The organism is Streptomyces sp. NPDC008139 (assembly GCF_042957025.1).
GTDB lineage: Bacteria > Actinomycetota > Actinomycetes > Streptomycetales > Streptomycetaceae > Actinacidiphila.
The window spans coordinates 1-50,015 of sequence record NZ_JBIBHM010000024.1 but is presented as its reverse complement, the minus strand read 5'-3'; the positions used below and the strand labels follow the sequence as shown (position 1 = coordinate 50,015).

General features: G+C 72.4%; 44 protein-coding genes and 1 pseudogene. 20 read left to right on the top strand and 25 right to left on the bottom strand.

Annotated features, from left to right (window positions below):
- Nucleotides 1–151 precede the first annotated feature (151 nt).
- Entirely contained in the window at nt 152–370 is a 219-nt protein-coding gene (locus ACFZBB_RS33480; protein WP_391130582.1) for an MbtH family NRPS accessory protein, read from the bottom strand.
- Nucleotides 371–1,176: 806 nt separating this feature from the next.
- Nucleotides 1,177–2,586 (bottom strand): SDR family NAD(P)-dependent oxidoreductase, encoded by a 1,410-nt coding sequence (locus tag ACFZBB_RS33475; protein ID WP_391130594.1) that lies wholly within the window; start codon nt 2,584–2,586, stop codon nt 1,177–1,179.
- A gap of 307 nt (nt 2,587–2,893) precedes the next feature.
- On the opposite strand from ACFZBB_RS33475, the gene fahA reads away from it, so the two are divergent.
- The 3 genes from fahA (at nt 2,894) to glpK (ending at nt 6,901) form a co-directional block, all read left to right on the top strand.
- Nucleotides 2,894–4,132: a fumarylacetoacetase gene (gene fahA, locus ACFZBB_RS33470; protein WP_391130579.1), complete on the top strand. Its 1,239-nt coding sequence runs from the start codon at nt 2,894–2,896 to the stop codon at nt 4,130–4,132.
- A 255-nt stretch (nt 4,133–4,387) separates the two neighbouring features.
- Entirely contained in the window at nt 4,388–5,242 is an 855-nt protein-coding gene (locus tag ACFZBB_RS33465; RefSeq protein WP_391130576.1) for an MIP family channel protein, read from the top strand.
- 141 nt (nt 5,243–5,383) lie between these two features.
- Entirely contained in the window at nt 5,384–6,901 is a 1,518-nt protein-coding gene (gene glpK / locus ACFZBB_RS33460) for a glycerol kinase GlpK (RefSeq protein ID WP_391130591.1), read from the top strand.
- 135 nt (nt 6,902–7,036) lie between these two features.
- Here glpK and ACFZBB_RS33455 read toward each other — a convergent pair whose 3' ends face one another.
- From ACFZBB_RS33455 to ACFZBB_RS33445, 3 genes are read right to left on the bottom strand one after another with little or no spacing between them, the layout of a single operon-like run.
- Nucleotides 7,037–7,591, bottom strand: a complete 555-nt coding sequence (locus ACFZBB_RS33455; protein ID WP_391130573.1) for a hypothetical protein — start codon at nt 7,589–7,591, stop codon at nt 7,037–7,039.
- Nucleotides 7,588–9,156: an ATP-binding protein gene (locus tag ACFZBB_RS33450; protein ID WP_391130570.1), complete on the bottom strand. Its 1,569-nt coding sequence runs from the start codon at nt 9,154–9,156 to the stop codon at nt 7,588–7,590. The genes ACFZBB_RS33455 and ACFZBB_RS33450 overlap by 4 nt, the downstream gene beginning before the upstream one ends.
- The gene (locus ACFZBB_RS33445; protein ID WP_188279988.1) at nt 9,153–9,872 is read right to left on the bottom strand and encodes a response regulator transcription factor; all 720 of its coding nucleotides are present in this window, start codon (nt 9,870–9,872) and stop codon (nt 9,153–9,155) included. The genes ACFZBB_RS33450 and ACFZBB_RS33445 overlap by 4 nt, the downstream gene beginning before the upstream one ends.
- Before the next feature lie 162 nt (nt 9,873–10,034).
- On the opposite strand from ACFZBB_RS33445, the gene ACFZBB_RS33440 reads away from it, so the two are divergent.
- Nucleotides 10,035–10,919 (top strand): DUF3152 domain-containing protein, encoded by an 885-nt coding sequence (locus tag ACFZBB_RS33440; protein WP_391130566.1) that lies wholly within the window; start codon nt 10,035–10,037, stop codon nt 10,917–10,919.
- Nucleotides 10,920–11,091: 172 nt separating this feature from the next.
- On the opposite strand, the gene ACFZBB_RS33435 is transcribed toward ACFZBB_RS33440, so the two are convergent.
- On the bottom strand, nt 11,092–12,291 hold the full coding sequence (locus tag ACFZBB_RS33435) for an Ig-like domain-containing protein (protein WP_391130588.1): 1,200 nt from the start codon (nt 12,289–12,291) through the stop codon (nt 11,092–11,094).
- 520 nt (nt 12,292–12,811) lie between these two features.
- Here ACFZBB_RS33435 and ACFZBB_RS33430 point away from each other — a divergent pair.
- Nucleotides 12,812–13,822 carry an ABC transporter permease gene (locus tag ACFZBB_RS33430; RefSeq protein ID WP_391130585.1) on the top strand — a complete coding sequence of 337 codons (1,011 nt, stop codon included), beginning with the start codon at nt 12,812–12,814 and terminating at the stop codon, nt 13,820–13,822.
- A 174-nt stretch (nt 13,823–13,996) separates the two neighbouring features.
- On the opposite strand, the gene ACFZBB_RS33425 is transcribed toward ACFZBB_RS33430, so the two are convergent.
- The 8 genes from ACFZBB_RS33425 to ACFZBB_RS33390 all read right to left on the bottom strand — a co-directional run bounded on the left by ACFZBB_RS33425 (nt 13,997) and on the right by ACFZBB_RS33390 (nt 23,243).
- Nucleotides 13,997–14,314: a hypothetical protein gene (locus ACFZBB_RS33425; protein WP_391130563.1), complete on the bottom strand. Its 318-nt coding sequence runs from the start codon at nt 14,312–14,314 to the stop codon at nt 13,997–13,999.
- 50 nt (nt 14,315–14,364) lie between these two features.
- Nucleotides 14,365–15,750 carry an FAD-dependent oxidoreductase gene (locus tag ACFZBB_RS33420; protein WP_391130560.1) on the bottom strand — a complete coding sequence of 462 codons (1,386 nt, stop codon included), beginning with the start codon at nt 15,748–15,750 and terminating at the stop codon, nt 14,365–14,367.
- Nucleotides 15,741–17,372 carry an AMP-binding protein gene (locus ACFZBB_RS33415; protein ID WP_391130556.1) on the bottom strand — a complete coding sequence of 544 codons (1,632 nt, stop codon included), beginning with the start codon at nt 17,370–17,372 and terminating at the stop codon, nt 15,741–15,743. Before ACFZBB_RS33415 ends, ACFZBB_RS33420 begins: the two co-directional genes overlap by 10 nt.
- On the bottom strand, nt 17,369–18,412 hold the full coding sequence (locus tag ACFZBB_RS33410) for a UbiA family prenyltransferase (protein WP_391130553.1): 1,044 nt from the start codon (nt 18,410–18,412) through the stop codon (nt 17,369–17,371). Before ACFZBB_RS33410 ends, ACFZBB_RS33415 begins: the two co-directional genes overlap by 4 nt.
- Nucleotides 18,413–18,455: 43 nt before the next feature.
- Nucleotides 18,456–20,210, bottom strand: coding sequence for an AMP-binding protein (locus tag ACFZBB_RS33405; RefSeq protein WP_391130550.1), 1,755 nt, complete (start codon nt 20,208–20,210; stop codon nt 18,456–18,458).
- Nucleotides 20,207–21,823, bottom strand: a complete 1,617-nt coding sequence (locus tag ACFZBB_RS33400) for a CoA transferase (protein WP_391130547.1) — start codon at nt 21,821–21,823, stop codon at nt 20,207–20,209. Before ACFZBB_RS33400 ends, ACFZBB_RS33405 begins: the two co-directional genes overlap by 4 nt.
- Nucleotides 21,820–22,659 carry a methyltransferase domain-containing protein gene (locus ACFZBB_RS33395; protein ID WP_391130544.1) on the bottom strand — a complete coding sequence of 280 codons (840 nt, stop codon included), beginning with the start codon at nt 22,657–22,659 and terminating at the stop codon, nt 21,820–21,822. The genes ACFZBB_RS33400 and ACFZBB_RS33395 overlap by 4 nt, the downstream gene beginning before the upstream one ends.
- A gap of 77 nt (nt 22,660–22,736) precedes the next feature.
- Nucleotides 22,737–23,243, bottom strand: a complete 507-nt coding sequence (locus ACFZBB_RS33390) for a hypothetical protein (protein ID WP_355333292.1) — start codon at nt 23,241–23,243, stop codon at nt 22,737–22,739.
- Between the two features lie 364 nt (nt 23,244–23,607).
- Here ACFZBB_RS33390 and ACFZBB_RS33385 point away from each other — a divergent pair, with 364 nt between their 5' ends.
- Nucleotides 23,608–24,858, top strand: coding sequence for a nucleotide sugar dehydrogenase (locus ACFZBB_RS33385; RefSeq protein ID WP_391130541.1), 1,251 nt, complete (start codon nt 23,608–23,610; stop codon nt 24,856–24,858).
- 23 nt (nt 24,859–24,881) lie between these two features.
- Here the strand turns inward: ACFZBB_RS33385 and ACFZBB_RS33380 are convergent, their stop codons facing one another.
- The gene (locus ACFZBB_RS33380) at nt 24,882–26,159 is read right to left on the bottom strand and encodes a DegT/DnrJ/EryC1/StrS family aminotransferase (protein ID WP_391130538.1); all 1,278 of its coding nucleotides are present in this window, start codon (nt 26,157–26,159) and stop codon (nt 24,882–24,884) included.
- Nucleotides 26,156–27,358, bottom strand: a complete 1,203-nt coding sequence (locus ACFZBB_RS33375) for an aminotransferase class I/II-fold pyridoxal phosphate-dependent enzyme (RefSeq protein ID WP_391130535.1) — start codon at nt 27,356–27,358, stop codon at nt 26,156–26,158. The genes ACFZBB_RS33380 and ACFZBB_RS33375 overlap by 4 nt, the downstream gene beginning before the upstream one ends.
- A 444-nt stretch (nt 27,359–27,802) precedes the next feature.
- Between ACFZBB_RS33375 and ACFZBB_RS33370 the strand changes: the two genes are divergently transcribed.
- The 7 genes from ACFZBB_RS33370 to ACFZBB_RS33340 are packed head-to-tail and all read left to right on the top strand — an operon-like array spanning nt 27,803 to nt 34,274.
- Entirely contained in the window at nt 27,803–28,849 is a 1,047-nt protein-coding gene (locus tag ACFZBB_RS33370; RefSeq protein WP_391130533.1) for a Gfo/Idh/MocA family oxidoreductase, read from the top strand.
- On the top strand, nt 28,839–29,786 hold the full coding sequence (locus ACFZBB_RS33365) for a TIM barrel protein (protein ID WP_391130530.1): 948 nt from the start codon (nt 28,839–28,841) through the stop codon (nt 29,784–29,786). The genes ACFZBB_RS33370 and ACFZBB_RS33365 overlap by 11 nt, the downstream gene beginning before the upstream one ends.
- Nucleotides 29,783–31,249, top strand: a complete 1,467-nt coding sequence (locus ACFZBB_RS33360) for a M20/M25/M40 family metallo-hydrolase (RefSeq protein WP_391130527.1) — start codon at nt 29,783–29,785, stop codon at nt 31,247–31,249. Before ACFZBB_RS33365 ends, ACFZBB_RS33360 begins: the two co-directional genes overlap by 4 nt.
- Complete coding sequence (locus ACFZBB_RS33355) at nt 31,233–32,339, top strand: Ldh family oxidoreductase (protein WP_391130524.1); 1,107 nt, start codon at nt 31,233–31,235, stop codon at nt 32,337–32,339. Before ACFZBB_RS33360 ends, ACFZBB_RS33355 begins: the two co-directional genes overlap by 17 nt.
- A complete protein-coding gene (locus tag ACFZBB_RS33350) occupies nt 32,336–33,274 on the top strand; it encodes a Gfo/Idh/MocA family oxidoreductase (RefSeq protein WP_391130521.1) in 939 nt (312 codons plus the stop codon). Before ACFZBB_RS33355 ends, ACFZBB_RS33350 begins: the two co-directional genes overlap by 4 nt.
- On the top strand, nt 33,268–33,807 hold the full coding sequence (locus ACFZBB_RS33345; RefSeq protein ID WP_391130518.1) for a DUF6917 domain-containing protein: 540 nt from the start codon (nt 33,268–33,270) through the stop codon (nt 33,805–33,807). Before ACFZBB_RS33350 ends, ACFZBB_RS33345 begins: the two co-directional genes overlap by 7 nt.
- Before the next feature lie 11 nt (nt 33,808–33,818).
- Complete coding sequence (locus ACFZBB_RS33340) at nt 33,819–34,274, top strand: carboxymuconolactone decarboxylase family protein (RefSeq protein WP_391130515.1); 456 nt, start codon at nt 33,819–33,821, stop codon at nt 34,272–34,274.
- A gap of 12 nt (nt 34,275–34,286) precedes the next feature.
- Here ACFZBB_RS33340 and ACFZBB_RS33335 read toward each other — a convergent pair whose 3' ends face one another.
- From ACFZBB_RS33335 to ACFZBB_RS33315, 5 genes are all read right to left on the bottom strand, one after another.
- On the bottom strand, nt 34,287–35,054 hold the full coding sequence (locus tag ACFZBB_RS33335; RefSeq protein WP_391130512.1) for a methyltransferase domain-containing protein: 768 nt from the start codon (nt 35,052–35,054) through the stop codon (nt 34,287–34,289).
- Nucleotides 35,055–35,149: 95 nt separating this feature from the next.
- Entirely contained in the window at nt 35,150–35,512 is a 363-nt protein-coding gene (locus ACFZBB_RS33330; RefSeq protein WP_188283832.1) for a DUF742 domain-containing protein, read from the bottom strand.
- Between the two features lie 49 nt (nt 35,513–35,561).
- Nucleotides 35,562–35,984: a roadblock/LC7 domain-containing protein gene (locus ACFZBB_RS33325; protein WP_355333321.1), complete on the bottom strand. Its 423-nt coding sequence runs from the start codon at nt 35,982–35,984 to the stop codon at nt 35,562–35,564.
- A 99-nt stretch (nt 35,985–36,083) separates the two neighbouring features.
- A complete protein-coding gene (locus ACFZBB_RS33320; RefSeq protein WP_391130509.1) occupies nt 36,084–38,948 on the bottom strand; it encodes a nitrate- and nitrite sensing domain-containing protein in 2,865 nt (954 codons plus the stop codon).
- Between the two features lie 285 nt (nt 38,949–39,233).
- A complete protein-coding gene (locus tag ACFZBB_RS33315; RefSeq protein ID WP_391130506.1) occupies nt 39,234–40,451 on the bottom strand; it encodes a transposase domain-containing protein in 1,218 nt (405 codons plus the stop codon).
- A 271-nt stretch (nt 40,452–40,722) separates the two neighbouring features.
- On the opposite strand from ACFZBB_RS33315, the gene ACFZBB_RS33310 reads away from it, so the two are divergent.
- The 3 genes from ACFZBB_RS33310 to ACFZBB_RS33300 all read left to right on the top strand — a co-directional run bounded on the left by ACFZBB_RS33310 (nt 40,723) and on the right by ACFZBB_RS33300 (nt 43,694).
- The gene (locus ACFZBB_RS33310; RefSeq protein WP_188283828.1) at nt 40,723–41,547 is read left to right on the top strand and encodes an ABC transporter ATP-binding protein; all 825 of its coding nucleotides are present in this window, start codon (nt 40,723–40,725) and stop codon (nt 41,545–41,547) included.
- A 28-nt stretch (nt 41,548–41,575) separates the two neighbouring features.
- The gene (locus ACFZBB_RS33305; protein WP_391130503.1) at nt 41,576–42,481 is read left to right on the top strand and encodes an ABC transporter permease subunit; all 906 of its coding nucleotides are present in this window, start codon (nt 41,576–41,578) and stop codon (nt 42,479–42,481) included.
- Nucleotides 42,482–42,632: 151 nt separating this feature from the next.
- On the top strand, nt 42,633–43,694 hold the full coding sequence (locus ACFZBB_RS33300; protein WP_391130500.1) for an ABC transporter substrate-binding protein: 1,062 nt from the start codon (nt 42,633–42,635) through the stop codon (nt 43,692–43,694).
- Between the two features lie 85 nt (nt 43,695–43,779).
- On the opposite strand, the gene ACFZBB_RS33295 is transcribed toward ACFZBB_RS33300, so the two are convergent.
- The 3 genes and pseudogenes from ACFZBB_RS33295 to ACFZBB_RS33285 all read right to left on the bottom strand — a co-directional run bounded on the left by ACFZBB_RS33295 (nt 43,780) and on the right by ACFZBB_RS33285 (nt 45,299).
- Nucleotides 43,780–43,944: a hypothetical protein gene (locus tag ACFZBB_RS33295; RefSeq protein ID WP_391130497.1), complete on the bottom strand. Its 165-nt coding sequence runs from the start codon at nt 43,942–43,944 to the stop codon at nt 43,780–43,782.
- A gap of 201 nt (nt 43,945–44,145) precedes the next feature.
- Nucleotides 44,146–44,302 (bottom strand): annotated as a pseudogene (locus tag ACFZBB_RS33290) (Tn3 family transposase); the annotation flags it as partial.
- A 13-nt stretch (nt 44,303–44,315) separates the two neighbouring features.
- On the bottom strand, nt 44,316–45,299 hold the full coding sequence (locus ACFZBB_RS33285; RefSeq protein ID WP_391130494.1) for a helix-turn-helix domain-containing protein: 984 nt from the start codon (nt 45,297–45,299) through the stop codon (nt 44,316–44,318).
- A 264-nt stretch (nt 45,300–45,563) separates the two neighbouring features.
- On the opposite strand from ACFZBB_RS33285, the gene ACFZBB_RS33280 reads away from it, so the two are divergent.
- The 4 genes from ACFZBB_RS33280 (at nt 45,564) to ACFZBB_RS33265 (ending at nt 48,768) form a co-directional block, all read left to right on the top strand.
- Entirely contained in the window at nt 45,564–46,511 is a 948-nt protein-coding gene (locus ACFZBB_RS33280) for a zinc-binding dehydrogenase (protein ID WP_391130491.1), read from the top strand.
- A 36-nt stretch (nt 46,512–46,547) separates the two neighbouring features.
- Nucleotides 46,548–47,048, top strand: a complete 501-nt coding sequence (locus tag ACFZBB_RS33275; protein WP_391130488.1) for a cupin domain-containing protein — start codon at nt 46,548–46,550, stop codon at nt 47,046–47,048.
- 932 nt (nt 47,049–47,980) lie between these two features.
- Nucleotides 47,981–48,514 carry a tectonin domain-containing protein gene (locus ACFZBB_RS33270; RefSeq protein ID WP_391130485.1) on the top strand — a complete coding sequence of 178 codons (534 nt, stop codon included), beginning with the start codon at nt 47,981–47,983 and terminating at the stop codon, nt 48,512–48,514.
- On the top strand, nt 48,454–48,768 hold the full coding sequence (locus tag ACFZBB_RS33265) for a transposase (protein WP_391130482.1): 315 nt from the start codon (nt 48,454–48,456) through the stop codon (nt 48,766–48,768). The genes ACFZBB_RS33270 and ACFZBB_RS33265 overlap by 61 nt, the downstream gene beginning before the upstream one ends.
- On the opposite strand, the gene ACFZBB_RS33260 is transcribed toward ACFZBB_RS33265, so the two are convergent.
- Nucleotides 48,724–49,848, bottom strand: a complete 1,125-nt coding sequence (locus tag ACFZBB_RS33260; protein ID WP_391130479.1) for an IS30 family transposase — start codon at nt 49,846–49,848, stop codon at nt 48,724–48,726. The two genes, ACFZBB_RS33265 and ACFZBB_RS33260, sit on opposite strands and share 45 nt — an antisense overlap.
- Nucleotides 49,849–50,015 lie beyond the last annotated feature (167 nt).

The following is a 50,015-nucleotide window of genomic DNA, read 5'->3' as shown; positions in this document are numbered from 1 at the left end:
TACACCCCCGCGACTAATTAGTCCATCCCCGCCCCTATTGGCAGCGGGTGTGGCCCCGGGGGGGGGCCCCCCCCCCGGGGGGGGGGGCCCCCCCGGGGGGGGGGGGGCCCCCCCCGCCCCCCGGGGGGGGGGCCCCGACCCGGGATTCCGCCTACCGGACGTCCGCCTCCATCGCGCGCACCAAGCTCGCGGGCCGCATGTCGATCCAGGACTTCTCGATCGCGTCCAGGCACTCCTGACGGGATCTCTCCGGACCGTCCGCGTGCCAGCCGCCGGGTTGGTCGAGATGGGCGGGCCACAGGGAGTGCTGTCCCTCGTCGTTCACCAATACGACGAACCGAGCCGAGTCGTCGTCGAAAGGATTAACCATGGCCGCTCCACCTTCCCTCAGTTTTCCGTTTCTTCTCGCCGTACGGGCCCCGGTAAAGCGCGGGGCGGCACAGCCCTGTCCCTATTCGCATCATCGTCAGAGTACAACAGCCGACTTCTTCGGATGGAAAGACTGCCGGGAGGTCGACGATTGGCCGGTTTCACCTGTTGGGTGTACGAATTTTCTCCTCACCTGATTCAGATCGAAGAACCGGGGTATGTAGGCCCCAGCGAGGGCGGACATATTTTCGATTACCTGGTACACCCCGTCCCGAACTGCGCCTTCTTCGACGGTAGCGGAGCGGACCGGCCGGGCCGTAGATAAATGTCAGGGCACCGCATCACGTAAAGCTCGCCCCCTGGGCGCCCGAAACGACGGCGCGGAATCAGCGGCGCTCGTTAATGGCCAAATCCGCACATCGGTAATCGACCGGGCGTCATCACGGATTATTCGGCAAGAGCGGCTGGCATAGGCCACCGGATTCGGTGATTCCGCTCCGCGGGGAATTCGCACGTCACAGGTGCGCGCCAGGAAATGCGCCGTGCGGGCGCCGGGTGCCGCGCGCCCCCCGCACGCCGGTTGCGCTCGGGGCACGGGAGGGGCGCGTGAGCGGCGTGGGACCTGAGATCTACGACCTTGCGCGTACGGCGACGCGGACGCGCGTAGGCGGACTGCTCAGCATTCCTGGTACGCGCGGCGACGCGTGATCGCCGGAACGGCCCGGTGCGGCCCGGCCCGGTCCGATGGGTCGTCGGCGGCAACTTCAGGGGCAGCGGCAGCGGATGAGCGTCACCGCCCGCGCGGTGTCACCAGGCGGAGGGGGCGTAGTCCTTCAGGAAGCAGCCGTAGAGATCCTCGCCGCGCTCGCCGCGGACGACGGGGTCGTAGACGCGGGCGGCGCCGTCGACGAGGTCGAGGGGGGCGTGGAAGCCCTCGGCCGCGAGCCGGACCTTGTCGGGGTGGGGCCGTTCGTCGGTGATCCAGCCGGTGTCGACGGCGGTCATGAGAATGCCGTCGGTGTCGAGCATCTCCTGGGCGCTGGTGCGGGTGAGCATGTTGAGCGCGGCCTTGGCCATGTTGGTGTGGGGGTGGCCGGGGCCCTTGTAGCCGCGGCTGAACTGCCCCTCCATGGCGGAGACGTTGACGACGTACTTGCGGCGCGCCGCGGCGGCGGCCATGGCGGGCCTGAGCCGGCTGACGAGGACGAACGGCGCGGTGACGTTGCAGAGCTGGACTTCGAGGAGTTCGACGGGGTCGACCTCGCCGACGGTCTGCACCCACGTGTTGGTGGGGTCGAGGTCGGGCACGAGCCCGCCCGCGTCGATGGCGGTGCCCGCTTCGATCCTGGCGAGCGAGGCGGAGCCGCTGACGAGGGCGAGGTCGGTGACGTCCTGCGCGGTGAGGGCGTCCTCGCGGCGCGGGGCCGGGAGGGCGGCCGCGGTCTGCGCGCCGCTGCCGAAGGCGCCGAAGACCTCGGAGGCGGGCAGTTCGCCCGCGGGCAGCGGCGCGGACTCGGCGGCGACCAGCTCGCGGTAGGCGTCCGGGGAACGGCGTACGGTCTGGGCGGCGTTGTTGATCAGGATGTCGAGCGGGCCCGCCGCCGCGACCGAGTCGGCGAGGGCGACGACCTGGGCGGGGTCGCGCAGGTCGATGCCGACGATCTTGAGCCGGTGGATCCACTCGTCGCTGTCGGGCATGGCCTTGAAGCGGCGGACGGCGTCGTTGGGGAAGCGGGTGGTGATCGTCGTGTGCGCGCCGTCGCGGAGCAGCCGCAGCGCGATGTACATGCCGATCTTGGCGCGTCCGCCGGTGAGCAGCGCGCGGCGCCCGGTGAGGTCGGTGCGCGCGTCGCGGCGGGCCCGGTTCTCGGCGGCGCACGACGGGCAGAGCTGGTGGTAGAAGGCGTCGACCTCGACGTAGCGGGTCTTGCAGACGTAGCAGGAGCGGGGCCGCTCCAGGATGCCCGCGATCTCCGTGCTGACGGAGGCGGTGAGCTGGATGCCGAGGGTCTCGTCGTCGATCCGGTCGGCGGCGCCGGTCGCGGTGGCCTCGGTGACGGCCTTGTCGTTGGCGGTCTTGGCCGCCCGGCGCTCCTGGCGGCGGCGCTGCTTCACCGACCGGTAGATGCCCGCGGTGGCCCGGCGTACGGCGATGGCGTCGGGGTGGTCGACGGGCAGCGTGTCGAGTTCGCCGAGTACGGCGAGGCAGACCGCCATCCGCGCGGGATCGATGCCGGGCACGTCGGCGAAGCCCTCCACGGCCTCCGCAACGTCCGCGCCCTCCGCGCCGTCCGTGTCCTCGGCATCACCGATCGGTTCCTCGTAGGCCCCGTGGCCGTGAAGGTCCTGCGTTGTCGCCGTCATCCCGCCGCTGCTCTCTCCGTATGTGCCCATGCGATGCCCCCGGGTGCCCCGCCCCGGCCGAACTTTACGTTTGCATCCGTAGCAGCTCCAAACCCGGCTGCGGGACCCGGCGGTACCCTCGGGTCGTTTCCGCCGCGCAGGAGCCGCACCTGGAGGTCCGTTGAGCGCCAGCAGCCCGCTCGCCGTCCCGTACGACGCGCCCTTCGGGGTGCGCAATCTGCCGTACGGGGTGTTCAGCACCGCCGACGAGCCCGCCGTGCGGCGGATCGGGGTGGCGTACGGCGATCACGTGCTGGACGCGGGGGCCGCGGCGCGGGCGGCCGGGGCGCCCGCCGACCTGGCCGCCGCGCTCGGCGCGGACTCGCTCAACCCGCTGCTGGCCGCGGGCCGCCCGCTGTGGACGCGGGTCAGGGCGGCGCTGACCGCGTGGCTGACCGACGACACCTACGCCGACGCCGTCGAGCCGTGCCTGCTGCCGCGCGCGGAGCTGACGATGCACCTGCCGTTCGAGGTGGCGGACTACGTGGACTTCTACGCCTCGGAGCACCACGCCGCGAACATCGGCCGGATCTTCCGGCCGGGGTCCGAGCCGCTGACCCCGAACTGGAAGCATCTGCCGATCGGTTACCACGGGCGGGCGGGCACCGTCGTGGTCTCCGGCACGCCGGTGGTCAGGCCGTGCGGGCAGCGCAAGGCGGCGGCCGATCCGGCGCCGGACTTCGGCCCCTCGCGGAAGCTGGACATCGAGGCGGAGCTGGGCTTCGTGGTGGGCGCGCCCTCGCCGCTCGGCGGCCGGGTGGCGCTGGCCGACGCGGACGCGCACGTCTTCGGGGTGTGCCTGGTCAACGACTGGTCGGCGCGCGACCTCCAGGCGTGGGAGTACGTCCCGCTCGGCCCCTTCCTCGGCAAGTCCTTCGCCACATCGGTGTCGCCGTGGGTGGTGCCGCTGGCCGCGCTCGCGCAGGCCCGTACCGACCCGCCGGTCCGCGACACCGAGCCGCTGCCGTATCTCGACGACCGCGCGGCGCGGCCGCCGTACGGCCTCGACATCGCCCTGGAGGTACGGCTCAACGGGCATCTGGTGTCCCGGCCGCCGTTCGCCGCCATGTACTGGACGTACGCGCAGATGCTGGCGCACATGACGGTGAACGGCGCGAGCCTGCGGACCGGGGACTTCTTCGCCTCGGGCACGGTCAGCGGTCCCGGGCGGGAGACCAGGGGCGCGCTGATGGAGCTGGCCTGGAACGGCGAGGAACCGCTGGAGCTGCCGGACGGGACGCGCCGGTCGTTCCTGGAGGACGGCGACGAGGTGGTGATCAGCGCCACCGCGCCCGGCCCCGGCGGTGCGCGGATCGGCCTCGGCGAGGTCGTCGGCCGCGTCGAGCCCGCCCGCCCCTGACACACACCCGCCCTCGGCGGACGGGGCCCCTGGACCGCCCGCGCCTCTGACAGACCGGTCGCCGCTTCCGCCGCCGCCACTCCCGTGTTCGCCTCACCTCTCCCACCACGCCCCCCGTACGGCGCAATCCCATCCGGCACAGCCGGTTCACACGTGCTTCCGTGTGAAGGAGCATGCGGAGAGCAGAAGACGCATGGCCAAGAGCGGGACGAGCTACAGCCGGTCCATACGGCGGCCGGCGGGAAGCGGGAATCCATGGCGACACGTGCACGCTCAGGACTTCTGGGCGAACTGTCGGCGGAGTTCGTCGGGACGATGATCCTCATTCTGATCGGTGTCGGCGTCGTGGCCCAAGTCGTCGGCGGCGGCGCGCTGACCGATCCGAAGGGCGGTCTCGGCGGCCACGACAGCATCGCCTGGGCCTGGGGGCTCGGCGTCACCCTCGGTGTCTACGTCGCCGCGCGACTCAGCGGCGCGCACCTCAACCCGGCGGTGACGCTGACCCTGGCGGTGTTCAAGGGCTTCGACTGGAAGAAGGTCGCGCCCTACGCGCTGGCGCAGACCGCGGGCGCCTTCGTCGCCGCGCTGCTGGTGCGCTGGAACTACTCCGAGATCCTGGGCCACGCCGACCCGGGCCACACCATCAAGACGCAGACGGTCTTCGCCACGCTGCCGGGCAACGGCTCGCTGACGGCCGGCGTCCACGAGTGGGGAGCCTTCCGCGACCAGGTGATCGGCACGGCGATCCTGCTGATCCTGATCCTCGCGGTCACCGATGTGCTCAACACCGCTCCCCGCGCGAATCTCGGCCCGTTCATCGTCGGCCTGATCGTGGTCGCGATCGGCATGGCGTACGGCGCCAACGCCGGTTACGCGATCAACCCGGCGCGTGACCTGGGCCCGCGGCTGGCCAGCTACATCACGGGCTACAGCACGGCGTGGCGCGACCAGTGGGGGAATCTCTACTTCTGGGTGCCGATCGTCGGACCGCTGATCGGCGGCGTCCTCGGTGGCGCGATCTACAAGATCTTCGTCGGCCGTTTCCTGCCCGACGCCCCGCCGGAGCCCCCGGGACGCGCCCCCGCCTCCGAGCCCGCGGCCGAGGTCTGAGCCCGCGGGTCCACGAGGTCCGTACACCCCCGCGGTCGGTGCGCGGGGGTCACGTACACGGCGGCCGTGCGGACGGCGGTCACGCACACCGCGGTCACGTACACCGCGGTCCGGCACACCCACGAAAGGCAGGAAGCACCCATGGCGGACTTCGTCGGCGCGGTGGATCAGGGAACCACCAGCAGCCGCTTCATGATCTTCGACCACGACGGAAACGAAGTGGCCAAACACCAGTTGGAGCACACCCAGTACCTGCCGAAGCCGGGCTGGGTGGAGCACGACCCGGTGGAGATCTGGGAGCGGACCAACGTCGCGATCCAGAACGCGGTGCGGTCGGCCGGAATCTCGGCCTCCGACCTCGCGGCGATCGGCATCACCAACCAGCGTGAGACCACCGTCGTCTGGGACCCGCGCACCGGTCGCCCGTACGGCAACGCGATCGTCTGGCAGGACACCAGGACCGACTCGATCGCCAAGGCGCTGGAGCGCGACGGCCACGGCGACCTGATCCGGCGCCGGGCGGGCCTGCCGCCCGCGACGTACTTCTCCGGCGGCAAGATCAAGTGGATCCTGGAGAACGTCGACGGGGTCCGCCAGGCCGCCGAGCAGGGGCACGCGCTGTTCGGCACGACGGACTCCTGGGTCCTGTGGAACCTCACCGGCGGTCCGAACGGCGGCATCCACGCCACCGACGTCACCAACGCCAGCCGCACGATGCTGATGGACCTGGAGACGCTGGACTGGGACGAGGAGCTGCTCGGCATCTTCAACATCCCGCGCGCGATGCTGCCGACGATCCACGCGTCGTCGCACCCCGAGGCGTTCGGCACCACCCGCACCTCGCGCCCGCTGAGCGCGCCGATCCCCATCACGGGTGTGCTCGGCGACCAGCAGGCGGCCACCGTCGGCCAGGTCTGCTTCGCGCCGGGCGAGGCGAAGAACACCTACGGCACCGGTAACTTCCTGCTGCTCAACACCGGTACGGAGGCGGTCCGCTCCGAGCACGGTCTGCTGACGACCGTGGCGTACAAGTTCGGTGACGCCCCGGCGGTGTACGCGCTGGAGGGCTCCATCGCGGTGACCGGTTCCGCGGTGCAGTGGCTGCGCGACCAGATGCACCTGATCAGCGAGGCCGCGGAGAGCGAGCGGCTGGCGAAGACCGTCGAGAGCAGCGACGGGATCTACTTCGTGCCCGCCTTCTCCGGGCTGTTCGCGCCGTACTGGCGGTCCGACGCGCGCGGCGCCATCGTCGGCCTCGCCCGCTTCCACACCAACGGCCACCTGGCGCGGGCCACGCTGGAGTCCATGTGCTACCAGAGCCGTGACGTGGTCGAGGCGATGGAGCAGGACTCCGGTGTGCACCTGGACGTGCTCAAGGTCGACGGCGGTGTCACGGCCAACGACCTGTGCATGCAGACCCAGGCCGACGTCCTGGGCGTTCCGGTCAGCCGTCCGGTGGTCGCCGAGACCACCGCGCTGGGCGCGGCCTACGCGGCCGGTCTCGCCACCGGGTTCTGGCGCGACACCGACGAGCTGCGCGAGCACTGGCACGAGTCGCGCCGCTGGGAGCCCCAGTGGACCGAGGAGCAGCGCGCCACGGGCTACAAGGGCTGGAAGAAGGCCGTGGACCGGACCCTGGACTGGGTCGACGTCGAGTAGTCCGGCGGCCGGGCGGCTCCCGGCCCTCCGCAGCCGTCCCCCGTACGCCCCGCCGGTCCCACCACCGGCGGGGCGTACGCGTGTCCGCGGCCCCGACGTACCGGCTCAGCGGGCTGTACGGTCGCCCGCCGGTCGCTAGGGGCAGTTCTCCACGAGCCGGGACAGCGCCCAGCCCGCGCCGATGACGCGGACGTCGGGGCTGGGCGACGCCGACCGCGGGGTCCCGATGGTCGGGACGTCGGGGACGGCGGTCGGGACGGCGCTGGCCCCGCCGGGCGGGGCGGTGCGCCGCGGACCGCCCGGATTGGCCGCCACCGTGCACACCACCTGGTCCATGGCCAGCGGCGAGAGGCGGTCGACGCCCGCGGGCAGGCGCACGACGGTGGTGACGCCGTCGAAGGCGATCACGGGCGGCCGCGGCAGGGACGGCAGTCGCGTGGTGAGCGTCGTCGGGTCGGCGTCGCCGGGGCCCGCGAACAGCAGTCGCAGGGCGACGACCGGACCGGCGCCGTCGGGCGCGCGGCGGGGAACCGCCCGCAAGGTGTCGTCGGAGAGGAGGTAGACGGTGACGCCGGGGGTCATGCCCACCGCGGGCTCCCCCGCCTGGATGACGCTGGTCGGCGGGACGCCGCAGGCCGTGAGCGCGGCGGCGGACGCCAGGCAGGCCAGCAGACCGGCGGCGCGCCTCATCGGACGTCCTCGGTTCCGAAGGCGGCGGAATCAGCGGAATCGGCAGAACCGACGGAACCGGCGCGGTCCCCGGCGTCGGCGGTGCCCGCGGCCGAGTCGCGGCGCAGCGGCAGTTCGACGGTGAGGACGGAGCCGCCGCCGGCGTTGCGGGCGGTGATCCGGCCGCCGTGCAGCCGTACGTTCTCGGCGGTGATGGCCAGGCCGAGGCCGCTGCTCTCGCTGCGGCTGCGCGAGGTGTCCGCCTTGTAGAAGCGCTCGAAGATGTGCGGCAGGGCCGCCTCCGGGATGCCGGGACCGGCGTCCCGTACCTCGATCACCGCCCACGCTCCCCCGGCGGACCGCCCGCCGACCGCGCTCAGCGACAGCACCACCGGCGGCGCGCCGTGCCGCAGCGCGTTGCCGACGAGGTTGGCCACCACCACGTCCAGGCGGCGCGGGTCGACGCGGGCGCGCAGGGCGCCGGGCGCGGGCAGCCGGGTGTCGACCTTCTCCAGCCAGCCGCGCGAGGCGAGGGTGCGGCGCACCGACTCGGCCAGGTCGATCTCGTCCAGGTTGAGCCGCGCGGCGCCCGCGTCGAAGCGCGACACCTCCATCAGGTCCTCCACGAGCCGGGCGAGCCGTACCGTCTCCTCGCTGATCAGGCCGACCGCGGTGGCCGTCTCGGGGTCGAGGCGGCCCGCGCCCTCGTCCAGCACGTCGGTGACCGAGGACATCGCGGCCAGCGGTGTGCGCAGTTCGTGCGAGACGTCGGCGACGAAGCGCCGGGCCTGCGCCTCCAGCCGCCGCAGTTCGGTCACCGAGCGTTCCAGAGCGGCGGCCGTGTCGTTGAAGGACCGGGAGAGGTCGGCGAGTTCGTCGGAGCCGTTGACGGCCAGCCGTACGTCGAGGTGGCCCTCCGCCATCCGCCGGGTCGCGCGGCGCAGGGCGCGTACCGGGCGCAGCACGCCGCGCGCGGCGAAGAGCGCCAGGACGACCGCGAGGACCACGGCCCACAGCGCGGCGTCCTTGATGGCGGTGATCATGGCCTGGACGTACGCCTGCTCGGTGTCCTGCGGCACGACCAGGTACATGACGAGGCCGGAGAGCGTCAGCGACTGGTTCTCGGCGACGCGGTACGCGACCGGCAGGCCGACGACGAGGACCGGGCCGTGGTCCGTGCTCACCCGTTGGAAGACCGCGGCGGCCTGGTCGCGCACCGACCCGAGGAGTTCGGGGGTCAGCCGCTCGAAGGCGTTCTCCGGCGCGGATCCGGCGCGGCGCTCCCCGTACGTGGCCAGGACCTGCCAGCGCTGCGACTGGTGGGCCCTCGCGACCTGGGTGACCAGCGAGTCCATCGCCGCCTGGTCGGGCTCCGCGGGGATCGCGGGGGCCAGCGCGTCGACGCTGTCGCGGAACTGCCGGATGACCGCGTCCTGGCTCTGCTGGAGCACGCCGGTCCGCGCCTCCCTGAAGGCGAGGGCCCCGGTGCTCAGCGCGCTGACGACCGCGACCAGCACGAAGGCGACCACCAGCCGGGTACGCAGCCCGCGCAGCGCGAGGAGGGCCCTGGAGACGGCGGACCTCATGGGGTCGGCTGGAGCGGCCGCGCGTACGGCGCGCGGAAGCGGTAGCCGAAGCCCCGTACGGTCTCGATGTAGCCGGACCCGGTGCCCGGTCCGCCGCCGAGCTTGCCGCGCAGCCGCTTCACGCAGGCGTCGACCAGCCGGATGTCGCCGTGGTAGCTGTGCTCCCAGACCGCTTCCAGGAGCTGCTGGCGGCTGAGCACCTGGCCCGGCGAGGCCGACAGGGTCAGCAGCAGCCGCAGTTCCGAGGGGGCCAGGGGTACGGGCTCGCCGTGCAGGGAGACCCGCAGCCCGGCGCGATCGATGGACAGGTCGCCGTGCGACTCCTGCCGGGGCCGGGTGCCGTCGGCGCCGGGTGCGGCGATCCGGCGCAGCACCGCGCGTATGCGGGCTTCGAGCACGCGGGCCTGTACCGGCTTGACCACGTAGTCGTCCGCTCCGGCCTCCAGGCCGACCACCACGTCCACGTCGTCGCCGCGCGCGGTCACGATGATGATCGGGACCTGGTCGTGCTCGCGTATGCGACGGCAGACGTCGAGTCCGGCGATGCCGGGGAGCATGAGGTCGAGCACGACGACGTCGGGCCGGAAGGGGCGCAGGTGGCTCAGGCCCTCCTCACCGGTCGCGGCGGCGAGGACGTCGTGTCCCTGGTGGCGCAGGGCCAGCTGCACGCCCTTGCGGACCGCGGGGTCGTCTTCGACGAGCAGAACGCGGGGCATGCAGGTCAGTATGCGTGAGGACCGGGCGGGCAGGGCCGTGGGAGGGGCTCGGCCGGGCAGCTGTTACGAAGGGGTCATACAGCGGCCGTCCGCCGCCGTGGTTACGCTTTCGTGATCTTCTGGGCCAAGGGCCATCACACGGGGACCGCAGTGTGAACAGCCATGCACCGGGAGAAGAAACGGAAATCGGCGGGGCGGACGGGGGGCGGCGCCGCCCGCACGCGGCGTTCCCTGGCGACCCTACGGCGCCGCAGGCGACGGCGGACGACGTACACGCTCGGCACGCTGGCGGCGGTCGGGGTGGCCGGGGCGCTGCTGGTCGCCGCGCATGGCGGGAAGGACGGGAAGGGCGGGGACGCGGCGGACGGGGCTACGGCGGGTTCGGCGCCCGCCGCCACCGAACCGGCGAGGACGCCGGCAGCGCCTTCCACGTCACCCGCCGAGCGGGCGCCCGCGTCCACGCCGTCGTCCGCGCCCCCGCCCGGCACCGGAGGCAACGGCGTCTTCGACACCGCCCAGGCGTCGGGGAAGTCGGTCGGCACCGGCACGCTGCGCCGCTACAAGGTGCAGGTCGAGCAGGGCACGGGCGTCAGAGCCGCCGACGCGGCGCGCGAGATCGAGAGCATCCTCAGCGACCGGCGGAGCTGGATCGCCGACGGCCACGACGCCTTCCAGCTCGTCTCCGGCGGCCGGTACGACTTCGAGGTGAAGATCGCCAGCCCCGACACTGTGGACCGGATCTGCGGGGCGGCCGGGCTGCACACCCGAGGCGAGGTCAACTGCGACGTCGGCGACCAGGTGGTGGTGAACCTCAAGCGCTGGCGGACCGGTTCGCCGCAGTTCCCCGGGCCGCTCCACGAGTACCGCGCCCTGATCATCAACCACGAGGTGGGCCACCGCATCGGGCACGGCCACGAGGGGTGTCCCGGACCCGGGCGTCCGGCGCCCGCGATGATGCAGCAGATCGACGGACTGCACGGCTGCGTGGCGAACGCGTGGCCGTACGACGCGCACGGCACGTATCTGGCGGGACCGCCGGTGCCCTGACATCGATGTCCGCACCGGTGTGTCCGGCGCGGAACGGCCCCGGAACGCCTGAGCGTTCCGGGGCCGCGATCCGTTCGTCAACCGCCCGCGATCCGTTCGTCAACTGTCCGGGACCCATTCGCCGGGCCGTCCGGGACGCGTGTCCGGGCGGTCAGGGACCGTGGTCCGAGGGTCAGTTGGCCACCCAGGTGGCCCAGGACATGTTCCAGCCGTTGATGCCGTTGCCCGGGTCGATGACCTTGTCGGGCGAGTGCACGACCTCGACGACGTCACCGATCAGCGAGTGGCTGTAGAACCAGGCGGCCGGGGTGTTCGGGTCGCCGCCGCCCTTCACGTCGTGCAGGCCCACGCAGCCGTGGCTGGTGTTCTCGTGTCCGAACACCGACACCGGGCGCCAGTAGTTGCCGTGCGCGAAGGTCCCCGAGTCGGACAGCCGCATGCCGTGCGGCACGTCCTTGATGTGGTACGAGTTGCCGAGGCCCACGGTGCGGGAGTCCATGTCCACCACCGGGTCCTTCTCCTCGATCACCATCTTGCCGTTGTACGTGGTGTGCTGAGGGTCGCCGAGGCTCGCCGGGTACGTCCTGTACAGCTTCCCGCCCCGGTAGATCTTCAGCGTCTTCGCGGTGTTGTCGGCAACCGAGGTCTGCGAGCGGCCGATGGTGAAGCTCACGTCCTTCGACTGCTGACCGTAGACACCGGGCGACATCTGCACACCGTTGAGGTTCATGTGCAGCGTGACCTTGGTGCCGGGCGCCCAGTACGTCTCCGGCCGGAAGTCGATCCGCTGGTTGCCGAACCAGTGGCCCTCCACGGGCACCTGCGGGTCCGCCGTGACGGTGATCCCCTTGTGCGTCGCGGCCTGGTCGGCGACCGGCTTGTTGAAGCGGATCGACACCTCCATGCCCACGCCGTACGTCGAGCCCGGATCCACGTTGAACACGCCGTAGTTGACGGCCTGCGGCTTCAGCGTGGTGAACGACGACTGCTGTACGGTGCTGCGCCCGGCCGAGTCCACCGCCTCCGCGTTCACGGTGTACTTGGTCGCGGTGCGCAGAATCCCGGACGGCTTCCAACTGGTGCCGTCCGCCGATATCGCGCCGTCGACCGGCCGGTGGTCGGCCGCGTCGGTCACCGCGATCTTCACCAACTTGCCCTTGGCGGCCGTGATCTTGAGCGCGCCCGTGGTGTCCACCCCGGTCGCGCCGTCCTTGGGCACGATGCTCAGCGCCACCTGCGAGGCAGGCGTCGTCGTGGCACCGCCCGACGCCGAACCCTTGCCGTCCTGCTTTCCCTTGTCGGTCGACGCGCCCGCGCTCCCGCTGCAGGCGGTCGCCCCCAGCAGGACGGCGCCGAGCGCCAACGCCAACATCCCCTTCGCCACCCGCCGCTTACGCGAGCCCTGAGCGGCGGTGTCAACCGCCGTTGCCGTGATCAATCGAGTCTCCCCATCTCGCCGGTCGCACTATAGGAGAGTACGACCGCCCCAGCGGTTGCAGGTGCCGCATGACTGATACCCAACCCTTACCGCCGCAATGGCCTCAGGCCGCGAGCTGGCCGAAGCCTCGGCCCGGCTCAGGGGCTGAGCTGACTCATGGCTTGAGCTGATTCACGGCTTGAGCTGACTCACGGTCCGCATGGCGTCGGTCCCGGTGCGGGCGCTGTCCGCGCTCGTGTACGGCGGTGGTGGCGGTCGGGCGTACGCCGAACGGGTTGCCGGGACGGGCGCCGTGGGCGCGCCCCGGCGACGGACGCCGACGCGGAGCCGAGGATTTGACGACTTCGGCCGGGCTCGTGGCCCCGGCGTACCAGAAGGGCGGACGGCGTTGACGGGCACGGGGAGCAGTCGGGTCGTACTCGACAGGCCGGGCAGGCACGGCATCGTGGAGGAGTTGCGGGACGCGATCACGTTCAGGGCCGCCCTGGTCATGCTGGGCGTGCTCCTGCTGCAACTGGGCTTCGCGCTGTCCTACATGGGCGCCTTCCACTCGCCCAAGCCCCACCGGGTGCCGATCGTCGTGGTCGCACCGCAGGCCGCGGCGCAGGACGCGGTGGCCCGGCTCAACGCCCTTCCCGGTGAGCCGGTGCACGCCGTCGCGGTCGCCGACCGCGCCGAGGCCAGGGCCCGGCTGCTGGACCGGCGCACCGACGCCGCCGTCGTCGTCGACCCGCGCGGGACGACGGACACCGTCCTGGTCGCGTCCGCGGGCGGCCCCTCCGCCTCGGACGCGGCGACCCAGGTCGTGCGGCTGGCGGGACAGGCGCAGCACCGTGAGGTCGTCGTACGCGACATCCGTCCGCCGGTGAAGGGCGACTCGCGCGGCCTGTCGTCCTTCTACCTCGTCCTGAGCTGGACGATCGGCGGCTATCTGGCCGCGTCCGCGCTGAACATGGCGGCCGGGTCGGCGCGCCCCACCCTGCGCCGCGTCCTGGTGCGGCTGACCGCGATGCTGCCCTACGCCTTCGTCTCCGGCCTCGGCGGCGCGGTGATCGTCGGTCCCGTCCTGCACTGCCTGCCCGGTGCCTTCTGGGACCTGGTCGGCATCGGCACCCTGATCGTGTTCGCCTCGGGCGCGGTGGGCGTCGCCCTCCAGTCGGTGGCGGGCACCATCGGCCTCGGCCTGACCATCCTGATCTTCACCGTCCTGGGCAATCCCAGCTCCGGCGGGGTCTATCCGGCCGCTCTCCTGCCGCCCTTCTGGCGGGCCATCGGCCAGATCCTGCCGCCGGGCGCGGGGACGACCGTGGTCCGCAACACCGTCTACTTCGACGGGCACGACATCACCAGGTCCCTGTGGATCCTGGGCGCCTGGGCCTTCGGCGGCATCGTCGTGTCGGTGCTGTCGGCCGCCCTGCGCGACCGTCGCCGCCCCGCCCCCATGCCCCTCCCGGCGACGGTCTGACCCGCGGGCGCATCCTCATGGTGATGCTCGGCCTCGACTCGCTCCGCGAGGCCATGTTCCTGTTCCGGAGGCAGAACCGCCTCACGCCCTGACCGGGCAGACCGCCCGCCCGCCGTACCACCGCACCCCGACTGCGGCGGTACGGCGGGCGGGCGCGCGTACAGCGACCGGTGGTCAGGCGGAGAAGCTGCCGACTCCGGTGACGTGGGTGCCGTAGCCGGGCGGAAGGACACCGACGCCGGAGGTGGGAAGGGTCGCCGGAAGCGTGCAGAAGGGGTCGGCGAAGACCTTGACCGGCTGGTCGGTGAGGTTGTCCAGCACGTGCGCCGTGACCGGGAGTCGCTGACAGCCGGTGGGGTCCTGGTAGACCTTGAGCGGCTGGCCCTCGACGGAGAAGACGACGACCTGGCCGGTGGCGGCCTGGGCGGGAGTGGCCGCGAGGCCGACGACGGCCACGGCGGCCATCGCGATCATGGTGGTGCTTCGACGCATGACAGGTGCCTCCAGTGCACTTGATTCGCGGGTGGGACTTGCGCGCCGAATCAGGCGGGTCGGCCGGTCGGTGCCGGGCTCACCGCGCGCTTCGGACGAGAGGGGTGGGCCGTGCGCGCGGCGACGCGTCGCGCGGCCAGTTCCGCCGAGCGGACCGCGCCCTCGCTGCTGGGCCGCAGGAGAGTCCAGTCGCCGACGTAGTCGACGGGCCCCGCGGGCCGGGCGGCGAAGGCCGCGCGCAGGCCCAGCGCGGCGGGGGTTGCTTCGGGCAGGCCGTACCGGAAGCGGTGCACGAGCGTGCGGGTGGTGGCCTCGCCGAGTCCCGGCAGAAAGCGTTCGGCCTCGCCGACGAGCGTGCGGGTGACCTCGGCGTCGTCGGCGTCGAGCAGGCGGGGGCCGATCGCGGGCGAGGCGAAGAGGCTGACCATTCCGCGGCCCGGCGGGACGCGGCCCTCGGCCTTGAGGTGGTCGAGGAGCAGGCCGCCGCAGATCCGGCTCTCGGTCGCGGGAACGGACAGGGCGTAGCTGGGGGCGCGGGTCGGGCTGGGCAGCGGACGGTCGAGGAGGCAGACGGCCTTGAGCATGGGGGTGAAGGAACAGGCCGCCAGATAGGCGCGTTCGTCGGGCGACGGGTCGGCGTACAGGGACAGCGCGACCGGTGCCGGTACCGCGATCAGGATCTGACGTGCCGTCAAGGTCCCGCCGTCGGCGAGGTGCAGCCGTGCCTCGTCCGCGCCGACCCGTTCAACGGCCCTGACCGAGCTGCCGAGTTGTACGGGGACCCGTTCGGCCAGGGCGCGCGGGAGGGTGTCCATGCCGGTGGTGTAGGTGGTCCAGCGGGCTCCGGCGCCGCCCACCGCGAGCAGCGTGGCGAGCATGGGGGCGGCGGCCGAGCGTTCCGAGTGCCAGCCGAAGCAGTGGCCCGACAGCGGCTGGAGCAGGCGGTCGTGCAGGTCGGGGTGGTAGGCGCGGGCGTACTCGGCGAGGGTGGCCGTGCCGGGCGGCGCGAGTTCGGGCCGGTCGGCGTCGAAGTCCCCGCGTCGGCGCAGCAGTCGGGCGGTGAAGCGCAGCCAGTCCAGCCGCCCGCGCCAGGACATGCCCGCGCCGGTGAGCAGCCCCGCCGGGTGGCCGAGCCTGGCGTGGGCGCGGCCCTCGTGCCAGAGGGCGAATCCGGCCCGCACCGGGATGAGGTGTTCGGGCGGCACGGCGAGTTCGTCGATGAGGCGCCAGGTGGCCTGGTAGCCGCGGGTGGCGATGGTCTCGGCTCCCTCGTCGACGAGGCAGCCGTCGACGAGGGAGCTGGCCATGCGTCCGCCGACGCGCGGGGCGGCCTCGAAGACCCGCACGGACCGGCCCGCCCGTCGCAGCCGGTAGGCGGCGGCGAGGCCGCCGATTCCGCCGCCGACGACCGCGACGTCGAGGTCCGTCACGTCCATCTCCCGGTTCCGTGGGCGGCGGTGCCGGCGAGATAGCGGTCGCGCAGCTCATGGCGGCGGACCTTGCCGGTGGCGGTGCGCGGGACGGCGTCCCAGTCCACCGTGAGGGGTTCGGCGAGCGCGGGCAGGTCGCGTACGGCGTGCCGCCAACGGGCCGGGTCGATGGGCGCGTTGACGACCAGGACGGTCTGCGGGTCGCGGTCCACGACGCCGAGGACGACGGCCTCCTCGACCTCGGGCAGCCGGTCGTGCAGGACGTCCTCCAGCTCCACGCAGCTCAGCCCCGGGATCATGTCGACCTCCCGGTCCAGCAGGATCAGCGAGCCGCCGCGCGTGCGGACCGCGAGGTCACCGGTGTTGAACCAGGGCCCGTGCGCCTTCTCGTCCCAGCGGTCCTGTTCGCCGAGGTAGCCGAGGCAGCGGGCCTTGGTCCGGGTGAGGACGAGGCCGACCTGTCCGCGCGGCACGGGTTGGAAGGTCCGCGGGTCCACCACCCGCAGGCCGACCCAGCCGGGGACCGGGCGGCCCAGGTCGCGGGTGGTGGGATGGCGCTCCGCGCGGTGGGCCAGCGCCCCTCGGGTGAGGAAGCGGAAGGTGAGCGGCCCGGTCTCGGTCTGGCCCCAGCCCTGCATCCACAGCGGCCGGGCGCGCCGGCTGGCGTCGAGGAAGACCCGCACGGTCGGCGGGTGGACGGCGTCGAAGGTGGAGATGTACATGCGTACGTCCCGGAAGGGACTGTCGGGCTCGGCGGCCAGGCGCTGCCAGCGCACATACGTGGAGGGCAGCGCTTCCAGGACGGTGGGCGGGTGCGCGGTCAGGGTGCGGCGGGCCGCGTCGGGATCGGAGTCGGCGACGATCACGACCTCGCGGGGCTGGTGCCACAGCGCGCTGACGGTCCAGGCGAGCGCGCGGCCGTGCGCGAAGGAGATGGCGCTGGCGACGGTGTCGCCGGCGCGCGGGGTGACCACGGGCCAGCGCCTGGCCTCGAATCCGGCGAGCCGCCGGATGAGCGTCGTGGTGGAGTGGACGACCAGCTTGGGCACGCCGGTGGTCCCCGAGGTGTGGTGCACGGCCAGCGGCTCGCCGTCACCGCGGCGGTGGATCGGGGCGAGCGGCCGTGCGGGCAGGTCGTGGAAGGAGCGGACCGGCTGGTGCGGCCGGGTGTCGTCCGGTACCGAGTCGTGCAGGCTCGCGCTGTCCAGGGTCAGCGTGCACGCGGCGTGGCGCGCCAGCTCGACATCGGCTCGGGCGGCCTTGCGCAGTAGGTGCGTCTGGGTGACCAGGACGGCGGGGCGCAGTCGTTCGAGCAGGGTGTCGAGCACCTCGGGGGCGAGGTGGTCGGAGAGCAGCGCGGGGACGGCGCCGATCCGGACGGCGGCGCAGGCGAGCAGGACGTAGTCCCAGTGGTTGCGCTTGACGACGGCCACGTGGTCGCCCGGGGCCGCCCCCGCCGCGGCGAGCCGCGCGGCGGTGTCCCGTACCAGGCCGGCCAGTTGGGGCACCGTCCACCGGGTGCCCTCCTCGGGCGCGAGGTCGAGGGGGCGGCTGAGGTGGACGACGGTCGGCGAGCCGCGGCGGGCGAGCGCGTCGAAGGCGATGCCGGGGTCGAGGGGCTTGGTCACCGGGTCACCGCCAGCAGCAGGTCGGCCGCGATCATCAGCGCGGTGGCGAGGCGGTGCAGCCGGATGCCGCGGGTGCGGGCCCCCAGGACGTCACCGCGCCGATTGCCGCGCACCCACTGGCGGGCGCGCAGCACGAGGACGGGCGACATGAGCGGCGGGAACCACCACGGCGCGATCCCGACGGCGGCGGGGACGACGATCAGCAGGGCCTCCAGCCCGGAAACCCCGGCGATGAAGGCGGAGTTGCCGCGCTCGGAGGCGACGGCGGCCACGGTCAGCCGGCCGACCGCGTGGTCCCCGTCCCGGTCGTTGATGTTGGAGTAGACGCCGAACAGCACGGGGCCGAGCCCGAAGATCAGCGCCTGCACGACGACGAAGCCGGGTGCGCTGCCGTTCAGCAGGCCGAAGAGCGGCAGCACATAGCCCCAGCCGAGCGCGGCCAGGAAGATCTCCTGGCCGCCGCGGTAGCTGAACTTCAGCCACCAGGAGTACTGGAACCCGAAGAGCACGCAGGCCGCCGTGCCGAGCACCGCCCACAGCGGCCGGGCGGGAGCGGCGAGGACGGCCGCTCCCCAGAACAGCGCGCACAGCGCGACCGCCGCCCAGCCGAACCGGATCGCCTGCCGCTCGGTGAGCGTCCCGGCGACCAGCGGTTTACGGGCGAGGCGGCGGGCGGCGGCGTCGGGGCCGTAGTTGGCCGCGTCGCTGCCGTCGCGGTAGCCGGTCACGTCGTCGAAGGCGACCATCCCGGCCACCATGGTCAGTTCGCCCAGGAAGAACAGGACCAGCACGAGCGCGGCGCGTCCCGTGGCCTCGGGCCGGAGCCCGGCCCCGGTGACGAGCCCGGCCCCGGTGAGGACGCCGAACGGGACGAGCATCGCGGCGGCCAGCGGGACGCTCAGGTAGTAGTCGAGGATGTCGAGCTTGGCCAGCTTGGCGTAGGCGCGCCAACTGCCGGGCGCGATCGGCGGGGTGTCGGCGGCGGGAACGGCGCCGACGGGGGGCCTGGCCGCGGTGTCGAGTACGGGCGCGGGTTCCATGGGCGGGTGCTCCTCCTGCGGTGCGGTGTGGCTCAGGCGCTGCTCAGCGCCGGGGGGCGCGTACCGGGTCTTCTGGCTGGTGGGCGAGGGCCGCGGCGGCGAGGGTGCGGCGGCAGACCTTGCCGGTGGCACCGAGCGGCAACCGGTCGAGGTGCAGCACGAGTTCGGGCAGCTTGCGCCGGGCCAGACCGCGCTCGCCGGTCAGATACGCGGACAGCGCCGCGACGGTCAGCGGCGCCGTGCCCGGGCGCTGGACCAGGAAGGCGCACAGCCGTTCGCCGAGATCCGGGTCGGGGACGGGTACGCAGGCGGCCTCGGCGACGTGCGGGTGGGTGTGCAGCTCCTCCTCGACCTCGGCGGGGCTGATCGTCCAGCCGCCGCGGATCACGGTCTGCCTGATCCGGTCCAGAACGCGCAGCGAACCGTCGTCGTCGAAGACCCCGAGGTCACCGGTCCTGATCCAGCCGTCGTCGGTGCGGTAGCGCAGGTCGAGGTCGGGCGCGCCGACGTAGGCCAGCGGGCTCATCGGGCCGCGGGCCTGGATCTCGCCGCTGTGCCCCGCGGGCAGCGGCCGGTCGTCCGCGCCGCAGACGCGCAGGTCGGTGACGCGCGGGTCCGGGTGTCCGACGCGGCGGACGTCGCCGTCAGAACCGGTCCAGGTGATACGGCAGTTCACGCCGTCGCTCGATCCGTAGACGTTGGTGACCGGGCGGCCGAAGCGGCGCAGCGCGGCGGCGAGGACCGTGGAGGTGAGCGGGGCGCCGCTGGAGACGACGGCCCGCAGCGAGCCCAGGTCCTCGCCGGGCACGGTGGGGTGGTCGGCGATCCGGCCCAGCATGGTGGGTACGGCGACGACGTGGGTGGGCCGCCAGTCGGTGACGGCGCGCAGGGCGGCGCCGGGGTCGAAGCGGTCCAGCAGGTGGAGGGTCGCGCCGCAGCGGGCGAGGGCGACCAGTCCGAAGGAGCCGAAGGAGGAGGCGAGCGGGACCAGGACGAGCGCGGCCGGGCCGCCGTCCTCGGCGCTTTCGCCGGTGCCGGGGTCGCCGCTGCCGGGCGTGTCCTGGCCGGTGCCGGTGGCCGTGTGGTCTCCGCCGACGCCGCCGCGCAGCACCGCGTCCACGTAGCTGCCGCGTCCGCCGAGCAGCGCGTTGTGGCTGTAGGCGGTCATCTTGGGCGCGGCCTCGGAGCCCGAGGAGACCAGGATGCGCGCCGGGTCCTCGGGGTCCACGACGGCGGGGACGCATCCGTCGGGGTCGCCGTAGAGGAGTTCCCCGACCGTGGTGAGGCGTTCCAGGTACGGGAGGGGTCCGTGCCGGTGGTCCAGTGGCGTGTCGCTCACCATGTAGCGGGCGCGGGACAGCTCCAGCAGGGCGTGGCTCTCGCGGGTGCCCTGCCCCGTGGGCCAGGGAAGGGCGACCGCGCCGACGGCGGCGACGGCGAGGTCCGTGGCCAGCGCGGGCCAGCCGCCGTTCAGCCGGATGCCGACCACATCGCCGGGACCGGCGCCGAGCGCACCCAGCGCCGACGCCATCCCGCGTACCCGCACGTCGAGTTCGCGGTAGGTCAGCGCGAGGTCGGGAGTACGTACGGCCGTCCGGTCGCCGTGGTCGCGTACGTGCTCGGCGAAGGCCGCGTACAGACCCGTGTCGGGACACTCCTCGCGCCGGGCCCAGCGCCGCCGCAGCGGGGCCGGGACCGCGTCGCGCAGCACGATTCCGTTGCGGGACCGCCATGTGCGTCCGGCCGCCGCCCGTACGGGAGGTGTTTCGTCGGTCGGCGTCTCCACCGGAGTCGTCATCGGTGGAACTCCCAGGGGTTTGCGGCCAGCGTGCACAGGTCGCGGTCGAGCGCGGGCGCGAGGCGGGGGTCCGCCGCGAGGTCGGTCAGGTCGGCGCGGTCGGGGACCGTCGCCCGCGCGGGAGCCGAGCGGAACCGCGGCCCGCACAGCAGCCGGGCGGCGGACAGCAGCGAGGAGGTGACGGCCTGTCCGCGCCCGGTCCGCCGGGCCGCGAGCAGCCCCGCCACGGCGCCTTCCGCGCAGATCACGCCGCCCAGCACGTCGGTGAGGGTGAGCAGGGACGGTGTCGGCGGCAGTCCCGGCGGGGTGACCAGGGCGGCGAGGCCCGTCCACGCCTGTACGGGGAAGTCGGTGCCGACGGGAGGCCGGGAGCCGCGCTCGTCGCCCCAGCCGGAGGCGGCGGCGTGCACCAGGCCGGGGCGGTGGGCGGTCAGGGTGTCGGCGTCGAGCCCGAACCGCCGGTCCTTGCCGGGGGCCAGGCTGTGCAGGAACACCTCGGCCCCCGCGACGAGTTCGCGGACCCCGGCGCGGCCGGACGCGGTGGTCAGATCCGCCTCCACCGTCTCCTTGCCGTCGTTCAGGGCGGCGAAGCGGGCCGATGTGCCGCCCGCCATGGGCGGCATGCCCCGCATCGGGTCGCCGCCCGGCGGCTCGACGCGGACGACGCGCGCGCCGAGCAGCCGCAGCAGGTGCCCGGCGAGCGGGCCCTGGACGCGGCGGCACACCTCGACGACGGTCACCCCGTCCAGCGGCGCCCCGGTGCCGGGCGCGGCCTGCGGCGCGGCCGTCGGGCCGGTGGGGCGCAGCCGCCAGGGCCGCTCGTCGCCGTCCGCCCACGGGGGCGGCCCCGCGGCGACCGGGGTCAGATCCACGCCGATCGCGTCGGCGAGGCGGCCGAGTTCGGGGAAGGGCAACCGGGCGACGGCCTCGTGGAGGGCGGGCGGGAGCGGGCAGACCGCGGTGGCGTACCGCTGCTGGAAGGGGAGCCAGCCGCGCGCGGCGTCCGCGCGGTCCACGCCGAGCGCGGACCAGAATCCGCGCCACGCCTCGGGGTCCAGGGTCTCCAGTTCGAACCGGACGCCGTCGGCGGCAGCGAAGGGCGGGCCGCCGGGTGCGTGGGGTTCCGGCCAGTCGTCGGCCGCGGTCGCGGCGGCCAGGTGCTGGCCGACCGAGAGCAGCGCCGCCTGGGCGACCGAGGTGGTGACGCGAATCTCGCCACCGTCGTCGGCGGGCCCGGCGGCGAGCGCGGCGAGGGTTCCGGTGGCGGCGAGCGCGCCCGCGACGCAGGAGGCGTAGTCGACGCCGAGCGGGGTCGGGCCTCCGTAGCGGCGGCCGTGCACCTGCGTCAGACCGCACGCGGCCTGTACGTCGGCCTCACGGGTCAGCGGGAGGTCCACGGGCCCGGCCCAGCTCACCTCGCAACGCGCCCGGACCCGGCCGTAGTGCGCGGTGAACGCTCCCGACCGGCCGTGCTCGGTGCCGCAGCCGAGCGCCCGCAGGTGGGCGACGGCGAGCCGGACGGCCGTGGCGGGCGCGCCGCCGCGCGCGGAAACCGGCGCCGTGCCGATATGCGGCGCCGCGGTGGTGCGGGGGCCGGCCGCGGTGGCCCTCACTCCGGTCGCCTCGCCTGTACGCAGTACAGGACGCAGGAGGCGGCGCGGAAGTCCGGGTGGCGCATCGCGTCGCGCGCCGCGAGCAGTTCGTCCTCCGTCATCCCGTGCTCCAGGAGCGCGTCCCGCAGGTGGTAGGTGTGGTGCAGTTGCAGCCGCAGGCCAGGTGAGTCCGCCGTCCAGGGCACGAGGTGCGGTACGGGTTCGATGTCGGTGAATCCGGCGGCCCGCAGGTCGGCGGCGCAGGTGCGGCCCCACGCGGGGTCGGCTCCCGCCGCCCGCAGCACGCGGCCCTTGGCGGCCCGGAACGCCTCGTAGCCCGCGCGGGTGCGCTCGTCGGGGGCGAGGAGCACCGGCGCGTAGTCGATGTCGAACTCCTCCAACTGCAGGTGCCCGCCGGGCCGCAGGGCACGCAGCAGCCGGCCGAGCACGGCCCGCCGCTGGGGCAGGTGAGTGAGCACCAGGCGGGAGTGGACGAGGTCGAAGGCCGCGTCGGGGAGCGGGTCGCGCACGATGTCGTGGCGGCGCTGTTCGAGCCCGGGGCGGTCGGGGATGTGCTCGGGCTTGATGTCGGTGGCCAGCACGCTGCCGCCGGGCGCGGTGCGGTCGGCCAGCCACAGGGCGACGCTGCCGCCGCCCGCTCCCGCCTCCAGGCAGTCCCAGCCGGGGCCGACGCCGGTCTCCGCCAGCCGCGCGGTGGTGATCGCGTCGTGCGCGGCGGCCAGGCAGCGGTGCTGCTCGGTGGCGTACGGGCTGTCGTTGTCGAAGGCGTAGTCGCCTTCGGGGCGGTCGGCCGTCGCCGCCGTGGCGGTGGTCGTGCCGGGACTCGCGGCTGGCATGGACTCTCCGGTGCGTGGGCGGGGTGGCGGTGGGCCGCCGTCCGGACGACGGCCCACCGGAAAGGACTTCAGATCCGTCAGGCGTCCCAGCTCACCGTGTAGACCGCGAGCGCGGTGTTGGTGAAGTGGGCCGCGCCGGTGAGGCCCTTGTAGGCGCCCGTGCCGCCGACGACGACGCCGTCGAAGGACTTCGGGTAGGTCGCGGTGAGCGGGTTCTGAATCGGGAAGACCACCGAGAGGGCGACCTGGTCACCGCCGTTGAAGACGATGTTCGCGTGGCAGAACGCGGTCACCTCCTTGGCGGAGATGGCGTCCTTGTCGCACATGTCGTAGGCGGTGCCGACCGGCTTCCCGGAGGAGTCCTTGACCGTGGCGCTGCCGCCGAAGCCCGCGCCCACGGTGCTGGCGGCGGCGCCCGCGCTGTTGTTGCCGCTGAAGTCCAGCGTCAGCGACGGCGGGGTGGCGCGTACCTGCGTGGCGGTCGCGGTGGCGGTGGCGGAGGAACCGGCCACCAGGGCGAGGGCTGCGGCGCCGGTGGCGGTGGCTGCGACAGCGGCACGCTTCGCCGTGACAAAACGGGTCATGAACTCTCCTCGAACGGTCCGGACCGAATGTCCGGGTTCGCACGAAGTGGACCATATAGGAAGAAGGTTCGCATATGACTGTGAGATGTGCCGCCGTCGCCGTGTCGCGGGGAGCCCGATGGCCCGATCGTGCCCCGGCCCGCTGCTCATCGGCCCCGGACGCGGGTCGTCACCGGCCGCTCCCGGCTCCCGCGAAGGCCGCACCAGCGCCGACAGGGTGAAGAATTCACCCTCATGACCGCCGCCCGGCCGCCACACGCACGGGCCGGGCGGGGACTGGTTCAAGATCGCGATGAGCGGGCCCCGGGGCGCCTTCCCGGACCGCCCGTCGCGCAGCGCCCACCGTCCCCGGGGAGTCTCGGTCATGTCCTTCGATCTGCTGGTGGTGGGCCTGGGCTACGTGGGTCTGCCCCTCGCCCGCGCCGCCGCCGACGCCGGGCTCGCGGTGGCCGGATACGACATCGCGCCGTCGACCGTCGCCGCGCTGCGCGGCGGGCGGTCCCCGGTCCGTGACGTCACCGACGCGGACGTGACCCGGATGCTCGCCGCCGGTTTCGCCGTCGACACCGACCCCGGGCCGCTCGCGCGGGCCCAGGCCGTGGCGATCTGCGTCCCCACCGGTCTGACCCCCGAAGGAGGCCCCGACCTCGGCCCGCTCACCGCCGCCTGTCGTACGGTCGCCGCACATCTGCGGCCGGGAACGCTGGTCGTCGTCGAATCGACCTCGTTCCCCGGCACCACCGAGGAGTTGGCCAGGCCGCTGCTGGAGGCGTCGGGGCTGGTCGCGGGGAGGGACTTCCACCTGGGCTACTCCCCCGAACGCGTCGACCCGGCCAACCAGTTCTTCGGCATCGGCAACACGCCCAAGGTGGTCTCCGGGGTGACGCAGGTGTGCGCCAAGCAGTGCGCGGCGCTGTACGAGCGCTTCGTGGACCGGGTGATCGTGGCCCGCGGCACGCGCGAGGCGGAGCTGGCGAAGCTGCTGGAGAACACCTACCGCAGCGTCAACATCGCCCTGGTCAACGAATTCGCCCGCTACTGCCACGACGTGGGCGCGGACGTGTGGGACGTGGTGGCGTGCGCGGCGACGAAGCCCTTCGGCTTCCAGTCGTTCCGCCCCGGCCCCGGCGTCGGCGGGCACTGCATCCCGGTCGACCCGGTCTACCTGCTGCAAGGCGCGCCCGCCGACGCGTTCCAGGTCGTACGGGCCGCCCTGCGCGCGAACCGCGTCATGCCCGGCCATGTCGTCGCGCGCGCCTCGCGGTTGCTCCAGGACCGCGGGGTGCCGCTGCCCGGCGCCCGCGTCGCGCTGCTCGGCGCCGCGTACAAGCCCGACACCGACGACCTGCGCGAGTCGCCCGCGCTTGAGGTGGCGAGCGGGCTGCTCGACCTCGGCGCGCGGGTCGGCTGGCACGACCCGCACGCGGCGGACCTGCCGCTGGCGGACCCCCGGCTGCGGCGGTACGACGACGCGCTGTCGGCCGCGGCCGACGCGGACCTGGTCGTCCTGCTCCAGGCCCACCGCGCCTACGACCTGGGCGCGATCACCAAGGGCGCCCGGCTGCTCTTCGACACGACGGGCCGGCTGTCAGGGGAGCGCGTCGTACGGCTCTAGCGCCTGTCGGCGGACCGCGGGCGTCATGGGGCCAGGGCGAACTCCCTGACAGCGTCGGCGATGTACTCCACCTGCGCGTCGCTCAGGTGCGGGTGGACGGGCAGCGACAGGATCCGCTCGCCCGCGCGTTCCGCGGCGGGCCAGCTGTCGCCGGGGGCGGCGAAGCCGGAGAAGGCGGGCTGGCGGGGCAGCGGCAGCGGGTAGTAGACGTGCGAGTCGACACCGCGCTCGGCCAGGTGCGCCTTGAGCGCGTCGCGCCGGTCGCACTGGAGCGTGTAGACGTAATAACAGCGGCCGTCGCGGCCGGGCGGCGGGGCGAGGACACCGCGCTCGGCGAGGTCGGCGAAGCGCTCGGTGTAGTGACCGGCGATCCGGGCGCGGCGCTCCAGACGGTCGGCCAGCCCCGGCAGGCGGTGGAGCTGGAAGGCGGCGAGCACCTCGTCGAACCGGCTGTTCCAGCCGATCCGGTGGTGGACGAAGCGGTGGACGCCGTCCTGCCCGTGGTTGCGCAGCATCCGTACCGTACGGCCCAGTTCCGCGTCGCGGGTGACGACCGCGCCGCCCTCCCCCGCCGTGCCGAAGGTCTTCACCTGGACGAAGGAGTAGACCCCCGCCTCGCCCGCCAGCCCGGCGGGAACCCCGCCCTGGACGCCGCCCTGCGCGACGGCGGAGTCCTCGACCAGCCGCAGCCCGCGGTCCCGCGCGAGCGCGGTCAGACGCGGCATGTCCGCCATCACGGAGAACATGTGAGCGGGCATCAGGGCCTTGGTGCGCGGGGTGATGCGGCGTTCCATGTCGTCGGGGTCGACCACCATGGTCCAGGGGTCGATGTCGGCGAAGACCGGTGTCGCGCCGAGTGCCACGACCGAACCGGCCAGCGGCGCGCAGCCGAAGGCCGGGACCACGACCTCGTCGCCCGCGCCGACGTCCATCGCGGCCAGCACCAGCGTCAGCGCGCTGGTGCCGCTGCCGCAGGCGACGACGTCGGCGGCGCCGAGCTGTTCGCGCAGAGCCTGCTCGAAGCGGGCCGTGTGCTCGCCGAGGATGAACTTCTGGGCCGGTCCGGTGCCGGTCTCGTGGACGACGCGCAGCAGCTGCTCACGGTCGGCCTCGAAGAGGTCGGGGGGGAAGAACGGCAGCCGCGGGCGGTCGCCCCGGGCCGTCGCGGGCGCGGGGGGCGCAGGCACGGTGGTGGGCGTCGGAGGCACGGGAGCGGTCGCGGGCATCGGCGTGGTCCCGGGCATCGGCGTGGTCGCGGGCATCGGCGTGGCCCCGGGCATCGGCGTGGTCGCGGGCGTCATGGGCGGGCTCCGGCTCCGGAGAAGAAGTCCTGGACCAGATCGCAGACCCGGTCCACGGCCTCGGTGGTCAGATCGGGGTAGAGCGGCAGCGCGAGGGTGCGCGCGCAGGCGGCCTCGGCCACGGGGAAGTCGCCTCGCTGGTGGCCGAGTTCGGCGAAGCAGGGCTGGAGGTGCAGCGGACTCGGGTAGTACGTCTCGGTCCGCACGCCGTGCGCGGCCAGGTGCCGGGCCAGCTCGTCACGGCGCTCGGCCTCAATCAGATAGACGTAGAAGACCGGATCGGCCGTGCCGCCGCGGGCCACGACCGTCGGCAGCCGCAGGATGCCCGGCGTTCCGGCCAGCCGCCGGCTGTACGCGTCGGCGAGCGCTTCCCTGCGGGCGATGTCCGCGTCCAGCCGGGTGAGCTTCGCGAGCAGTACGGACGCCTGCACGTCGTCCATCTTGCTGTTGCAGCCCGGCAGCGAACTGCTGGTGTTGATGGTGGTGAAGTCCGCGATGGTGCGCCCGAACCGCCCGTGGTGGCGCAGCGCGTCCACGGTACGGGCGATCTCGTCGTCGTCGGTGAGCACCGCCCCCGCGTCCCCGATCGCGCCCAGGGTCTTGGTCGGGAAGAACGACAGCACCCCTCCGGCGCCGAACAGCCCCGCGTGGACGCCCTCGCGGCGCATGCCGATCGCCTCGGCGCTGTCCTCGACCACGGTGAGCCCGTGCCGCCCGGCCAGTTCGCCGAGCCGGTCCACGTCCGCGAGCTGGCAGAAGAGATGGACCGGCATCAGGAAACGGCAGCGCGCGGTGAGCACCCGCTCCACCGACGCGGGGTCGAGGGAGTACGTCGCCGGGTCGATGTCCGCGAACACCGGCCGCCCGCCCGCCAGGACGACCGAGGAGGCGGAGGCCACGAAGCTGAAGGCCGGGACGACGACCTCGTCCCCCGGCCGCAGACCGGCCGCGCGCAGCAGCAGGACCAGGGCGTCGGTGCCGCTGTTGACCCCGATGACGTGCCGCGCGCCGGTGTAGGCGGCGAGCGCCCGTTCCAGCTCCGCCACCTTGGTGCCGTGGGAGAACTTCCCGTCCTCGAACATCTCCGACAGGTGCCGCTCGATCTGCGGCCAGAGCGCTGAGAAGGACTCGGCCTGGGTGAAGAACGGCACGTCGGCGGGGGCCGGTTCGCGCGGGTCGACGGTGTGCTGGAGGTCCATCTCCGCCTCTCTGCTGCCCGGATACGCCGGGTACGCCGGATGCGCTGGTCCATCCGGACGCGGTTGCTCGTCCGGACGCGGTTGCTCGTCCGGACGCGGTCGTTCATCCGGACGCTCTCGTTCGTCCGGACGCGGCGGTTCGCCCGGTCGTGCCGGACGAACCGGGCGTCCCGGACGCGCCGGAGGCCGACGCTATGCCAGGCCCTCGGCCGGACGGGGGACGGCGGCGCGGCCGACGGGGGGATTCACGCAAAAGGGCGCTATCGGCGCGTTTGTTTGACTTCGCCCGGTTCGGGCGAGCAGGCTGACCGACGTCGTCGCGCCCCGCACTCTTTGCCGCAACTCCCCCCGGCGCCCGGCGTTTTCCCCCCGCTGTCCCGTACCGCCCTGTTCCGCTTCGTTTTCCCCGCCCCCACCGATGTCGACGGAAGGCTGACGCAGGAGATGCCGCTGCGCACGATGGTCGTCGGCCTCGGCCGCGCGGGGGCGGGTCTCCACCTGCCGGTCCTCGCCAAGGCGCGGGACCTGCGGCCCCGGCTCTTGGCACCGGAGCCGGTGATCGCCTTCGACCGCGACCCGGCCGAACGGGCCCGGGCGGCGGGCGACACCAGTCTGAGTGTCGTGGACTCGCTCGCGCGGGCACGGGAGTCGCTGGACCCGGAGGGCACGGTCGTGCACATCTGCACCCCGCCGCTCGCCCGCGCCGAGGTCGTGGCCGAACTGCTCCGACTCGGCTTCCGCAGGCTGCTGTTGGAGAAGCCGCTCGCGGCGGGGCCGCGCGATCTCGCGCGGTTGGTGGAGCTGGTGGGGCGGCCCGGCGTCCAAGCCACCGTCGTGGCACCCTGGTTGGCGAGCACGCTCACCGACCGGCTGATCGCCCTCGTGGAGGAGCGGCCCGGCCTCGGCGCGCTGCGGCAGATCTCGGTCGTGCAGGACAAGCCGCGCTTCCAGCGCACGCTCGCCACCTCGGGGCACCCCACGGCGTTCGACATCGAGATCCCGCACGCGCTCGGCGTCCTGCTGCGGCTGGCCGGGGACGCCGAGGTGGTCGGCGCCTCGTGCACCGACCTGGACGTGGACGGACGGCGGCTGCCCCGGCTCGGCGGCGCCGAGGTGCGCCTGGCCCACCGCGACGGCGTGCTCGGCGACATCCGCTCCGACCTCACCTCACCGGTGCGCGAGCGCCGGATCACGCTCAGATTCGACGGCGGCACCGCCGTCGGCCACTACCCGGCCGACGCCGGCGACCACTACGCCCAACTGCGCCTGACCACACCGGAATGCCCGGCCGGGGACCGCGAGGTGTTCCGCGACGACGCCCTGACCGCGTTCATGCTCCGCGCCTACGCCGACTTCGCCGGGGACGACGGCCCCTGCCCCACGGACTTCGCGCGGCAGGCGCGCGTGGTCGGCCTGCTCACCGACGCCAAGAATCTGGCGGCCCCGCCCGACGCCTCGGGCCCACGAAGGGAGTTGGCCGGTGCCCACTGACCAGGAGACCGCCGTACGGGCGGACGAGCCGTTGCGCCTCACCGGGATCGGCGACGAGGCCGCGCTCGGCGTCGAGGGCCAGATCGCGGCCGTCAGCGCCTTGGGCTGGCGGTCGGTCGAGCTGCGGACCGTGGACGGCACGCCGGTCGCCGACCTGTCCCCTACCGCCTTCGACCGGGTCGCGGGGACGCTCGCGGACGCCGGGGTGTCGGTCGCCGCGGTGGATGCGAGGATCGGCGGCTGGGCCCGCCCGGTGACCGGTGACTTCGCCGCCGACCTGGCCGAACTCGCGGTCCTGGAACAGCGTTGCGCCCGGCTCGGCACCCGCTTCGTCCGCGTGATGTCCTTCCCGAACGACGGGCTCGACGCCGACGCCTGGGAGCGTGAGGCGCTGCGCCGCGTCCGCGAACTCGCCCACCGCGCCGCCGAGTCGGGCCTGACGCTGGTGCACGAGAACTGCTCCGGCTGGGCGGGCGCCGACGCGACCCGTATGGTCCGCCTCCTGGAGACCGCGGGCCCGGGGCTCGCCCTGCTCTTCGACACCGGCAACGGCCCCGCGTACGGCTACGACGGCCACCGGCTGCTGACCGAACTGCTGCCGTACGCCGACCGGATCCTGCACGTCCACGTCAAGGACGCCGTCATCGCCCCCGACGGCCGCCCCGCCTACTGCGAGCCGGGCACCGGCGACCTGCGGATCGCCGACTGTCTGCGCGCCCTGCTGGCCCACGGCTACCGGGGCGCGCTGTCGATCGAACCGCACATCGCCGTACGGCCGCACGAGGACCACCGCGATCCGGAGGAGCGGTGCCACGCCGCCTTCGTCAGGAGCGGGGTGGCGCTGCGGAATCTGCTGGACGCGTGCGCGCGGGTGCCGGGCGGCACCATCGCGCACACCCCGCCGGACGGGGCGGCGCTGCGGGAGCCCGTTCAGTGAGCCCGCTCAGCTCCGCCGACCGCGCCCTGCTGCTCGACCTGCTCGCGCTGCCGACGGCGGGCCCGCTCGAATGCGGCCCCGACGCGCCCGCACCCGCGCTGTGGGAGGCGCAGCGCCGTTACGCGGGGGCCGCCGCCGAACTCGGTTTCACCGTCCTGCACCACGCGGCCCCGCCGCCCGCCTGCGTCGACCGCGACGACGTACCGCTCCTGGTACGTCAAGCCGCCGCCGAGCGGCCGGAGTTCCTGGCCTGCCAGCCCAGCCTGGTGCTCGCCCTCGGCCCGGCCGGGGCACCGCGCGACCGTACGGTGATGTTCAACGTCCACCTCGACACCGTCGCGGGCCTCGAACCGGTCTCGTTCGACGGTGACCGCTTCCACGGCAGGGGCGCGACCGACGCGAAGGGCCCGGCCGTCGCGCTGCTGGCCGGGCTGCGGCGCGCTCTGCGGGAGCGGCCCGAACTCCCCCGCGACACCCGGATTCTGGTGCAGGCCGTCTCCGGCGAGGAGGGCGGCGCGCTCGGCACCTTCGGCACCCGTCCCCTCGTGGACGCCGGGCACCACGGGCGGCTCAACGTCTTCTGCGAGCCCACCGGCGGCCGGGCCCTGACCCGCAGCACCGCGGCCATGACCGCGCGGCTGAGCGTCCGCGGCCGTGACGCGATCGACGACCGGCCCGAGGCGGGGCACAACGCCACCGTCCTGCTCGGCCATCTCGCCCAGCACCTCGCCGCCGCGCTCGACCCTCGACTCGACCCGGCCGACGGGCAGGTGTGCGTGGCGGGCCTGCGCACCGGCGACCTGCACAACCGCGTCTACGGCAGCGGCGACCTGCTGCTCAACCTCTCCTACGGCTCGGCCGCCACCGGACGGCGGCTGGAACGGCTGCTGGGCGACGCCGTCGCCGAGGGGCTGGAGTCCTTCGGCGCCGCCTTCCGGCACAGCCGGCGGTTCGCCCGCACCGCGGCCGACGCGGCGGACATCCTGCGGCTGGACTGGCTCAAGCGCGGCCTGCCCGCGCTCGACGGCGACCCGTCGTGGCTCGGTCCACTGCTCGACCGCGCCGAGGTGCCGCGGTGGCCCGCCGCCGAACCCGCCTTCACCTGCGACGCGATCTGGATGTCCGGCGTGCCCGACGCCCACACCGTCGTCCTGGGCCCCGGCAGCCTCGACGCCAACCGCGCCCACGCCGCAGGCGAGTTCGCCGATCTCGCCGACCTGGACGCCTTCGCGGCCACCGTCCCGCGCCTCCTCGCCGCCTTCGACGCGGCCGTGTCGCCGGCCGGGCCCGCGCCCGCCGTACCGCTCGCGCCGTCCGCGCCGCCGTCACTTCCCGCGCCGTCCACGCCACTTGCGCCGTCCACGCCCGTCAGCAGGAGGAACGAGCCCCATGCCGTTGTCGAGCCCGCCGCAGTCGACCCTTCCGGCGCAGGCGCCGGACAGTACGGTGCGCCTCGCGTATGAGGAGTTGCTGACCTTCGTCACCGACGTCTTCGCGCGGTGCGGTCTCGCCGAGGAACGGGCGGCCACGGCGGCCGAGGCGCTGTGTTACGGCGATCTGGCCGGGATGAGTTCCCATGGCGTGACGAATCTGACCCGGCTGTATCTGCCGCTGTTCGAGGAGCGCCGCGCCGACCCGGCGGCCGAGCCGGACCGTACCGTGGATCTCGGCGCCGCGGTCCGCCTGGACGCCCGGCGCGCGCTGGGTCTGTGGGCCGCGGCCGACGCGATGGACCTGGCCGTCGGGCGCGCGGAGCGCTTCGGCGTCGGCCTGGTCAGCGTCCACAACGCCACCCATCTGGGCTGCGCCGGATACCACGCGGGCCGCGCGGCGCACCGCGGCATGGTCGGCCTGGTGGCCTCCAACTGCGGCCGTCAGCGCATCGCCCGGCCGCCGGGCGGCCGGGTCACGATGCTCGGCACGAACCCGCTCGCCGTCGCGGCCCCTGCCGGGCCGCGCCATCCGTTCGTGCTCGACATGAGCACCACCGTCGTCCCCACCGGACGCGTCCGCGCCGCCGCCCGCGCGGGCCGGGCGGTGCCCGAGGGCTGGCTGACCGACGAGGCCGGGCTTCCGGTCACCGACCCGGCGGCCTTCGACCGCGGCCAGGCGTACCTCGGCTGGCTCGGCGGCGCACCGGAGACCGGCGCGTACAAGGGCTACGGACTCGGGCTCGCGGTGGAGGTGCTGGCCGGTCTGGTCAGCGGCTCCGGCCTCGGCCCGGCCCCCGAGGCGCTGGACGGGGACGGGCGCCCTTCGGGCCGCGACGACGACATCGGCATTCTGGTCGCCGCCATCGCCCCCGCCATGCTCCGCCCGCGGGAGGACGTCGCCTCGGACGCCGACTCGCTGTTCGGCAGCCTGCTCGCCTGCCCGCCGGTCGACCCCGCCTCCCCCGTCCGCTACCCCGGCTGGACCGAGGGCGCGACGGCCGACGCCCACCGTGCGGACGGTGTGCCGGTCACCGCCGGACAGTACCGGGAACTCGGCGATGTGGCAGGGCAGTTCGGCCTGACCGCGCCCGCCCCGCTGGACGGGGGCCTTCGCCGATGACCCGGCACTCGATCGCCGTCGTCGGCCTGGGCGTCATCTCCCGCTTCTACCTGGCCGCCCTCGACGCCTCTTCGGCGGCCCGCCTCGCCGCCGTCTGCGACCGCGACCCGGCCGCACTCGCCGCCCGGGGCGGACGGGACGCGTCCGGTGCCGTGCCCGCCTACCGCGACCACCGCGAACTCCTCGCCGCCGGGCCGTCGCTCGACGGCGTGGTGATCACCGTTCCGAACGACGCCCACGCGGCGCTCTGCGCCGACTTCCTGCGCGCGGGCGTACCGGTGTGCGTGGAGAAGCCGCTGGCCCTCACCGGTGCGGAGGGCGCCGAACTGACCGCGCTCGCACAGGCGTCCGGGGTGCCGCTGTTCACCGCCTTCCACCGGCGCTACAACTCGGCGGTCAGGGCGCTGGCCGCCGGGCTGCCGCGGGACGTGCCGGTCGAGCGGGTCACGGTCCGGTACTTCGAGCGGATCGAGGAGCACATCGGGCGGGACCGCTGGTATCTGGACCCGGCCCGGTGCGGTGGCGGCTGCGTCGCCGACAACGGGCCCAACGCGTTCGACCTGGTACGGCTGTTGCTGGGCGAGGTGACCGTCGAGACCGCCCGGATCGGCTACGACGGGACGGGGCTCGACCGCAGCGCGACGATCGGGCTGCGCTCCGCTTCCGGCGCCGCGCGTGCCACGGTCGAGCTGGACTGGTCGTATCCGGGCGAGTTGAAGGACGTGACGGTCATGCTCGCCGACGGGTCCGTGCACCACGCCGACATGCTGGCCGGGCACCAGGGCTTCAAGTCCTCGCTCCGGCACGAGTACGCGGCGATCCTCGCGGACTTCACCACCCGGCTCCGCGGCCCGTACCGCGCCGACCACGGCGGTACGGCGGCCCTGGAACTGGTCGAGGCCGCGTACCGGCGTACGGAGGTGACGGCGTGCTGACCCCGCCCACGGCGCAAGAGCCCGCCACGCACGAGCCCACCGCTCAAGAGCCCGCCGCTCAAGAGCCCGCCACGCAAGAGCCCACCGCTCAAGAGCCGACCCCCGAAAGGGCTGCCGCCCCGCGCGAGGACGGGCTCAAGCGCACCGTCCGCGGCTGTCTCGTCAAGGTCCTGATCCACCGCCGCGACGACCGCGGCATGGCCCTGGAACCCCACGCGAGCCGCTGCGTGCGCGCGGGCGAGGTCCATGAGCTGGTCACCACCGACCACACCGACAGCGCCCCGGGGGCGCGGATCGACCGCGTGGGCTTCCTCGGCTTCGTCGAGCTGGACCGCGGCGGTGTCATCGACCGCGGCGACACCGTCCGTATCGGCGGACGGACCGCCGGCACGGTCCTCGGCTTTGACGCCTGCCACTTCCCCAACCACTACAACATCCTCATCCACGCCGACGCCCCGGTGACCGGCGCCGACCTGGAGCTCACCCCCGAGACACCGGTCAGCTTCGAACAGACCCCGCCCCCACACCCCTGAGAGCCACGCCCATGCCGCAGGTCAACCCCACCGCCGCCGCCCCCGACGCCCTCCAGGCGCTCACCGAGCTGACCCGGGTCTCCGCCGAGGGCCTGGCTCCCGAGGTCGCCGAATTGGTCCGCCTGCACGTCTCGCAGATGAACGGCTGCGCCCACTGCACCGCCCTGCACCACGACGCCGCCCTCGCGGCGGGCCACCCTCCGCTCAAGCTCGCCGCTCTCCCCCAGTGGCCCGACTCCCCCGACTTCACACCCGCCGAGCGCGCCGCCCTCGACCTGGCGGGGCACCTCACCCGCCCCGCCGACGGCGCCGTCCCGGCCGCCGTCCACGCCGAGGTCACCACCCTCCTCGGCCCCGAAGCCACGGCCCGCCTGATCTGGACCGTCGCGGCGACCAACGCCTGGAACCGGATCGGCATCGCCACCGCGACCCGGCCGGTTGAGGCCGAGGAGCCCCGCGCGAACTGACCGCCCGACGGGTCAGGAGGCGGTCAGACGGGTGCGCCAGCCGTGGCAGATCATGGGCATCACGACCAGGCCGTCCCGCATCTCGGCCGTCTCGCGGACCTTCGCCTCGATCAGGTCCGCGAGTTCGCGCTTCTGGCCGTCCGGCAGGGCGATGTACCTGCTGTAGGTGGCGAACATCGCGACGACCTCCTCGACGGTCAACTCGGCCGTCCAGGTGACGACATGAGCCTGCGGCGGCGCGAAGGGGACACCGTCGGGAAGCCACGGTCCGTCGGACATACGCTGGATCAGGTCGCCGATCCAGTCGTCGTTGCCCATCTCGTCGTGGACGTAGGCGTCCAGCACGTCCACCCAGGGCACCCGCCGGTCGCGGCGGGTGTAGAGGATGCCGAGCGAGCCGCCCGGGGTGAGCACCCGGGCGATCTCGGGGAGCGTGAGGGCCGGGTCCATCCAGTGCCACGCCGAGGAGACCGTGACCGCCGCGACCCGCGCGTCCGGCAGCGGAATGCGCTCGCCGAACCCGTGGAGCACCGTCGCCCGCGGGCAGACGCCGGTCAGCACCCGCCGCATGCGCGCGTCGGGTTCGACCGCCACGACGTCCTCGACCCGTTCGGCGAGCCACCGGGTCAGCAGACCGGTCCCGGCGCCCAGGTCGAGCACCGAGGGGCAGCCCGCGGGCAGCAGCCAGTCGAGCATCCGCGCCGAGGGACCCACCCGGTAGCGGTCGTATTCCCGTGCCGCGGCCCCGAAGGACATGGCGAGGCTGGACAGTTCGGGCACGGCACTCCGTAGGTCGTCGGGCGCGGCCGTCGTACGGCCGGGATCAGGGCAGGACCGGCGCGGGACCGGGCCTCGGGTACCGCGACCGCGCGGCCTCAGAGGCCGCGCAGCCCGGTGAGCACCCGCTCCAGCAGCGTGACGTCCGGCCGGCCCTCGGCGTACGTGGGCTGCTGGACGATGACGAAGCCGCTCTCGGCGAGGTCGCCCACCAGGACGCGGGTCACGCCGAGCGGGATGTTCATCAGCGCGGAGATCTCGGCCACCGATGTGAGGTTCATGCACAGCCGGCAGATCGCCTGCTGCTCGGGGAAGAACCGCACACCGCTCTCCCAGGCGAGAGCGGTCGTGCCGACCAGGGCCTCCAGCGCGAAGTCGGTCCGCGCCGTCGTCCGGCCGCGGGTGACGGCGTACGGACGGACGAACGGCGAGTTGCGCCTTCGGTCTCGGTCTCCACTCACGAACGCACATCCTTCCGGGTGTGATTCGGACGGCCCATCGCGCCGGCCCTCAGCCGGCCAGCGCGTTCTGCAGTTCCCTGCGCACGTCGGGCGTGAGGACGTCGCCGGTCCGCTCGACCAGCAACGCCATCTCGTAACCGACGACCTTCATGTCGCAGGTCGGTGAGGCCAGCACCACCAGCACGGAGCCGTCGCTGACCGACATCAGGAAGAGGAATCCGTTCTCCATGTCGACGACGGTCTGCGTGACCACCCCGGCCTCGAAGAGCAGGGCCGCGCCCTGCGTCAGACTCGCCAGGCCCGAGGCCATCGCGGCGAGTTGCTCGCCGCGGTCCCTGGGCAGGGACGCGGAGGCCAGGAGTTGAACGCCGTCCGAGGAGATCACGACCGCGTGCGCGACTCCCGGCACCTGCTTCACGAAGTTGGCGATGAGCCAGTTCAGGTTCTGTGCTTCGTTGCTCAGATCGCTCATGGGTGTAGCTGCTTCCTATGCTGCCGAGGACGTCGTCCGACGGCGCTACGGACAGGGGAAACACGGGAAACACGGAGGTCGTGGGAGCTGTGAGTCCGCTCATAGCGGACCCGATCCGCCCGGCGTCCGGCCGGGCCCCTCGCGGTCGGACCCATCCTTACCCTGTCTGACCCCTTGGTGGAAGTTCGACAGCCGATCCCTCATCAGGTTCGCCGCGCGCGGGGCGGTGGGCGCCGCGTTCGGCTGCGGCACCGGGCCGCGCGGGCGCGCCTCGGCCGAAAGGTTGTTCAGGGGCACCCGCCGGGGCAGACCCTGGGCGGTCGTGCCGCCGGTCGCCCGGCCGCCCGCGTCCTCGGGTCCCGGCCGGGCCCACGAGGGTGAGGGGTGACCGGGGTTGCCCGGCGGCTGGGCCGGCGGGCGGGGTTGCGTCTGCGGCCGGAGCTGCGCCTGGGGTTGGGGCTGCGGCAGGGGCTGCGGACGCTGGGCCGGCGGCTGGACCCGCTGGTGGGGCAGGGCCTGCGGCTGCGGCGGGACCTGCGGACGTACGTGCCCCTGTGGGGGCTGCGCCTGCTGCGGCCCCTGCTCGGCCGGCCACTGCGACCTCATCGCGTCGAAGATCGGTAACCGGTCGGACCCGTGCCCTTCCAGGCGCGCGACCGCCTCGGCCTCCTCCTCTTCCGAGGCGAACCACGAGAAGTCGCCGTCGGGGCCGCCGCCCTCCTCCTGGTCGTGGAACCACGGGAAGCCGCCGTCGGGCTGACCGGAGTGGCGGCCCGCCGGGACGTCGTCGTACGACCGGCCGCGCGAGGGCGTGCCCGCGGGCCCGTAGGGGCCGTCGAAGCGCGGGTCGCCCGCCTGTCCGGCCGCGACCCCGCCGCGCGGCAGCCCGGCGATCTCGCCGGTGTCGTACGGTCCGGGCCGCAGCGCCGACTGGTCGAAGACCTGCGGGCCGTCCACCTCCAACTCGCTCGCGGACACCAGCAAAGTCAGTGGGATCCGGATGAGCGCGTTCAGGCCCGTCCTGCCCGTACTCGTCAGCCGCACCTGAATGCCGTACTTGGCCGCCAGCCGGCCGACCACGAACAGGCCCATGCGGCGGGAGATCGCGACATCGAGGACCGGGGGCTCGGCGAGCCGCCGGTTGATCCGCTCCAGCTCCTCGGGCCGGATGCCGATGCCCGCGTCCGCGATGTCCAGGACCACATCGCCCGCGGTGAGCATCTTGGCGCCCACCAGCACCTGGGTCTCGGGGCCGGAGAACGTCGTGGCGTTCTCGATGATCTCGGCCATCAGGTGGACGACGTCGGTGGCGGCATGTCCGACCACCGCCACGTCGGGCAGTTCGTAGAGCACCACGCGCTCGTACTGCTCGACCTCGGCGGTCGCGGCGCGGACCAGGTCGAACAGCGACACCGGCTGGTCCCAGCGGCGGCTCTGCTCCTCGCCCGCGAGCACCAGCAGGTTCTCGTTGTTGCGGCGCATGCGGGTGGCGAGGTGGTCGAGCTGGAACAGGGCGGTGAGCTGACCGGGGTCCTGCTCGCTGTTCTCCAGGTCGTCGATGAGCTGGAGTTGGCGCAACACCAGGCTCTCACTGCGCCGCGAGAGGTTGGTGAAGATCGCGTTGACGTTGGAGCGCATCCGCGCCTGCTCGGTGGCGAGCCGGACCGCCTCGAAGTGCACGCGGTCGAAGGCGCGCGCGACTTGGCCGACCTCGTCCTGCGACTGCACCTCGATCGGCTCGACCCGTACCGGCTGGTCCGTCTCCGAGGGGTTCACGTCACGCAGTCGGCGGACCGCGCCCGGCAGCCGGTTGTCGGCCACGTCCAGTGCGGACACCCGCAGTTGGCGCAGCGGCCGGACCACGGACCTGGCCAGGATCAGCGCGCCGAGGAAGGACAGCGCGACCACGGCGACGATGATGGCGATGTTCTGGTAGAGCTGGGTGCGCACGGCCGACAGCAGGTGCGAGGACCTGTCGTTGAGGTCCGCCACGGTCTGCCGTTCGACGATGCGTACGGCGTCGAGCTTGTCGGTGATCTGCTTGAACGCGGTGGCCTTGGTGATGCCGAGGCTGTCGAGCGGGATGTCCTCCTGCGCGGCGGTGGCGACCACCTGGATGGTGCCGTCGGCCGCGCCGACTTTGTCGCCGCTGACCGTCGACTGGTACAGGTTGAGCAGCGAGGTCGACGCGTTGTTCGTGAAGGTGCCGTTGGCGGTCTCGAAGTGCGCCTGCTCGATGTTCTCCTTGAGCTCCAGCGTGAAGCCGCGGTCGAGCGCGTCGACGATGAAGCCGCGTTCGCTCGACGTCTGCTGCTCGATCTGCTCGATCGAGGCGAGCGTGGTGACCAGGCTGCCGAGCGTGTGGTCGGAGCCGACCGCGGCGAGCTGCTGGCCGAAGTCCAGCAGATTGCCGATGATCGTGCTGTAGGCGCTGAAGGTCGGCGTGTTGGCGCCGTGGGCGAGGCCCTTGGTCGAGGCGCGCAGCGGGGTCAGGTCACCGAGCCGGGCCTCGGCGCGCACGCCGATCAGGCGTACGGCGGCGGGCAGCGCGTCGACGCTGCTCCGGTGTTTGTCCAGGCTCTGGCCGAACGCCTTCACCTGCGCGTTGGTGGCCTGTTGCGCCGCCGCGAGCTTGTCGTCCTTGGCGGTACCCGACCCGGTGAGCGCCAACTGGGTGAGGTCGCGTTCGTCGTCGAGCGCGCTGACCAGCGTGGACACCTGCTGGGCGAGTTGCGCCTGCCCTTGGATATGGGCCGCGCTCTGGAGGTTGCCGACCGCGGAGAACACGCGCACGCCCGCCAGCGGAATGATCGCGATCAGCGGGACGAGCACGAGGAGCAGCATGCGATTGCGCAGCCGCCAGTCACCGAGCTTGCGTTTGGTCCAGAGCCTGGAGCCGAGCCCGGTGAGGGGGGAGATCCATTTCGGTGCGGGCGCGCGACCCCGTCTCCGCGCGCTCGTCATGCCGTCGCCGCATCGTGCTGTGTCAAGCGGTCCCCGCATGTCAACGGATTGCCGGCTCCGTGAGACCGCTGGTCTTCCATTCACTAACCCTTAACCCTCATAACGCCGCCGCATGGCGCGGCGACGCTTGATTATCCGGTTCACCGCGATGGGACGTTCGACTCCGACCGCATACCACTGCATACCAGGTCGGAGACTCTTTGTGTCTGTTCACTTCGACGCCCTCTGCGGGGACTTTATTGCAGCACACGCGTGCCCGCAGGAGCAAAGGGTCGCGCTACTGACTTAACGCGGCCTCACCGCCGCCCACTCCCCCAGTCCAGTGGTCGGATCGGTTGAAATCGGACCCACCGAAAGCGGCGGCGATACCAGGTGTCCGACGGCGTGATAGGTGCACAGGAGTGCATATATTTCCTGCTGCACGAGTTCAGGGCTTTTCGACCGTAATAGCACCCGTGGCCCGGTGATCTGCTCGACGAAGTGAGCGACCCCGTCACCGCTCGCGACGGCCGCCCGTTCGTAGCGGGCCCTGATCTCGTCGGCCGGTACCGTGCTGTCGAGTACCGAGGTGACCAGCAGCGGAGCACCCAGGACCGGTCCCGCCGCGGCGGCTCGCGCGACCGTGCGGTCGCCGCACGGCACCACCCGGACCGCGGTCCCCGGCCCCGGACCTTCGCCGGGACCCGCGTCCGTCGCCAGTTCCGACAGGTAGGAGCCGTCGGGGAGTTCGCGCATCACCGGCAGTGAGTACGGGGCGGGGCCGAGGCCGCCGGAGCGCCAGATCTGGTCGGCGCCGGTCTCGGCCAGTGCCGACCACAGCGCGACCGGGATCAGTTCCTCGTCGCCGACCACCAGCGCCCGCTTGTCGAGCAGGTCTTCGGGCCACTGCCCGAGCAGGCCCTCGGCGCCCTCCTCGGCCCGGGGCGTGATGGCCGCGACCGCCGAGACGCGCAGCCGGCAGTCGGTGAGCGAGGACACCCACACGTCGAGCGACCGGTGCTTGTCCAACCGCGGCGCCGTTTTGGTGTCGGGGGCGCCGTAACCGGCCCTGTTCGCGGGGGTGTCCGGCACTTCCATCGCGACGCTCTCGTAGACGAAGACCCGCTCGCCGTCCAGCCGGGTCCCGTGGCCCGCGGCGTCGGCGAGGTGGCCGCAGAGCGCCTTGAGGGGTTCGACGCCGAGCCGCATGCGGGCCCGGGCGATGGCGGCCGCGCTGGCCACGTCGCCCGACCCGCCGACACCGGCGCCAGGGAACATCTCGGGCAGACCGCCGGTGAGCTTGGCGAGCACCTCCTCATAAGAGGAGGCCCCGAAGAGCCACATCGCCAGAACGAAATACATCATGAGCTGTGCGGGCAGGAGACGCCTGCGGCGCTCTCGGCGCTCGGTTTTGTCCACGAGCCGGTCCATCACATCCGGCCGGAAAGTCTCCACGAGCATGCGCAGTGCGAGCCGGTCGGGAAGATGCGTTTCAGGCGATATGTCGAGATGGCGAAACGTCATTCGCCAGAAGCTACCCCTGGAGAACCCTCCGCGTCTAACCCACTATGAATAGTCGGGAGAAAGAGGCACTAGACCGAATTTCTCCGGACAACGACGTCGACGGAGAGTGAGGTCAGCGGCCTCCGGACGCTTAAGTCAATGCACCCTTGTTCGACGAGGTTGGTGTCTGCCCGTTGGTTCTGGCAGCCTCACTCGCGTGGCAAGCGAATCCCAGCACGGGCACAGCAATGGTCTAGTCAAATCGCCGCAACCGACGACATCGCCTATCGCGATGCGCGACGTGTGCAAGTCCTTCAGTACCCCGCAGGGCGGAAATCATGACGTCCTGCGCAACATCGATTTCACCGTCAGGCCCGGAGAGTTCACCGCGGTCGTGGGTCCCACCGGATGCGGGAAATCGACGACTCTCTCGTTGATCTCCGGCATGGAACGGCCGGACAGCGGTGAGGTGCTCGTCGACGGGCGTCCGGTGGAGGGCATTGGCAAGGACGTCGGGTTCGTCTTCCAGACGGACGCGGTGTTCCCCTGGAAGACCGTCATCGGCAACGTCGCGGCGGGCCCGCGCTTCCGGGGCGCGTCCCGCAAGGAGGCGCACGCCGCCGCGGCCGAGTGGATCCGCCGGGTGGGCCTCGCGGGATTCGAGCGGTACCACCCGCACCAGCTCTCCGGCGGAATGCGCAAGAGGGTGGCGCTCGCGCAGACGATGATCAACGAGCCGCGGGTGCTGCTGATGGACGAGCCCTTCTCCGGGCTCGATGTGCAGACCCGCCAGATCATGTCCGACGAACTGCTCTCGCTCTGGGACCTGACCAGGCCCTCGGTCGTGTTCGTCACGCACGACCTGGAGGAGGCGATCTCGCTCGCCGACAAGGTCGTGGTGCTGACGGCGGGACCGGCCACCGTGAAGGAGGAGTTCGAGATCGATCTCCCCCGGCCGCGCAATCCCCGCGAGATCCGGCACACTCCCGAATTCGTCAAGCTCCACGAACGGGTCTGGCAGGCGCTGCGGGACGAGGTGCAGCTCGCGTACTCCCGCACGGCCGCGCGGCCCGAGACCGCGTCGGCCGAGACCGTGACGCCCGAATCGGCGGCCTGAACCATCCGTACGGAAGAGGCATGAGCCTATGAAGACCGACACCGCGACCGGGTCGGCGACCGGTGAGATCCTCGTGCGACCCGACCCGCCGAAGAGTGACGCCGGAGCGGCCCGCGCCGCGCTGGCCAGGCGACAACGGGCCAGGCGCCGCGTGTGGGTCAACGTTGTCAGGGCCGCCGTCCTCGCCGCGTTCATCGGCCTGTGGCAGGTGCTCGCCTCGACGGAGGTCGTCGACCCGTTCTATTCCGGCAAGCCGTCGGGCATCTGCTCGAAGCTGTGGGACTGGGTGCGCGACGGTACGTCGCAGGGACCGCTGTGGGACCAGGTGTGGGTGACGTTGCAGGAGACCCTGATGGGCTTCGGCATCGGGGTCACCCTGGGGGTCGTCCTCGGCATCGTGCTGGGCCGGCTGCGCTTCCTGGCCGAGGTCTTCGCCCCCTACATCAAGACCCTGAACTCGATCCCGCGCATCCTGTTGGGCTCGGTGTTCGCGATCTGGTTCGGTCTCGGCATCAGCTCCAAGGTCATGCTGGCCGCCGTACTGGTCTTCTTCGGCGTGTTCTTCAACGCCTTCCAGGGCGCCCGCGAGGTGGACCGCGATCTCCTCGCCAACGCCCGCATCCTCGGCGCGAGCAACACCCGGGTGACCTTGCACGTGGTCGTCCCGTCCGCGCTGAGCTGGATCACCACCAGCCTGCACGTGGCCTTCGGTTTCGCCATCACCGGCGCGATCGTGGGCGAACTGCTCGGGGCGCAGCAGGGCCTCGGGCTGCTCATCTTCCAGGCGCAGGCCAACTTCGATCCCAACGGGGTCTACGCGGGACTCGTCATCACCGCCGCGTTCGCGCTGGCGGCCGAGGGACTGATCTCGCTGCTGGAGCGGTGGCTGCTGAGCTGGCAGCCGCGTCCGCAGAAGTCCGGAGCGCAGGCGTGACCGCCGTGACCGGGACCGCCTCCGGAGCTCCCGCCATCCCCGCCCCTTCCGCCATCCCCCCGACGGTCAACCGCCCCGCGGCGACTCGCGGCCCGCGGCACGACCCGAGACGGCGCACGACCCACCCGCTTCCGAGGAGAAGACAACGCACATGTGGCACAAGAAGATCGTTCTCGCAGCCGCGACGGTAGTCCTGGCGACAGGCGTGACGGCCTGCTCGGACAGCAAGTCCGACAAGACCACCGACGCGGCGAGCGCGGGGTCGCTGCAGACGGTGACGATCGCCCTGTCGAACCAGGCGAACCAGAGTTACCTCCCGCTGATCCTGGCGCAGCGGATGGGCTACTTCACGAAGCAGGGTCTGAACGTGAAGATCGCCAACCTCCAGGGCACGCCGCAGGTCTCCGACGCGCTGCTCAAGGGTGACGCCCAGGGCATGATCGGCTTCTACGACTCGAACCTCAAGCTCCAGCTCAAGGGCAAGAAAACCCAGGCGGTCGTCCAACTCCTCCAGGCGCCCGGCATGGTCGAGATGGCCCGTACGAACGCGCCGTCGATCAAGTCGCCCGCGGACCTCAAGGGCAAGAACGTCGGCGTCACCTCGCTCGGTTCCGCCAGTTCCACCATCGCCTCGTACCTCGCGATCCACAACAACATCGCGGTGGCCGACACCCACCTGGTGGCGGTGGCGGCCGGTGCCACCTTCGTGGCGGCCTTCGAGCACAACCGGATCGACGCGGGTGTCACCACCGAGCCGACCATTTCGACGCTGCTCAAGAAGCAGCTCGGGACGATCATCGCGGACATGCGCACCGCGGCGGGCACCAAGGCAGCGCTCGGCGGCCCGTACCCCGGCACCGCGCTGACCGTCCAGACGGCGTGGGCCAACAGCCACAAGGACACCGTCCAGAAGATGGTCAACGCCGTCTACCAGACGCTCCAGTGGATGGAGTCCCACTCGGCCGCGGAGATCACCGAGCAGGTCCCGGCCGACTTCTACGCCGGCAGTGGCAAGGACCAGTACGTCCAGGCGCTGGCCAACGAGATGGGCATGTACAACCCGACCGGCCAGATGCCGGCCGACGCCCCGCAGACGGTGCTCCGCGTCCTGACCGCGGTCGACCCGAGCGTGAAGGGCAAGACGATCGACCTGTCCAAGACGTACACCGACGAGTACGTCCAGAAGGCGGCCCAGGACCACTCCGCGTCCTGACCCCCACTCCCCCACAGGGCCCCTGCCCGGCGCGCCCCCGCCGCCCAGGGGCCCTGTGCCATTCCCCGCAGTGACCCCCGCCCGGTCAGCGCTCGCGGCCGCGCGCCTTCAGCGGACCCGGCGGGAGGTCGGGGGCGGACAGCCGCTCGCCGTCGTAGCCGTGGACGTCGCCGAAGCGGGTCGCGGACTGCCAGGCGGTGCGGGCGTCGGTGATCTCCTCGCTGGTGCGGGCGACGAAGTTCCACCACATACCACGTGATCCGGGACTCCGCCCAGGTCAGGGTCTGGGTTGACGATCTGCGGTCAGCAAATCGTCAGCATCGGTCCAGGAGGTGGCGCGGTTATGGTCGCCAGCACGACGTCCAAGAAGCTTGTCCGTGGCATGGGTTCATTCTTCAAGGAGTGCGAGCACAGTCCTTCGAAGTGGTCCAAGTGCGCGCACGAGTACGGTCTCGACGCCGGGCATCGTGGCCCGCCAGAGCCGCTGATCGCCAAGGTCGCAGAACCGGACTGAAGTTGTAGCCAAGGATCCTGAAGAGGCCGAACACCATGTCGGAGTACGAGGCGTTGTCGGTCGTCACCATCTCCGGCTTCACCCCGCCGTCCAGTGCGGCGGACGCCTCACGGCAGCCGGTGCGCGAACTGCTTCGGTGTCAGGTGGTAGCGCTTCTTGAACGCGCGGATGAAGTGGCTGCTGTCGGTGAAGTGCCAGCGTGTCGCGGCCTCGGAGACGCTGAGCCGCGATCCGGGCTCGGCGAGCGCCGCGGCGGCTTCCTCAAGGCGCCGCCGGCGGACGTAGGCGCTGAACGGTTCCTCCAAGTCGGCGAAGGCCCGTTGCAGGGTGCGGACCGAGACGTGCAGGTGCGCGGCGACCGAGGCCAGCGACAGTTCGGCGTCCGTGAGCCGGGCATCGGCCAGGTCCCTGGCCGCCTGCGCCAGCGCCGGGGTGAAGGCGGGCTCGCGGTCGTCGAACCGGTCGAGGACCAGGCCCCTGGCCAGTTCGAGAAGAGCGTCGCGGGACGCGTGCGCGCCCGCCGGCCCGAGGTCGCCCAGGACCCGCTGCACCGTGCTGGTGTGTGCCATGAGGATCTGCGCCGCCGGCGAGGTGGCCCGGCCGGTGCGCGGTTTTCCGGCGACCAGGGATCGCAGGGCGTCGCCGGGGAAGATGAAGATGCGGGTGCCGATCACGGGCGTGGTGTGGAAGTGGTTCTCCGTCACGCAGTGGTGCATGAAGTAGGTGCCGGCGGTGACATGCGCGTCACCGGCCCGATCGTGCGGGTCATGCAGGCTCACCGCGCCGCGCAGCCCGACGTACAACCTGACCTGGTCGTGCTCGTCCGTGCCAACCGCCTGCGTTCTCACCGGTGAGGACGCCCAGAGCTCGTTGACAGCGGTGTCCTGGATGGCCACCGAGCGCATCGTCCCCTGGAAGCCGTCGACCGTGGAGGCACTGAACTCCGGCAGGGGATACAGGTCTCCCATGCGGTCGTTCCAGGTGTCGATGAACGGCGCCCACGTGTCACGACCGGTGCCGGTGGTGTCGGCGTCGACATCGAACGTGCCCATCCTGGTGCCCGGCCCCCGAAAGCGCGGCCAGTTCGTCATGTCGCCTCCACCCCGATCATCTCCGCCCCCGACGCCCCCGACGCCCCCGACGAGGATGTCGCCGCAATCCCATCCGATGGCACGAAAATACACGCTTCCCTCGCACGGCAATTCCTACGCTGGGCTGTGCTCCCACCCCGGTGGGGGCATCCACCGTCCGCCGGCCGAACCTGCGTCGGGTCGGACACCGTGCCCCGCTTCACGTGCGGAATCCCGCTTGCGGAACGGGGCCACCGCAACCTCTCGGCCGAAAGCAGAAGAACCATGAAGGCAGTGCGTTTCCACCAGTACGGCGAGCCGGACGTCCTGCGGTACGAGGACGTCGAGCAGCCGGTTCCCGGCCCCGGGCTGGTGCGGGTCCGCGTGGCGGCGACGTCGTTCAACCCGGTCGACGCGAACATCCGCGCCGGCTTCATGCAGGGGCCGATCCCCGTGGCGCTGCCGCACACGCCCGGCATCGACGTCGCTGGCACGGTCGACGCGCTCGGCGAGGCGGTGACCGGCGTCCAGGTGGGTGACCCGGTCATCGGCTTCCTGCCGATGGCGGGGCCCGGTGCCGCCGCGGAGTACGTCCTGGCACGGGCCGAGGTCCTGGTTCCGGCGCCCAGGAGCGTCGATCTGCCGGACGCGGCCGCGCTGCCGCTGGTCGGACTGACCGCGTGGCAGGCGCTGTTCGAGCACGCCGGGCTGACCACCGGGCAGCGTGTGCTCATCAACGGTGCGGGCGGAGCGGTCGGGGGTTACGCCGTGCAACTGGCCGCGCAGGCGGGCGCCTACGTGATCGCCACGGCCGGTCCGGGCAGCAGCAAGCGCGTCACGGAGGCGGGCGCGGACGAGGTCGTTGACCACACCGCAGCCGACGTCGTCGCGACGGTGGGCGACCCGGTCGACGTCGTGCTCAACCTCGCCCCCGTCGAACCGGAACAGCTCACCGCCTTCCTCGGCCTGATCCGCCCCGGCGGTGTGCTGGTGAACACCACTGTGTGGATGCCCGCGCCCTCCGACACCGAGCGCGGCGTACGAGGCGTCGACCTGTTCGTCCGCAGCGACGCCGGGCAACTGTCGCACCTGGTGGAGCTGATCGACCGGGGCGAACTACGCGTCGACGTCGCCCGGCGGCTGCCGCTGGCCGAGTTGCCGGCCCTGCACGCCGCCGCCGCGGCGGGCACGCTGCCCGGTGGCAAAGTGGTCGTCGTCGCACCCGGCGCCTGACCGCCGCCCCACCGGCCCTCGAAGGAGACGACCGCGATGATCCCCGACGACGACCCGTCCCGCTCGCTGACCGTGGCGGACCCCGATGCCCCCGGCACCACGTACGTCTCACTGGTGGGCAACACCTACGCCATGCTGGTCACCGGCGAGCAGACGGACGGCCGTTACTGCCTGATCGACATGCGCGTTCCCGACGGGGGCGGCCCGCCCCCGCACCGGCACGACTTCGAGGAGATGTTCACGGTCCTGGAGGGCAGGATCGAGTTCACCTTCCGCGGCGAGAAGCACACCGTGGGGGCCGGGTCCACGGTCAACATCCCGGCCAACGCACCGCACAACTTCCGCAACGTCTCGGGAGCGCCGGCCCGGATGCTGTGCATGTGCACCCCCGCCGGCCAGGACGAGTACTTCCTGCGCATCGGCGATATCGTCGCGGGCAAGGACGCGCCGCCGCCGCAACTGTCGCAGGACGAACTCGCGGAGCGCCGCCGCCGCGCGGCCCAACTGGCCTCGGCCTACCGGAGCGAGTTCCTGTAGCCAGGGGCCCGGCCGGCGAAGACGGTGCGGGTGGGTACCCTCCCCGGCGCGTGCCGGGTCACGACAGCGGCGTGCCTGGTGGCCACGGTCATCGACCTCACCGGCGCACGTCCGCGCGCTGTCCGTCGCGATCGAAAACCATGATCAACTCGGCTGGGCCGTCCGGGGCGTGATCGCGTACGGGACCATCGTCGCGAACTCCGCCGCCTCTCCTGTACCGACGTCGATCTGCCGCTCGCCCAGCCACAGCCGCACGGATCGCCCGGGAGTTCAAGGTCCCGCCGCTGCGGAAGCCGACAGTGCGCTCGATCCGCGCCTGACCCGGACGGACCAACCTGCGGCTGGATCTGCGGAGACGGCCCTGCTTCCCCAGTCGTAGAGAAGGGGGCGAGGGCAGTCATGGGACTCGGCCTGGCGGCCCGTCGATCGCCGCCTCCACGCGCGCCCGGTAGCCGAGGGCGCGGGCTTCCGCATCGAGTGCCTGTTTTCGATCCTGAGCGGCGCGTTTGCGCCGTGCAGAACTCGAACAGAGCGGTGGTGGGGAAGGCTGCGGCTTCACGGGTCACGGCGGCCTTCCCGGTGGGGCACCGGCAGGCGGCCGGCAGGCGGTCCCCGGAATCGGGCGGCGGCCGTCCACACGGCCTCGGCCGCACCCTCCGGGCGTGACGACTGGTCACGGTGACAGCGCGCGGCCCACTTCCGATCGCCCTGCACGGGTCACAGGCAATGTCGATCCCTCATGGGAGGGACAGCGCTTTCGGCCGAAGCCTCCCGGCCTCGCGCGTCCTCCGCCGTTACCTGCCAAGGCATATGTGATCAAAACAGCGATTTGAAGACTTTTTCTATATTGATAAGACTATTGGGCCGTTTGGCCGTCTCGTCCGCCGCCAAGGATGCAGGCACCCACTGGTGCGAAAGAAGGCGAGTTCGGCATGACGGATTGGGTGAAGGTCGCGGGCGCTCTCACGGCGATCTCGGCGGGGTCCAGGACCACGGTGTGGGGTGTGAACGCGGCGAGCGCGATCTACCGGTACACCAACTACGACGCCAGCCCCTGGATCAACATCCCCGGCGGTCTCAGCGACATCGGCGCGGCCTCCGACGGTACGACGTGGGGGGTCAACGGCGGCAACCAGATCTACCGGTACGTCGGGGACAGCGACGGCGCGAACCCGTGGAAGGGCATCGACGGAAGTCTGGTGCGCATCGACGCGGGTTCGCGGACGAATGTGTGGGGGGTGGACTCCGCGGGTGCCATCTACCGGTACACCAACCACGACGCCAACCCGTGGATCAAGATCCCCGGGGCGCTGAGCGACATCGGCGCGGGCGCCGACGTGAGGGGCCCCGAAGTTTCCGGACAGGCACCCAATAGGGTTGTCCTGAACAAGGAAACGAGGAAGAAGTGGCGCCACCCAGTAAGTACTCGCCGGAGTTCCGCGAGGAAGCCGTCCAGATCGCGTTGAGGTCAAGCAAGACGATCTCCGAAGTCGCCCGGGAGCTTGAGCTGAACCCGGAGACGCTACGCGGCTGGGTGAAGAAGTACCAGAAGCAGCAGGAACCGGCCCCCGACGCGGAACTGACAGTTAACGAGCGAGCGCGCCTGAAGGAACTCGAACGACGCAACCGCGAGCTGGAGATGGAAGTTACCTTCCTGAAAAAAGCCGCCTTAGATTCAACCGGTCAAGGCAACACTCTCGGCTGGTGTGCGGAATTGTAGGCACTTGCGCGGACGGTTGTTGAGCTTCGTCGCGATGGCGTCAAGGTCGTCCTGGCTGAAGGCCGACAGGTTCGTACCTTTGGGCAGGTACTGCCGGAGCAGCTTGTTGGTGTTCTCGTTGGTGCCGCGTTGCCAGGGGCTGCGCGGGGCTGCGAAGAACACGTCGACACCGGTGTCGGCGGTGAACCGCTTGTGGGCAGCCAGTTCCATGCCGCGATCCCACGTCAGCGTGCCGCGTAGGCGGGGGTCCATCCGTGCGTAGGTCTCAGCGAGCGCGGGAACGACCACGGTGGTGTGACGGCTGGCGAGTTTGACGACCGTGACGAACCGTGACTTCCGGTCGACCAGCGTAGCGACCTGGCTGTTGTTCGAGCCGATCACCAGATCGCCTTCCAAGTGCCCGAACTCGCTTCGGTCGTCTGCCGCTTCGGGCCGCTCCTCGATCGGCCGGGCATCGGTGATCTGCGAGCGCCACTGTCCCTTCACTGTATGGCGCTTGTTCTTGCGGATCGGGCGGCCAGTTCGAAGGCGTTTGCACAGCTCACGCGGGACCACCTTCCAGCGGGTGGTGTAGACCGACCGATAGATCGTCTCGTGGCTGATCCGCATCCCAGCGTCGTCACTGTGATGGAGGCGCAGGTGCCCGGTGATCTGTTCCGGCGACCACTCCTCCTTCAGCAGGGTCAGGACCGCCTGCCTCAACTCGGGTCTGCGAGCGAGTAGGCACTGCTTCGGGCGCCGGGCGCGGTCAAGCGAACGTTCCTGTGCAGCTATCGCCCGGTAGACGTCGCGTCCACCGTTCTTGTTCACTTCACGGCTGATCGTCGACACTGCGCGTCCCAGGAGGCCGGCGATGGCCTGGTAGGACTCGCCGGCGCACAGTCCGCGCGAGATCTCCTCCCGCTCGCCCACGGTCAGGCTTCCAGGCCGCGCCTTGCGAGGCGCTGGAGCGATTCCTCCATGGTGCTTGAGGACGGTGAACACCGAGCCGGGCGGCTTGCCGATCTGCCTTGAGATGACGCTGATCGACTCCCCAGCCCTCCACCGCCGCCACAGGTCGGCCTTCATCTCGTCCGACATCCCCGGCCGACCCATCCTCGCCACGTATACCGTCCTCAACCAGCACTGTTGCTCTGACCGGTTGAATCTAAGGCAGCGTACTTCGCGAAGGATCCCCGGTAGCAAGCAAGTACGAGTTCATCGACGAGATGCGGCTCGGCACCGAGAAGTACGCATACAGCGTCGAG

What these genes read in the sequence shown, in the direction of transcription:
- ACFZBB_RS33480 (WP_391130582.1), bottom strand. Translation starts at nt 370, where the DNA reads ATGGTTAATCCTTTCGACGACGACTCGGCTCGGTTCGTCGTATTGGTG.
- ACFZBB_RS33475 (WP_391130594.1), bottom strand. Translation starts at nt 2,586, where the DNA reads ATGGCGGTCTGCCTCGCCGTACTCGGCGAACTCGACACGCTGCCCGTC.
- ACFZBB_RS33465 (WP_391130576.1), top strand. Translation starts at nt 4,388, where the DNA reads ATGGCGACACGTGCACGCTCAGGACTTCTGGGCGAACTGTCGGCGGAG.
- glpK (WP_391130591.1), top strand. Translation starts at nt 5,384, where the DNA reads ATGGCGGACTTCGTCGGCGCGGTGGATCAGGGAACCACCAGCAGCCGC.
- ACFZBB_RS33455 (WP_391130573.1), bottom strand. Translation starts at nt 7,591, where the DNA reads ATGAGGCGCGCCGCCGGTCTGCTGGCCTGCCTGGCGTCCGCCGCCGCG.
- ACFZBB_RS33450 (WP_391130570.1), bottom strand. Translation starts at nt 9,156, where the DNA reads ATGAGGTCCGCCGTCTCCAGGGCCCTCCTCGCGCTGCGCGGGCTGCGT.
- ACFZBB_RS33445 (WP_188279988.1), bottom strand. Translation starts at nt 9,872, where the DNA reads ATGCCCCGCGTTCTGCTCGTCGAAGACGACCCCGCGGTCCGCAAGGGC.
- ACFZBB_RS33440 (WP_391130566.1), top strand. Translation starts at nt 10,035, where the DNA reads ATGCACCGGGAGAAGAAACGGAAATCGGCGGGGCGGACGGGGGGCGGC.
- ACFZBB_RS33435 (WP_391130588.1), bottom strand. Translation starts at nt 12,291, where the DNA reads ATGTTGGCGTTGGCGCTCGGCGCCGTCCTGCTGGGGGCGACCGCCTGC.
- ACFZBB_RS33425 (WP_391130563.1), bottom strand. Translation starts at nt 14,314, where the DNA reads ATGCGTCGAAGCACCACCATGATCGCGATGGCCGCCGTGGCCGTCGTC.
- ACFZBB_RS33420 (WP_391130560.1), bottom strand. Translation starts at nt 15,750, where the DNA reads ATGGACGTGACGGACCTCGACGTCGCGGTCGTCGGCGGCGGAATCGGC.
- ACFZBB_RS33410 (WP_391130553.1), bottom strand. Translation starts at nt 18,412, where the DNA reads ATGGAACCCGCGCCCGTACTCGACACCGCGGCCAGGCCCCCCGTCGGC.
- ACFZBB_RS33405 (WP_391130550.1), bottom strand. Translation starts at nt 20,210, where the DNA reads ATGACGACTCCGGTGGAGACGCCGACCGACGAAACACCTCCCGTACGG.
- ACFZBB_RS33395 (WP_391130544.1), bottom strand. Translation starts at nt 22,659, where the DNA reads ATGCCAGCCGCGAGTCCCGGCACGACCACCGCCACGGCGGCGACGGCC.
- ACFZBB_RS33390 (WP_355333292.1), bottom strand. Translation starts at nt 23,243, where the DNA reads ATGACCCGTTTTGTCACGGCGAAGCGTGCCGCTGTCGCAGCCACCGCC.
- ACFZBB_RS33385 (WP_391130541.1), top strand. Translation starts at nt 23,608, where the DNA reads ATGTCCTTCGATCTGCTGGTGGTGGGCCTGGGCTACGTGGGTCTGCCC.
- ACFZBB_RS33380 (WP_391130538.1), bottom strand. Translation starts at nt 26,159, where the DNA reads ATGACGCCCGCGACCACGCCGATGCCCGGGGCCACGCCGATGCCCGCG.
- ACFZBB_RS33375 (WP_391130535.1), bottom strand. Translation starts at nt 27,358, where the DNA reads ATGGACCTCCAGCACACCGTCGACCCGCGCGAACCGGCCCCCGCCGAC.
- ACFZBB_RS33370 (WP_391130533.1), top strand. Translation starts at nt 27,803, where the DNA reads ATGCCGCTGCGCACGATGGTCGTCGGCCTCGGCCGCGCGGGGGCGGGT.
- ACFZBB_RS33350 (WP_391130521.1), top strand. Translation starts at nt 32,336, where the DNA reads ATGACCCGGCACTCGATCGCCGTCGTCGGCCTGGGCGTCATCTCCCGC.
- ACFZBB_RS33340 (WP_391130515.1), top strand. Translation starts at nt 33,819, where the DNA reads ATGCCGCAGGTCAACCCCACCGCCGCCGCCCCCGACGCCCTCCAGGCG.
- ACFZBB_RS33325 (WP_355333321.1), bottom strand. Translation starts at nt 35,984, where the DNA reads ATGAGCGATCTGAGCAACGAAGCACAGAACCTGAACTGGCTCATCGCC.
- ACFZBB_RS33320 (WP_391130509.1), bottom strand. Translation starts at nt 38,948, where the DNA reads ATGACGAGCGCGCGGAGACGGGGTCGCGCGCCCGCACCGAAATGGATC.
- ACFZBB_RS33315 (WP_391130506.1), bottom strand. Translation starts at nt 40,451, where the DNA reads ATGACGTTTCGCCATCTCGACATATCGCCTGAAACGCATCTTCCCGAC.
- ACFZBB_RS33310 (WP_188283828.1), top strand. Translation starts at nt 40,723, where the DNA reads ATGCGCGACGTGTGCAAGTCCTTCAGTACCCCGCAGGGCGGAAATCAT.
- ACFZBB_RS33305 (WP_391130503.1), top strand. Translation starts at nt 41,576, where the DNA reads ATGAAGACCGACACCGCGACCGGGTCGGCGACCGGTGAGATCCTCGTG.
- ACFZBB_RS33300 (WP_391130500.1), top strand. Translation starts at nt 42,633, where the DNA reads ATGTGGCACAAGAAGATCGTTCTCGCAGCCGCGACGGTAGTCCTGGCG.
- ACFZBB_RS33295 (WP_391130497.1), bottom strand. Translation starts at nt 43,944, where the DNA reads ATGTGGTGGAACTTCGTCGCCCGCACCAGCGAGGAGATCACCGACGCC.
- ACFZBB_RS33285 (WP_391130494.1), bottom strand. Translation starts at nt 45,299, where the DNA reads ATGACGAACTGGCCGCGCTTTCGGGGGCCGGGCACCAGGATGGGCACG.
- ACFZBB_RS33280 (WP_391130491.1), top strand. Translation starts at nt 45,564, where the DNA reads ATGAAGGCAGTGCGTTTCCACCAGTACGGCGAGCCGGACGTCCTGCGG.
- ACFZBB_RS33275 (WP_391130488.1), top strand. Translation starts at nt 46,548, where the DNA reads ATGATCCCCGACGACGACCCGTCCCGCTCGCTGACCGTGGCGGACCCC.
- ACFZBB_RS33270 (WP_391130485.1), top strand. Translation starts at nt 47,981, where the DNA reads ATGACGGATTGGGTGAAGGTCGCGGGCGCTCTCACGGCGATCTCGGCG.
- ACFZBB_RS33260 (WP_391130479.1), bottom strand. Translation starts at nt 49,848, where the DNA reads ATGTCGGACGAGATGAAGGCCGACCTGTGGCGGCGGTGGAGGGCTGGG.